Genomic DNA, 55,792 nt, shown 5'->3' on the forward strand with positions numbered 1-55,792 from the left:
CGTGCGGATGTGCAGATGCTGCATGGCATCCTGCGCCAGATGGTGCGCTGGAAGGAACGTGGTTAAGCGCCCCCTGTGGCACCCTGACGCTTGCGCTTGGGGCCTGCCGGACCTAGGTTCCGCCGCAGCAAGACGGAGAGCCAAATGTCCACCAAGCGCAGCATTTTTCAAGAGGTCGGCGACAGCCCCAAACAGGCCGTGACACCGGGTGGCATCGCCCGTGCTGGTCAAGGTGCGCGGCTGGCGATCAGGGCCTGGTTGATGGCGCTGTTCGCGCTGGTCGTGATCATGATCGCCGTGGGAGGCTTGACCCGCCTGACCGACAGCGGGCTGTCGATCACCGAATGGGCGCCAGTAACGGGGGCCTTGCCGCCGCTGTCGGCCCAAGCCTGGGAGGCCGAATTCGACAAATACCGCCAGATCCCGCAATACCAGCTGATGAACCGCGGGATGAGCATGGATGAGTTCAAGTTCATCTATTACTGGGAATGGGGCCACCGCCAACTGGGCCGGTTCATTGGTCTGGTGTGGGCCTTGGGCTTTGTCTATTTCCTGCTGCGTCGCCAGATCCCCGCAGGCTGGACCGGGCGGTTGTTATTGCTGGGGGCTTTGGGCGGATTGCAGGGCGCGATCGGCTGGTGGATGGTGGCATCGGGCCTGCAGGAGGGCATGTTAAGCGTTGCTTCTTACCGGCTGGCCACGCATTTGGGGCTGGCTTTTGTGATTTTTGGCTTCATTTCTTGGTATGTCTATTTGCTGGGCCGTCCGGCGGCTGATCTGTTGCAGGCCCGCCGATCGGGGGATGCGCGGCTTGTCAAATGGGGCGGTGTGCTGGTCGGGCTGGCCTTTGTGCAGATCTTGCTGGGTGCGCTGGTGGCGGGGATCGACGCGGGCCGTGCCTTTCCCGACTGGCCCTTGATGGCAGGCGGTTTTTTTCCGCCGGAGCCTTTTGGCCTTGATCCTGTTTGGCGCAATTTCTTTGAAGATGCAGGGCTGGTGCAGTTCATGCACCGGATGGCGGGCTATGTGTTGTTTGCTGGCGCGCTGGTGATCTGGTGGATCGCGCGCGCATCAGCAAACCGCGCGATCCGGGCCGCGTTCAACATGATGATGGCGGTGATGGCGTTGCAAGTTGTGCTGGGGATCACAACGGTGATCTATTCGGCGCCCGTGCATCTGGCGATATCGCATCAATTCTTGGCTGTGATCTTGTGGGCCACGATCCTGCGCGCGCGGTTCATGGCGCGCTATCCCAAGCCACAATCGGTCAGGACCGCGTGATGGCAGCCTATACGGACCTAATGGCGTTTCAGCGCGATACCGAGGCTTTGGCGCAGGTGGCGGGCCGGCTGGGCTGGGATCAGGAAACCATGATGCCCGGTGGCGCTGGCCCGCAGCGTGCCGAGGAACATGGCGCGATGGCCAGCATCCTGCATGCCCGTCGCACCGACCCACGTGTGGGTGACTGGCTGGAGGCGGCCGAGGCTGGCGATGACGTCGCTGCCGCCAACCTGCGTCATATCCGCCGCAGTTTCGACCGCGCGACCAAGGTGCCGGCACGGCTGGCCACGGAACTGGCACAGGCAACATCGCGGGCGCATCGCATCTGGGCCAAAGCCCGCGCCGAAGAGGATGTCGCGGCCTTTTTGCCCATGCTGCAACAGGTGCTGGATCTGCGCCGCGAAGAGGCTGCTGCTATCGCGGGCAATGCCGATCCTTATGACGCGCTGCTGGATGATTACGAACCGGGCGCAACGGGGGCCAGCCTGAGTGCGATGTTCGCGGCTCTGCGCCCGCGTCTGGTGGCGTTGCGTGCGGCTGTCCTGGACCGGCCCAAGCCAGCCACCTTAAGCGGGCTGTTCGACGAGGCCGGGCAGCTTGCGCTGTCGACCAAGCTTGCGCTGGCCTTTGGTTATGATCTGCAGACAGGGCGCATTGACAAGGCGGTGCATCCATTCTCGAGCGGCTCTGGCCTTGATGTGCGGATCACGACGCGCACAAACCCGGCCGATCCGTTCAATTGTTTCTATTCCACGATCCACGAGGTCGGCCATGCCGCCTATGAACAGGGAATTGACCGCGCGCATCTGCTGACGCCGCTGGGGGCTGGCGCGTCGATGGGCGTGCATGAAAGCCAAAGCCGGATTTATGAAAACCAGCTGGGGCGCAGCCGCGCCTTTACCGGCTGGCTTTACGGTCAGATGCGCGACACGTTCGGGGATTTCGGCATTGCCGATGAAGAGGCGTTTTATGCCTGCGTCAACCGTGTCAGCGACGGGTTCATCCGCACCGAAGCGGACGAGCTGCAATATAACCTGCATGTGCTGCTGCGCTTCGATCTGGAACGCGCGCTGGTGGCCGGTGATCTTGCGGTGAGCGATCTGGAGGCGGCGTGGAACGACCGTTTCGTCGCCGATTTCGGTTTTGCCGTCGACCTTCCGTCCAATGGTGTCTTGCAGGATGTGCATTGGTCCGAAGGGCTGTTCGGGTATTTCCCGACCTATACGCTGGGCAATGTCTATGCGGGCTGTCTGCATCAGGCGTTGCGCGCGGCGGTGCCGGATCTGGATGATGATCTGGCACGGGGTGATACATCACGCGCGACAGGCTGGCTGCGCGCCAATCTGCAGCAATTCGGGGGCCTGCGGACACCAGTCGAGACGATCACCCATGCGGCAGGATTTGCGCCGCATGAGGGGCCGTTGCTGGAGTATCTGGAGACGAAGTTTTCAGGGATATATGGTCTTTAGAACATTTATGCCTCGGGCGGGGATTACGTCAAATCGTGCTTGCGCGAATTGACGGGCTGGGAAGATCATGACCAATCGGGGGCGCGTTTTTCCAGAAAGGCGCTGATCCCTTCGTCGGTGTCGCGCACCATCATGTTCTCGACCATCACGGCGCTCGTATAGGCATAAGCTTCGGCGGTTGAGAGTTGCGCCTGATCGTAGAATGCGGATTTGCCGATCTTGACCGCGACAGGCAGTTTGGCGGCAATGGTCTGTGCAAGGTTGTGGGTTTCATCAGCGAGGTCCGTCGCTGGTACCGCGCGGTTGATCAGGCCAAGGCGTGTGGCTTCGTCAGTATGGATAAAGCGGCCTGTTGTCAGCATTTCGAACGCGGCCTTGCGCGGAATGTTGCGGGTCAGGGCCACCATCGGGGTGGAACAGAACAGCCCGATATTGACCCCATTGACACCAAAGCGTGTATCATCCGCCGCAATCGCCAGATCGCAGGTTGCGACCAATTGGCAACCCGCGGCGGTGGCGATGCCGTGGACCTGCGCGATCACCGGCTGCGGCATCGACTGGATGCGCTGCATCACGGCGGCGCAGCGCGCGAACAGATCCGCGAAATAGGCCGCCCCGCCATCGCCGGCCTGTCGCCCTGCCTGCATTTCGCGCAGGTCATGGCCGGCGCAGAAAGCCTTGCCATTGCCCGCGATGATCACGGCGCGGATCGCTGTGTCATCGGCAATCTGGTCCAGCGCGCCCTGTAAGGCTGCCAGCATCGCATCTGAGAGCGCGTTAAGCCTGTCTGGCGCGTTCAGCGTCAGATGGGCGATATGGTCACGGTCTTGGCGCAGCAGGATATCCATCGGCTTGTCCTTTGTCATGTGTCGTCGCATGCTAGGCCAGCATGCGCGCGAGGGAAAGTCATGACGCTGAAAATGGATGCAATCGCCCTGCACGGGTTTCTGGACAAGGAATTTGCACAGGTGCGGGGTGATTTTATCATCGCCGATCTGGCGCCGGACCGGATCAGCGTGCAGATGCAGGTCGCAGACCGCCACCTGCGCCCGGGTGGTACGGTCTCGGGGCCTGCGATGTTCGCGCTGGCCGATGTCACCGCCTATCTGATCGTGTTGGCCAATATCGGGCCCAAAGCGCTGGCGGTCACCACCAATTGCAGCATTGATTTCATGCGCAAGCCCGCCGCGGGCCAGATGCTGGTCTGCGAGGCGCGGTTGCTGAAACTTGGCCGTGCGCTGGCCGTGGTCGATGCGTTGATTTACAGCGCGGGGCAGGCGGCACCGGTGGCGCGCGCCAGCCTGACCTATGCAATCCCGCCTACCTGAAAAATGGGCCGGGAAAGCCCCGGCCCAGTCAGGAAAAGGCGGGGCTGTCAGGCCCGCCAGAAAGGCTTGGACACTTCGGCCATCGCCGCGGGGTGGTCCAAGCCAATATCAGGCAAAAGATGGGGCGGCAGGTCGCGCAGATGCGCGCGGGTGCGCCGGCGCAGGTCCCATGTGGTCACCATCACCGCGAAACGCAGGGCCAGTCCGGCCAGAACCGGCACATGGGACTGGTTGGTCAGTACCGCGATTTGCATTGGCTGGATCGTATATGACATGGGACAATCCTCTCGTATTGTATTGACACAATGTAGCTTGCCGCTACAATAGAACGATACAATGCGCGCCGACGAAAGGTCTATGAAATGATTGTATCGGATACAATTTTCAAATCACCGCTTGGCCTCGCAGGGAAATCGAAATTCAAAGCACTGGCGCAGGCGATCCGTGAAGCAATCTTATCGGGACAATTGGCACCAGAGGCCAAACTGCCGCCCGTGCGTGATCTGGCCTATCAGATCGGCGTGACACCGGGGACTGTCGCGCGGGCCTATCAGCTGCTGACCGAAGAAGGTCGCCTGATCGCGGCTGTCGGGCGCGGCACCTTTGTGGCCCCCGCACAGCGCAGCCTGCGCCCGGCCAGCCCTGCGATTCTGGCGGCGGATGACCGCCTGTCACATGCCGCCGATGTGGCGCATCTGCTCAGCCCGAAGATGCCGGACATGGGGCAGGGGCAGATGATCCGCGATGCGCTGCACCATCTGGCCGAGACCATGCCGACCGAACACCTGCTGCGCTATCCTGACCGGCAGACCGATCTGGCCGCGCGCAGGGCTGTTGCGGCCTATCTGGGCGTCGAACGGGTTGGCGCGTTCACGGTTGACGACATTGTCACCGCCCATGGCGGGCAAAGTGCTGTCGTGATGATCCTGCAAACCATCCTGCATGGCGCGCGCCCTGTCGTGGCGGTCGATGCGCTGAGCTATGGCGGCTTTCGCTATGCCGCTGCGATGTGCCGCGCCGATGTGGTGGGCGTGCCCTGGGATGCGGAGGGGCCTGACCCCGCGGCCTTTGAGGCGTTGATCAAGGCGCAGAGCGTGCAGGTCTTTTGCACCTCGTCCGAGGTCTGCAACCCGACGGTGCGGCACACGACCCCCGCGCGCCGGACCCAGATCGCACGGATCGCGCAGCGGTACGGCGTGCATGTGCTGGATGACGATTGTTGCCGGCTGATGCGCTCGGCACATATCGGGCCCAGCTATCGCGCCTTGCTGCCCGATCTGGGCTGGCATGTGGTTTCACCGGCAAAATCCATCTCGGCGGCGCTGCGGATCGGGTTTGCGCTGCCCCCGCAGGGCTGGACATCGGCGCTGGTGCGCACCGCGACCTTCAGTTCCTTTGGGGTGACGCGATTGATGACCGATCTTTATGCCCATATCCTTGCGCAACCCGGGATCGACGCCGTACTGGATGCGGTCAGGGACCGGATTGCGCAGGATATCCGTGCGGCCGTCAATGTGCTGGGCATGTACAAGCTCAGCTGGTCAGAGGACGTGCCGTTTGTCTGGCTGGAACTGCCTTTGGGCTGGCGCAGCGGGGAATTTCTGCAAGCGGCTGATGCCGCGGGCGTGCTGATCAAATCCGCCGATGATTTTGCCCTGCGCGACGGGCGCAGCGTGCATGCGGTGCGCATTGCGGTGAACGGGCTGGTGCCGCATCAGACCTTTGTGGACGCGATGCATGTGCTGCGCGATCTGCTGGCCCATCCGCCACAGCGGATTTCGGTATAGTTTTGTGGGGTATTATGATACCTAATTTGCAAGGCGCTGTTATTGCATGATTATTTCAGATAAACGCCGCTTGACGCGCATTTCATGGCGCTTATAAGCCACCTATCCGAATGACCGTGGCGTTGCGCCACCACAAACCTTCTGGTGAGATATGAAAACCTTTACCGCTACCCCGGCGGATATCGACAAGAAATGGATCCTGATCGACGCTGAAGGCGTTGTTCTGGGCCGTCTTGCCTCGATCATCGCCATGCGCTTGCGCGGCAAGCACAAACCATCTTTCACACCGCACATGGATATGGGCGACAATGTGATCGTGATCAACGCCGAGAAAATCCAGATGACCGGTAACAAGCGCGATGAGCGTTATTACTGGCACACTGGCCACCCCGGCGGGATCAAGTCCAAGACCAAGGCAGAAATCCTTGAAGGCAAGCACCCCGAGCGCGTGATTGAAAAAGCCGTTCAGCGTATGCTGCCCGGTGGCAAGCTGTCGCGCCAGCAAATGACCCATCTGCGCATCTTCGCAGGCGCGGAACATGGCATGGAAGCCCAAAAGCCCGAAGTTCTGGATGTCAAATCTATGAACCCGAAGAATACGAGGACCGCATAATGGCCGATCAAGTCAATTCGCTCGAAGAGCTGGGGCAGGTCGCAGAAGGTGTGGAGGCTGTCGTAGCCCCCGTCGCCGCCCCCCGTGAACCCGTCCGCGATGCGCTGGGTCGGTCCTATGCCACCGGCAAGCGTAAAGATGCGGTTGCCCGCGTCTGGATTCGCCCCGGTTCCGGCAAGGTCACTGTCAACGGCAAGGAAATGAAGACTTATTTCGCGCGCCCCGTGTTGCAGATGATCCTGGCACAGCCATTCTCGATCGCCGGCGTTGCCGGTCAGTTCGACGTGGTTGCCACCGTCAAGGGCGGCGGTCTGTCCGGTCAGGCCGGTGCGGTCAAGCATGGCGTGTCCAAGGCGCTGCAGCTTTATGACCCAAGCTTGCGCCCCGCGCTGAAAGCTGCCGGTTTCCTGACCCGCGACAGCCGCGTCGTGGAACGCAAGAAATACGGCAAGGCCAAGGCGCGCAAGAGCTTCCAGTTCTCCAAGCGCTAACAGCGAACGACATATTTTGTCATATAAAACAAAGGGTTGCATATTTTGCAGCCCTTTTTTTGTGCGTAGCAGAATTATAGCAGACGCAGTGTGTGTTGACGTTATGGTTTAGTGATTTTAGCATATCTGTAGCGTTTCAGGTTGCTATTGGAGTGTGCTGTTGGCGTTTTATGAAGATAAAAGAGAGCATTACGGTGGTGCGCTTGTGCTGTTTAGGCGCAATCTTGCTGTCGCTGTTCCCAACGCTAAAACGCATAGACAAGCAAATTGGTATATGCGTTTGAAGATTGGCGGACGCAAAGGCTATGTGACACGCAGCACGAAACTTACAATTTACGAAGATGCTTATGAATATGCGAAGAGCGAGTTGTTGCGCTTACAGCAGGCAGCAAAGTTAGGGCATAGTTTAGACGAATACACGTTTGAACAGCATTGGCAGAACTGGTTTGAACGAAATGTAAAGAACGGCACGTGGACAGCGAGTAGGCAGTATTGGCACGACAAATACGCTGCACGTTATTTTAAGCAGTATTTTAAGAACAAAGACGGCACGAGTATGCTGTTGAACGACATTACGCCAAGTGTTGCGAGTGGATATTGGGATTGGCGTATTGGTTTTTGGGACAGTGCTGAAGGCAAAGCACTGCAGAAATTCAATCCTAAACGGCGTGATGCTAAAACACGTGGCACAAACAATGTACGCAAAGCACCAGCAACGAAAACGCTGATGATGGAACAAAGCGCACTTAATCAAATATTTTTTGATGCGTTTGAGCGTGGACGTTTGCAGCAAGTGTTTAAGATGCGTGCGCCAGCGAAAAATAGAACACCAGCAAGACGTGCAGGATTTGACGCTGAAGAATATGGCACGCTCACACGCTATCTGCGCAGTTATAGGGATTGTGTGGGTGTGTTTGCAGACAAGCGTTTGAATACTTGGCACAAGATACAGCGACAGCAGATGTATTACTTTGTGCTGTTTTTGGCGAACAGTGGACTGCGTGTTGGCGAAGCACGTGAGATGCTGTGGAGTGACATTAAGTTTGATGTGGCTGTTGATGGCAGCGACAGTGTGATTGCAGAAGTGCGTGTAAGCAAAGACACGAAAAAGGGCGAGGCACGTTTTGTACAAACACAGCCTAACGCCAACAATCTATTAACGCGTTGGCGAGATGCAACGCCGTATAACAAGCACAACGACTTGGTGTGGTTTGGGCAAGTGGATGCTGAGACACGTGAAGTGAACAAGTTTGTGGATTTAAACAGAGGTTTTCAGATATTTTTGAGGCGTGTTCCGTATAACGAACGTGTGGATGGATTGTTGTATGATAGGGACGGCGACAAGCGCAGTTTATACAGTTTGCGGCACACTTACGCGACGCTGCGTTTGGAAAAGGGTGATGTGAGTATTTACGATTTGGCAATGAATATGGGCTGTAAAGTTGCGCAAATCGAAAATCATTATAGTCACGTGCTTACACAGCAGCGCAGACACGAAATTACGAAAACAAAGCGAAAGACAGCAGCAGTTGTTGAAGACGTTGTGGATGCAGAAAATGGCTTTGCGCTTGAAGCACTAAAGCGTTTTAGGCGTGGCGAGTTAAGTGAAGCAGCACTGTTTGAGATAATGAAACTGCCGTAATAGGATAATAGTCACATTTTTTACGCGCTGAAGCGATATGGAGATGAAAAATGGAATTTTTATTAGCTACTGCGCTCCTTGCAAGTATAGTCGCTCTATTAAAAGTAAGAAGAAATTTAGCAAATGCTATCTTTCAAAATTCGAACTTAGAGCGCGTAGCAAATCAAGCACGTGCAGCAGACAATGCACTACTTATTTCGGTGCTGTCGCGTGAAATTGCAAATGAGTTGATGGAAAGAGATACAGACAAGTACAAGAGAAATTTTGAACGGCTTTATGATAAATGGAACGAGATAAAGGCGAAGGATGTAAAATCGCAGCGAGCATATTCTGAAATAATTACATCAAAATATAGAAGTTTTCTGGATTTTGATGAAATTGGGACAAAAGCACATGTTCTTTATGCTGACGCTTTTAGTTGGAAGAGTGATGAGGAATTATGGGAGCTATACGAAAGTATCAGGCTCTACGATGCGCTTAGCTGCGAACTGGATGATGAGTGGCGCTTGCATGGCACTGGCATTTATAAAAATGAATTAGAGCATCTACACACGTACTGTAAAAAGCTCAGCGACACAAAGTTGATAGCGCACTTGTACAAAGCTCGGGAGCAGTTCGACTTATTGAGAAAATTTAATGTTGAGGAAAACAATGAAGGTGAGTGGAGGTATCAAACGCAGGATTATAAGTTTAAAAGAGTTGCTGATTTTACTGAAAGTAGATGGGGCGTGTACGTTAAAAATATGGATAGATATGGAATGTGGGGCTTGTTTGTTGATGAACAACGCGCTTATACAAGCTTTTATGCGGCCGATAAGGATTTTAACGAAGGATATTTGGATTGTTTGCATATGAGGATTTACGTAGATGCACGCGAGTACAGGGGTGTTGAAAAAGAAACGTTCTAATATGTAGGCGGAAGTTGATAAAGATTTTGAGGAGTGCTAAATTTAGCTTATTGTATTTTTGCCATCTTTGTTAGCGCCATGCATAAAAATAGCAATTATTAAGAATGCACCTGGCAAAAACAATGCGATTGGAAGCCAAGCCCACCAACGTCTGCCTTTGTAATGAATGATAATAGATGGCGCGATTAGCCAAATAAAAGCCATAAAAAAAAGCGCAAAAATTTCGTCAATGTTCATGTTCTGCTCCGCAGCGTAATAATTCAACTTACACCAACTCAACAGCGTTTGCCAACTGTTCTGCATTTACGTCAATATATCGCTGTGTTGTTGAAATGCTGCTGTGCCCAGCAAGTTCTGCAAGCACACGCACCCCAACGCCTTTGTTTGCCAAGCGTGTAATAAACGTGCGCCTGCCGCTGTGCGAACTTGCATCTTTCAAACTGCACGTTTTATAGATGTTGAGCAGCAGTTGGCACATTGTGTTGGCGCTGAAGAAATTGCCTTTTTGGCTGTAGAACAGTGCTGCTGATGGCGCTGTGTTGCGTAGGGCAGTGCGATACTGTGCAAGTTGTCTTTGCAGCGTCTTGTTCAAATATACTGTGCGTGTGCATCTGCCCTTTGTCTGTTCAGCAGCAAGCACAAAACTGTTTCGCACAGCACCTTGTTCGTCATACACGTCGCCAACACGAAGTGCAGCAAGTTCCTTTGCTCGTAAGCCAGCGTTTATACTGAATACGACGATGGTGGTATCACGCGCGTTGTGCTGACGTGTTGCGCAGTAAGCCAACACACGCTTAATCTCTGCGTCTTTCAACGTCTGTGCTTGTCGCATTGTTTGTCCTAAATATGTTGTTTTCCGTGTGTTTATTATATTTTCTGACATTGTGTTTGGACAACGATTGATTTGAAAAAATTGAATTGTTCGATTTCAATTGGTTAAAGCAGAATATCATATAATACTAATAGTATGACATTCTCGTTTATTTGCAGTGTGTTGTGTCTAAACAGTGTGTTTGAACCTACTGTTTTGTTTGAGTGTGTTTGAAATACTGTGTTGTAAGCAATACGAAACACTACGCCGTCCCCAAGCAAACGGCGTGTGCTGTCGTCTAAACTGTCTCTGCTAACTTCAGTCTGCATAAACAGCAGCGTGGGGAATAAATGTGTTGTCTATGTCCCAAGTGCTTATGTCGCCTACAATCTTCTGCTTGTCATAATGTGCCTCTTTTAGAACGTAGAAGTTTAAGCCTTTGCTGCTGCCTGTTATTGCTTGTGTCTGCACGTCTTCGCTTTGCCTACAGTTTGTCCAAGTATTCCTAAATATGCCGTCAATCGTTTCTGCTTGCCTAAAGTGCTTGGGGATATTGCCTAATATGATGTTGAAATGTGTTGTGAGTGCTGCTGCTTGCGCTGTGTTGACGGCTTCGATGGTTGTAAGTGCGAGTGGGCGATAGAGATGCGGCTTGCGGCGCACACAGTTTGGTTGGTTTGGATGCAGCGTTGTAGCAAGCACATTGAGTGTGTGCCGTAAGTCTTGCTTTGCAGTTTGCACACGTGTGTGCAGCGTTTGGGCTGACAAACGTGCTGGGCAAATGTTTGTGTGCGCAACGATATAGAACTGCGCCAAGTGTGCGTGTGCATCGAAAAACGTCTGTATGTCGTTCGCGTTGTAATTTCTCATCCATCAATTCCACTAAATACTCGTGTGCAAACACCAACACAGTGCTGCTGTGTATTTATGCGCAGAGGAGAATTTGATGACGAAAACGGTTTTGGATGAGATTAAAAATGCATTGATGGCTACAAATGCAGTGCAAGGCGAACAAGAGTTTTGCGTGGCGTGGTTGGGCAAGAACGCAAGTTATATGCGTGTTCTGCGCTTCCAGCAGTTGCAGCCAAGTGCAGATGCGTTGGCAGTGTGTGCAAGTAAATTGAATTACTACACACAGAGATTGGAACGCAGCAGTGACAGCAAGCACAAGCAGTGGGCACAGCGCTTTGCAGTGCTGCACAGCAAATGCACAACGGCACTAAACGAACAAGCACGGACAAAGTGGCAAGCAGCAGAACGAATGGGCGCTGTGTGAAATGGGTTTTACACGTAGAAAAAACGTGCTGCGGTTTTTGGTAGGGAACTACTTACAGTTTTGGGGTGGCAGTTTGGCACATATGGGGGTGTCACAGTGACTGCTTTGGCTGATGTGCAACGTGCGTTAAATGCAATACGCAGCATAACAAGTGAGGAGCAAGCAGCAGTGCGTTTGGAGGTGCTGCGTTTGATGGCGACAATGATTGCAGACGAGGCACGAGACATTGAGGGCGTGAAGGTGAAAGCAGCAAAGCGTAGCAAGCCGTTGCCAACAGTGCCTATGCCCAAGTCTACCAATGCACCCAAGCCAACCCAAGCAGTGCCAACACAGCAAGCGTCAGCACCGCAAGTATCTCAGCAAGACTTCGAACCCATACAAGCCACCAAGCCCATAGCACCCAAGTAGTGCTTACATCGGAAAACGATGTAAGAAGACGTTGCAGTAGTGGCGTATAGTACGTGTGTGCTTGCTGTATGGCGAGAGTTTGAGGGTAGGGTGCGTTAAGTGCTACACAGCAATAGAGGGCTGTGTGTGCGATTTTTTCTGGAAAACTGCAGATTTATTGTGTTTGAATAGGTTAAACGCTGCTTTGGATGAGTGGCATAGCGAGATTTGGAAAATGCTAAAAGTCACAAACATTTGCCCATTCGTGTTTTCAATAATGATTTATGCGACAGCAACAAGCGCTGATGTCGGAGTTATTGCCGCAGAAGATATGCCAGGCTGTGATTACTTCGTCGTTGAGACAATTAATGGCTATAGTCTGTTAGAATGGTACGGGGGAACTTGGGCTATTTGGGTTGGTGACAAAGTATACGGCGATTTAAGTTCTTATGGATTTACAGATATCGAAGTTGATGGAAGAGGCTTAATGAGGGTTTGGGTTGACGACTTTTGGATGAGTCGAAGTAGCGCTGCTGAACATTTTTTTGAAAAATGTGATTAATTTTGATGGCGACAATGATTGCAGACGAGGCACGTGACATTGATGGTGTGAAGGTGAAAACCGTACAGCCAAAGCGTGCCAAGCAGTTGCCAACGTTGCCTATACTCAATTCTGCCAACACCCCCAAGCCAACCCAAACAGCGCCAACACAGCAAGACTTCGAACCTATACAAGCCATCAAGCCCATAGCGCCCAAGTAGTGCTTACATCGGAAAACGATGTAAGGATGACGTTGCGGTGGTGGCGCACAGCGTGTGTAGCAAGCGTACAGTGGGGGTGAGGGCAGTGTGGTTGCTGTTGGCTGCTACACGCGAGTAGGGCACTATGTGTGCGTTTTTGGCGTGATATGTGGCGATTTGTATGGTAGCGAAGCCTTAGTTGCACAAGGGGCTCACTGGCATAGTGATGCTTGTAAGAAATAGGTTAAACGCCGCTTTTTATAAATTGCGCAGTCAGGCTGAAGTAAAAAGGAGGAATCATGAGATTTATCTTATTGGCTGCAATTGCTTTTAGTTGCATGGGCTTTTCGGCGTATGCTGACACAACGAGAGATTTTTTTCGCTTGTCGAATATCAAAGACGCGTTGGTTGATGGGGATTGTCAGCGTTATGGCGGATACAAATATCGCGGTGATGTAGCAAAGTTGGCTGTAGAGACAAGCAACAATGGGACAAAGATTGGCAATTATCGGAATGTGGTAAGATATGATGGAGGAATTTACGTGCTATGGAGTTATCGTTCTGGCTTAATTACGCGCACAATGGAGTGGTGTATATTTAAATAGCGATGCACCTGAAACGGACTACAGTTCAAATAGTCGCATTTTTTTAGCATACTATGTGAGAGCACTCTAAATATATGTTATTGTTGTCTTTTTTGAAATACCGAATAGCCAAGCGTTAAGCTGCTCACATTTCGAAAAAGGCCTGCATCTTGCAGGCCTTTTTTGGTTTCGGACCCTTGGACAATATTGGCTAAAAATGCAGCAAATGGTAAAATTTCCGTCGCTGATATCTCTGTTAACGCGAGTTTCATGTTGATCTTTCCCGCATGACAATGAAGATCGGCCCATGTTCAACAAACTGACATCATCCGAGGGCGGGCGTGGGCTGTTACTGATCAGCCCGCCGTTTTTCTATGCGCTGCTGTTGATGGCCTTCCCGCTGGGGGCGATCATCTTGTTCAGTTTCTGGACCCAGGATTTCATGGATGTCGATACGACATTCACGCTGAACAATTATCGCCAGATCATCGAACAGCCGATCTATGGCGCGCTGCTGCAACGCTCGCTGTTTGTGTCGGCGGTGGTGACAATGGTCACGGTGCTTTTGGCCTTTCCGATTGCCTATTTCGTGTCGTTCCATGTGCGCCCCGACCGCAAATCGCTATGGCTGTTCCTGATCACGATCCCGTTCTGGACCTCTTATCTGATCCGCGTGTTTTTGTGGAAGGTGATCCTGGGGTATAACGGCGTGATCAACACTGGCTTATTGAATATCGGTCTGATTGATGAACCGCTGACGTTCATCTTGTACAATATCAACGCGGTGATCATCACCCTTGCCCATGCCTTTGCGCCCTTTGCGATCCTGCCGATTTTCGTAGCTTTGGAAAAGATCGACCGGTCCCTGCTCGAAGCTTCGCGCGATCTGGGGGAAAACAAGGTGATGACGTTTTTCCGCGTGACCTTGCCCTTGGCGATGCCGGGCGTGGTGGCGGCGGTGCTGATCGTGTTTATCCCGACCATTGGCGATTATGTCACCCCTGAATTGATGGGCGGGGCCGGTGGCAAGCTGATTGCCAACATGATCCAAACCCAATTTCTGGCGCTGAATAATGCGCCGTTGGGCGCGGCACTGGCGGTGGTGGCGATGCTGTCGGTCACGGCGATCAGCCTTGTGTTCATCTTGCTCAACCGGCGCTGGCTGCGGGGCCGGTCATGAGCCTGCGTATTTATGCCATTGCCTATTTGGTGTTTCTTTATGCGCCGATCGTGCTGTTGCCGATCTTTGCCTTCAATGACGCGACGATCATAGCCTTTCCGCTGTCGGGTTTCACCACCGATTGGTTTGGCGAGTTGATGACCAACCGGTCGCTGCACACGGCGGTCAAGAATTCGCTGTTCATCGCGGTGATGACGGCGGTCCTGTCCACCTTGCTGGGAATCTGTGCCGCAAGGGCAGGGGCGATGTACCACTTTCCGGTCAAGGCGGGGATCATGGGGTTCATCATGCTGCCCTTGGTTTTGCCTGAAATCATCGTCGCTGTGTCCTTGCTGGTGGTGGTGGTGCAGATTTTCGATATGGGCCTGTCGAACTGGACGATCATCGCGGCCCATGTGCTGATCTGCACACCTTTCTGCATCGCCATCCTGAACGGCGCATTCCAGAACCTCGACCCCAGCCTGGAAGAAGCTGCAATGGATCTGGGCGAAAGCCGGTTTTCGGCCTTTCGTCTGGTCACGCTGCCCTTGGTGATGCCGGGGATCATTTCCAGCATGCTGATCGCCTTTACCATTTCGCTGGATGAATTCATCATCGCGTTCTTTTTGTCCGGCACCAGCCAGACGATGCCGGTCTATATCTGGGGCTTGATGCGGTTTCCGGCGTCACTGCCCGTTGTCATGGCGCTTGGCACCATTATGGTTGCGCTGTCGATCATCTTGTTGACCATTGCAGAGCTTTTGCGCCGCCGCGGCATGGCCCGCGCCGGTGTAAAAGACAAAGGGGGCTTTCTTTGACAGCTTTGATCACGCTCAAGGGCGTCAATAAATATTACGGCGATTATCATGCTTTGCGTGACATCGACCTGACGATCAATACGGGCGAGTTTTTCTCGCTTCTGGGGCCGTCGGGCTGTGGCAAGACCACATTGCTGCGCACCATCGCGGGCCTCGAGGATGTGTCCGACGGGGTCGTGATGATCGGCGGCAAGGATATGCGCGGCGTCTCCGCCAATTTGCGCCCGACCAATATGGTGTTTCAATCTTATGCGATCTTTCCGCATCTGAGCGTGGCGGAGAATGTGGCCTTTGGCCTGCGCAAGCGCACTGATCTGAACAAGGACGACAAGGCCAAGATGGTCGAAGATGCCTTGGCCATGGTTGGCTTGTCCGGCTATGGCAAGCGCGCCTCGCATGCCCTGTCGGGGGGGCAGCGTCAGCGGGTCGCCCTGGCGCGCGCGCTGATCCTGAAACCCAAGGTTTTGTTGCTGGATGAGCCTTTGTCCGCGCTGGACAAAAAGATGCGCGAACAGATGCAGGTCGAACTGATCCGCCTGCAACGCCATGTCGGCATTACCTTTATTCTGGTCACCCATGATCAGGAAGAAGCCTTGGTCATGTCCGACCGGATCGCCGTGATGTTCGAAGGCGAGATCGGGCAATTGGCTGATCCCGAAACGCTCTACCGTCGCCCCAATTCGCGGCGGGTTGCAGAATTCATCGGCAAGATGAACTTTTTGCGCGCTGATGTGCTGCAGGTCGGTGACACGATCGATGTCGATGTTGCCGGTCTTGGGCGTGTGTCGGTGAATGCCGAACAGGCGCCCATGGCGCTGCACAAAGGGGCCGCCGTGGCTGGTGTGCGCCCCGAGACACTGGCCATCTTGTTTGCGGGTGAAACAACCGAGCGCAAGCTGATCGACGGCGTGGTGGACGAGGTCGTCTATTACGGTGACATGACCTATTACGACGTGCGCATTGCAGGCGTGGACCAGCCGCTGAATATCGCGATGAAAAACCTGATCGGCAGGCCGGTGCTGGATGTCGGCACCAGGACCAAGGTGGTTTGGGACGAACGGTCGCTGGTTATTCTGGCGTAGGGTGGCGTGAAGTCCACCTTACCTGTCCGGCTGCGCCGGCGCTCCGCGGGGGATATTTAGGCTCGGAAGATCGGGTCAGTCGAGCACCATGGCAAAGCGCAGCCCCAGCGTTTCCAGCCCCGGATTGAGATCCTTCAGATCGCCATTGGACCGGTGATCCGCCAGCACGCTCAGCGTTGCGCCATTGTCAAAGCTATAGCCGACACCCAGCGCGCTGCGGAATTCCAAGGGCAGCCCAAGGTCCGGCCCATCGCCCTGCGCGTAAAGCCCCGGCATGAAAGACGCCTCGACAAAAAATGGCCCGTCGATCACCTTTTGTGTCGTCCATTTTGCACCAGCCCCGACCCACAGGCTGCCGTCACTGGTCGCACTGGCCCCGATCACCGGCTGGAACACGCCGTACCGGCGCGCCAGATCATAGGTGACATAGATTTCCTCGCTGATGCTGTCGTCCTGAAAGACCACGTCGCTGATCTGCAAAGCCGCACGCGCGGGCGCCTCTTGCAGCTGGTAGCAGCCGGTTGGACATTCATTCAGATAGGTATCGGTCAGACCGGTGATGAAAAAGATGATCGCGAAAGTTCCGTCCATGATGTGATCCTATGTATCGGGGTCAAGCAGGCCAAGCCCGCGCAGATAGATGCCAATGCCGGTTTCCAGCAGGTCATCGGGGGGAAAGGGACTTGTCCGGCCCGGATTGCCGCGCGCGAACAATTCCACCACCCCATGCGACATCGCCCAGACATGGGCGCTGAACATCTGCGCAGGCGGGCGTTTGTCGGCGGGGATATGTTGGCTGAGCGCGGCTGCCGCCTTTTCGAGCACGCCCATCGCGCGGGTCGCCACGGCATGTAATTCCGGCGAATGGTTGATCGACACGCCCGATTCGAACATTGCGATGTAATGCCCCGGATAGCGCCGCGCAAAGGCCAGATAGGCCCGCCCCGTCGCCCCGAACGCCGCCAGCGCCGACGGTTGCCCATCCGCAAAAGCATGGTCCATCAGATCGGCGAAAATGGCATAGCCTTCTTGGGCGGCAGCGGCGATCAAGTCTTCACGCCCGGCGAAATGCCGATAGACCGCCGCGGGGGTGACACCTGCCTCGCGCGCGGCTTCGGATAGGGTGAACCCTGTTGGCCCGCGTATTTCGATCAGCCGCAGACAGCCGTCGATCAATGCGGCGCGCAGATTGCCGTGATGATAGCCCCGCTTAGTCATGCCACAGATCGGGGCCACCGGCGATTTTGGGGTCCATAACACCCAAAGCATCGACATCTTTGCGTTTGTAATCAAGCTGATGCAGGATCGACCTGATCACATTTATCCGCGCGCGCAGCTTGTCATCGCCCCGCACGACGGTCCAGGGTGCAAATGTCAGATGGGTCCGGTCCAGCGTTTCGCGGATCGCGTCAGAATACGCATCCCACAGCGCCAAACCGTCAACATCAATCCGGCTGAGTTTCCATTGCTTGAGAGGGTCTTGCTCGCGGTCCAGAAACCGCTGCAATTGCGTCGCCCGCCCGATATTGAGCCAGATCTTGAACAGGATGATCCCTTCATTGGCCAGCATATGCTCGAATTGAGGAAGCTGCGCAAACCAGCAGGCGCGCTGTTCCGGCGTGCAGAACCCGAACACATGTTCGACAACGCCGCGATTGTACCAGCTGCGGTCGAACAGGGTGATTTCGCCCTTGGCGGGCAGATGCGCGACATAGCGTTGGAAATACCATTGGGCCGCCTCGTGATCGCTGGGCTTGGGCAGGGCAACAAGGCGCGCGCCGCGCGGGTTGAGGTTTTCGCGGAACCGTTTGATCGTGCCCCCTTTGCCTGAGGCGTCGCGTCCCTCAAAAACCACCACAACGCGTTGGCCGGTGTCGCGGACCCAGGCCTGCATCCTGACCAATTCGACCTGAAGCCGGTTCATCGCATCGGTGTAATCATCCTTGTCGTACCGACTGTCATAGGGAAAGTGCGGGTTGAGGATGCCATCCTTGGCCCTACCCTTGATCAGGTCACGGATGGCCTGCGGCGCGTCTTGGTTAAAATAGCGGCTGATCGCGCCGTCGAATGGCCGTTCCATGAAATTCTTTCGCGGTTTGTCGCACCAGTATGGGGGTGCGCGCCGCCTAGCGCAATCCGGCGCGGGCTGCGGCGCGGTCGATGGCGGCAATCGCCTCAGGCTGGCGGGAATGATGAGGCTGGTGGCCGATGCCCTCCAGCCGGACCAGATTGGCGGTGGGCGCGATCTTGATCAGCTCTTCGGCATGCACATGGATCGGCACGACCGTATCGGCGGTGCCATGGATGATTTCAATCGGGATCGTGATCTGCGGGTAAAGCTCCGCCATCTCTACGACAAAGGGGCGCAGGGTATTGACCTGCCGCACATTGGCGCGAAACGCGCCGGGGCGTAGAGCCAGCTCGCCCCCCAGATGGGCGATATAGCCCGCGGGCGGCGCTTGGGGCGCAAAGGTGGTGGCGACAACATCATCCACCTTGCTTTTGGGAGTAAAGGCGCTGATCAGCGGGATCACCACACCGCCCAGCGCGCTGCCGTTGACCATGTAATAAGACCCAAGGTCGCCGGGCCAGGGCATGGCAACACCGCCGTAAGATACCACCGCGCTGGCATTGGTCGGATCAACGCGGTCCAGACCGGTCGTGGCCCATGCCAGGGCAACAATGCCACCGAAACTATGCCCGACGACGATTGGTGCGGTGATGCCCAAAGCGCCTGCCGCCTCGCGCAGCATGGCAACCTGTGCTGCGGGGCTGTCGCCTTCAGTGACAAAAGCGCCTGTCGCGATCCCCGGCACCCGGTCGGTATAGCCCATGCCGGGGCGGTCAAAGGCGGTCACGCGGTAGCGGTCGGTCAGGTGATCCATCAGCGAAAAGGTGAAATCGCGCAGATTGCCGCCCGCGCCATGCAACAAGATTACATCCGGCCCTTGCCCCGCCTGCACATAATGAACGCGCCCGCCTGTCACCTCGACAAAGTTGCCCACCGGCGGAAAGGCCGCTGTGATCCTGTCAGCGCGCAGCGCGGCAATGCCAGTGGTCAGCACCGCCCCAAGGCCCAGCGCGAACGCGCCAAGGGTGATCGCCTTAAGTGCCAATTTTATCCAGATCGAAATAGGTGGTCTGATAGATTTCGTTGATCCAATTGCCATAAAGAAGATGCGCATGGCTGCGCCAGCGGTTCTGTGGTGCCTGCAACGGGTCGTCACCCGGATAGTAATTGACCGGCACATTGATCGGCGTGCCATTGGCGATATCGCGGTCATATTCCTGTTTGAGCGTGGTCGTATCATATTCGAAATGGTTAAAGATATAGAGCGCGCGATGTGCTGCATCCTCGACCAGCGCCGGCCCGGCCTCGGCGCTGGTGATCAGGGTTTTCAGCCCCGCCACGGCGTCGATCTCATCCTGACGCATTTCGGTCCAGCGACTGACGGGGATCACGCAATCATCCGAAAAGCCGCGCAGATAGGGGGAACCGGCGGCAGTGGTGTGATGGTGCAAGCAGCCGAACAGTTTTTGGTCCAGCAGGTGTTTTTCGACCCCGTGGAAATAATTGATCATCGCCATCCCGCCCCAGCAGACGCCAAAGGTGGAATGCACATGGGTCTGGGTCCAGTCAAAGACCTGCGTCAGCTCGTCCCAATAGGTGACATCGTGAAACGGCAGATGTTCGATCGGCGCGCCGGTGATGATCAGCCCGTCGAATTTTTCGTCGCGTACATCGGAAAAGGGTTTGTAAAACTCTTCCATATGTTCGGCGGCGGTGTTGCGGGTCTGGTGTTCGCTCATCCGGATCAGTGAAAACTCGATCTGCAAAGGTGTCGCCCCGATCAGGCGGGCGAACTGGTTTTCGGTCTGGATTTTCTTGGGCATCAGGTTCAGCAATGCGATCCGCAAGGGGCGGATATCTTGGCGCGCGGCAGTCACCTCGTCCAGCACCATGACGCCTTCTTTGGACAGGACATCATAGGCGGGCAGGGCGGATGGCAATTTAATTGGCATGAACGTTATCCTTGCAGAACGGTGCAGATAAGCCCGTCACCCACGCTTCTCAAGGGCCTGAGCGATCATGTCGATAAAACCCGCGGCATCCTTGACCTGTGCCACATCATCCTGCGCGACGGTGATCCCCCAGCGATCCGCCATCGCCTTGTAACGCGGCTGACGATGCGCCAAAGCCTTGGCAAAGGCCCAGCGGATAAAATCATCAGGGTCCACATCATCTGGGGCTGCGTTGAATTCCGCCAGATAGGCGGTCCATGTCGCCAGCAAGAACACCGGATCATAGGACATCGGTTTGGGTTCGCGGTCAAACCGGCGGATCAATTCGGCAGTATGGGCGTCTGTGCCTTCGATCCAGACCATCAGCGTCTTGGACGCCAAATCCGTCATGATCGGATCATTCGGATCGGTGACATCGACCCATTCGCAGATCGACCCGCCGGTATCGCAGACGAAATGCGGATATTGGTAAAGATCATGCGAGCGTGTGATGAAATGGCCGGTGTCATGCAGCGCCGCCACTTCGGCGCGCTGGAACTGGTCCTGACGGCGGGTGTATTCATCCCAAGGCAGCCCGCCCTTGGCCGGATCGCCCGGTTTGCCCAGATAGGACGACATCGGCCGCAGGTCGTTGAACGAAATGTTCGACCCGATATAGATGCTGTCGCTGCGCAAAAGGTCGCGCAGGAACGGCACTTTCATCGCCTCGCGTTTGGCATTGTCGGCGATATATTCGCCCATATACCGCGTGCCGATCCGGTAATCGATGGAATAATGGAACCAGTCGCCGGTCTGGCGCAGCATGCTGGACAGATAGGTCTTGCCCAGCCCCGACATTGCGAAGAACAGGACCCGTTTTTGCGGCGCGGCGCGCCAGTCAGAGGCGGATGTATAAATCATGGCCCTTGGGTAATGCTGGCGGCGCTAATCTGCCAGCGATTTTTGCGCGATTGGTGATAATGTCACCGATCCGATACGGCTGTGGCGGCTATGCCTGCTGCAAGGTTCAAAAGGATGACAGCAAATGCAATATACCAGCAAGTTTCAGGCAATGGCTGATGCCGCACGCGCGCAGACCGACGAAGTCCCCGCCAGCGCGGTTGACAGCCTAATCGCAGCGGGAGCGGTGGCGCTGGATATCCGCGACAAGGAAGAACATGACGTGGATCACATCGCGGGGTCGGTGCATGTCAGCCGTGGCAAGCTGGAGATGAATATCGAAACTGTGCTGCCCGATCTTGAAACGACGATCTTGTGCTATTGCAATGCCAACAACCGTGGCGCGCTGTCGGCGGCCAGCCTCAAAGCGATGGGGTATAAAAACGCCAAATTCATCGCGGGCGGGTTGAAAGCCTATCGCGGGGCACGCTAGGCCGCGCTGCCTCTTTTCCCGGACAACGTCCGGGACAAGATGAGTATTTTTGGAAATAAGAAGTCAGGGGCGGGGCCAGCGGGCGCGGGGTTTATTGTCCGCGCCAGATCCAGCCGCCGCCCAGCACACGGGTGCTGTCGGTGTCGTAAAACACGCAGGCCTGCCCGGGCGAGACGCCTTGTTCGGCAACCAGCAATTCGACCTCTGCCTCGGTGTCCGAGATCGGGCGCAGGATCGCGTCCGTCGGAGGGCGGGTGGAGCGCACGCGCACCGCGATCTGGCGTTCTGCGATATCGGTCAGCTTGCCCCCGCCGATCCAGTTGATTTCGCGCAACGGCACGCGGCGGGTGGCCAGCATGTCCTTTGGCCCGACGATGACCTGTTTTTTGTCCACATCCAGCCGTACCACATAAAGCGGATCGGCCAGACCGCCGATGCCAAGCCCGCGCCGCTGGCCCACGGTGTAATGGATCACGCCGTTGTGCTGGCCCAGCACCTGCCCGTTGATATCCACGATCGTGCCGGGGCTTGCTGCACCGGGGCGCAGTTTTTCGATCACGGCGGCGTAATCGCCGTTGGGGACAAAGCAGATATCCTGACTGTCGGGTTTATCTGCCACGCTGAGCCCGTATTTGGCGGCCAAAGCACGGGTTTCATCCTTGCTTTTGTGATGGCCCAACGGAAAGCGCAGGTAATCAAGCTGGTCTTGCGTCGTTGAGAACAAAAAATAGCTTTGATCCTTGGCCGCATCGGCAGCGCTGTGCAATTCGGCACCCTGCACGCCCATCTTGCGCTGGATGTAATGGCCGGTCGCCATGCAATCGGCGTCCAGATCGCGGGCGGTTTGCAGCAGGTCCTTGAATTTCACCCGTTCATTGCAGCGGATGCAGGGCACAGGGGTTGCACCACCCAGATAGCTGTCGGCGAATTCATCCATCACCGCTTCGCGGAAGGTGTTTTCATAATCCAGCACATAATGCGGAAATCCCATTTCTTCGGCCACGCGGCGCGCATCATGGATATCGCGGCCCGCGCAGCACGCGCCTTTTTTCGCCAGCGCCGCCCCGTGGTCGTAAAGTTGCAAGGTCACGCCGACGACATCATAGCCTTCTTCGGCCAGTTTGGCGGCGACGACGGATGAATCCACGCCGCCCGACATCGCCACGACGACGCGGGTATCGGCAGGGGCCTTGGCAAAACCAAGCGAGTTGATCGGGGATTCAAGGGGCATGGCAGGTCCGTCGGTTCAAGAACAGGTCGAAATATAGGAAAATGCTATGCATTCTCAAGGTGCGGCTACACCTCTCATTAAGTTGCGCTCGGCATATCATCTGCGGGAGTTTCCTGAAAGGGGTGCCACATGTATTTGCGAAAGATCGAAGGGCGGCGTGCCGTCACCCTGCCAGACGGGTCAACGATGACACGCGCCGACCTGCCGGACAAGACGACCAGCCGCTGGGTCGCATCGCGCAAGGCCGCTGTTGTGCGGGCGGTGATGCATGGGCTGATCACGCGCACCGAAGCCTTGGAAACCTATGACCTGTCCGAAGAGGAAATGGCCGCCTGGGAGGCTGCTGTCACCGCGCATGGCGAGGTTGCCCTAAAAGCAACAGCATTACAGCGGTATAGACAGCCATAGGGTGCGTCCGTAGAATTCTGCGTTGGTAACACGTGGTTAACCTTTTTCGACAAAGGTGAGACGTAATTGTAAGAGTGGAGAATCCCTATGCGCGTGCTGCTGGTTGAAGATGACCCTACAACGGCGAAAAGTATCGAATTGATGCTGACCCATGCCAATTTAAATGTGTATACCACCGATCTTGGCGAAGAAGGCATCGATTTGGCCAAGCTTTACGATTACGACCTGATCCTGCTGGACCTGAACCTGCCGGACATTAACGGACATGAGGTTTTGCGCCAGCTACGGCTAAGCAGGATCGACACGCCGATCCTGATCCTCACCGGTGATGATGGCACTGAAAGCAAGCTGAAAAGCTTCGGGTTTGGCGCGGATGATTACCTGACAAAACCGTTCCACCGCGAAGAGCTTGTCGCGCGGATTCATGCAATTATCCGCCGGTCCAAAGGGCATGCGCAATCCATTATCCGCACCGGGCAGATCGCCGTGAACCTGGATGCCAAGACGGTCGAAGTGGCCGGAAATACCGTGCATCTGACCGGCAAGGAATACCAGATGCTGGAATTGTTATCGCTGCGCAAGGGCACGACGCTGACCAAGGAAATGTTCCTGAACCACCTTTATGGCGGTATGGATGAACCTGAATTGAAGATCATCGATGTCTTCATCTGCAAGCTGCGCAAGAAATTATCCGAAGCGGCAGATGGTGAAAACAATATCGAAACCGTCTGGGGGCGCGGCTATGTCCTGCGCGATCCGGAATCTGTGAAACCTGCCGCAAAACTGGCCATCGGGGCATAAACCCAGCATCCGCCGTTGCCGCCGGGTCCAGTTTGTCGGCTGGACCTTGGCGGCTGGCCTGCGTAACACTATCTGGCGCGCGGCATGACGCGCGTGAAGTGGGGGCAGGTGGTGAGCACATCAAAACAGGATCATGATACCGCAACCATCGCCGTTGCGGATTTGACCCGAGCGGAGGCCATGGTCGAGCTGGCCCGCTTGGCGCAAACCTTGGCTCAAGCCAATACTGCCTATCACCGCAATGATACCCCCGAGATCAGTGATGCCGCCTACGACGCCCTGAAACAGCGCAACGCCGCGATCGAGGCGCGCTTTCGCGAGCTCAAACGCGCCGACAGCCCCAGCGATCAGGTTGGTGCCGTGGTGGCCGACGGATTTGGGAAGGTGCAGCATGCGGTGCGGATGCTATCGCTGGGCAATGCATTCAGCGACGACGATGTGACCGACTTTGACGAACGTCTGCGCAAATATCTGGGGCTGACGGCAGATCAGCCTTTGCGCTATACCGCAGAGCCCAAGATCGACGGGCTGTCGCTGTCGCTGCGCTATGAGGACGGCGTATTGGTGCAAGCCGCCACGCGCGGCGACGGGGCGGTGGGCGAAAACGTGACCGCCAATGCCTGCACCATCGCCGATATTCCCCAGCGTCTGACCGGCGCGCCCGCCGTGCTGGAGGTGCGCGGTGAAGTTTACATGAGCCATGATGATTTCGCGGCCCTGAACGCGCGGCAGGCCGACAAGGGCGCCAAGACCTTTGCCAATCCGCGCAACGCCGCCGCAGGCTCATTGCGCCAGCTGGATGCGGGTATCACCGCCGCGCGTCCGTTGCGTTTTTTTGCCTATGCCTGGGGGGCGCTGTCTGCGCCGCTGGCTGCCACCCAATCAGGGGCTATCGCGCGGCTGGCCGAACTGGGCTTTGCCACCAACCCGCTGACTGCGACCTGCGACAGCCCCGCCGATCTGATCGCAATCTATAGCGGGATCGAGGCGCAGCGTGCCAGCCTTGGCTATGACATCGACGGCGTTGTCTACAAGGTCGATGATCTGGCGCTGCAACAAAGGCTGGGGTTCCGCTCCACCACGCCACGTTGGGCGATTGCGCATAAATTCCCCGCCGAACTGGCCTGGACCGTGCTGGATGCCATTGATATTCAGGTCGGGCGCACCGGTGCGCTGTCACCTGTGGCGCGGCTGGTGCCGGTCACCGTTGGCGGGGTCGTCGTGTCCAACGCGACCCTGCATAATGAGGATTACATCGCAGGGCGCGGCGGCGATGGTCAGCCGATCCGGCAGGGCCGCGATATTCGCGTCGGCGATTGGGTGCAGGTCTACCGCGCCGGTGACGTCATTCCCAAGATCAAAGATGTCGATAGCGCGCGCAGGCCCGCAGGGGCCACGCCCTATATCTTTCCCGACACCTGCCCCGAATGCGGATCACCCGCGATCCGCGATCCGGGCGATGCGGTTCGCCGCTGCACCGGCGGGATGATTTGCCCCGCGCAAGCTGTTGAAAGGTTGAAACATTTTGTATCGCGTGCGGCATTCGATATCGAAGGTCTGGGCGCCAAGCAGGTCGAACAATTTCATGCCGATGGCTGGATCACGACCCCCGTCGATATCTTTACGCTGCGCGCGCGGTATGGGCAGGGGTTGCAACAGCTGAAAAACCGCGAAGGCTGGGGCGCGAAAAGCGCTGACAACCTGTTTGCTGCCATCGATGATAAGCGCGCGATCGCGCTCAACCGGCTGATCTATGCTTTGGGGATACGGCATGTCGGCGAAAGCTCGGCTGCACTTTTGGCCAATCATTACGGGTCATGGGCGGGTTTTGCGACCGCGATGCAAGCGGCGCACATCGGGCAAGGCCCCGCATGGGACGCATTGACCAGCATTGATGGCGTGGGGGCCGTGATGGCCACATCGCTGATCACAACCCTGCAAAACCCGTCAGAGGCGGCATCCATCGCCGCCCTTGTCGCCCAGCTTGACGTACAAGACGCGCCCAAGATCGCCAGCGACAGCCCCGTGTCGGGCCTGACCGTGGTGTTCACCGGCACGCTGGAAAAGATGACCCGCGCAGAGGCCAAGGCGCGCGCCGAATCCTTGGGAGCCAAGGTCGCAGGATCGGTCAGCGCCAAGACCGATATCCTTGTGGCAGGCCCGGGGGCCGGGTCCAAAGCCGCCAAGGCCGAGGCCCTTGGCATCCGCACCATGGACGAGGACGGCTGGCTTGCGCTGATCGGCAGCGCATGACGGGCCGGCCAGAGGCTCTTTTCCCGCTGTTTGGCACGCTGACGCGGCTGGACGGGGTGGGCGCCAAGACAGCACAGGTAATGAGCGATGCGGGTATCGCCAAACCTGCCGATCTGTTGCTGACCCTGCCGGTATCGGGCGTGGACCGCCGCCGCCGTGCGTCCATCCGCGAGGTGATCGCGCCCTGTATCGTCACGGTCGAGGTGACGGTCGGCCTGCATCTGCCGCCAAAGACCAAGGGCAAACCTTACCGGATCACGGTGCAGGATGCGGAAACATCGTTTCAGCTCGTGTTTTTTCACCTGCGCGGCGATTATCTGCAAAAGCTGCTGCCGACGGGCCAGCGGCGGGTGGTGTCGGGCAAGCTTGAACTGTTCGACGGGATCGCGCAGATCGTGCATCCCGATCATGTGCTGCCCCCGCTGGATGCCGACACGATCCCCGCCTTTGAACCGGTCTATCCGTTGCATGCCGGCCTGACGCAAAAGGTGATGTGGAAAGCGACAAGATCCGCACTGGCGCTGCTGCCCGATCTGGCCGATTGGATCGACCCTGCGCAAAAGGCGCGCGAAGGCTGGCCCGATTGGGCGCAGGCGCTGCATCTGGCGCATAATCCGCAATCGCCTGTTGATCTGTCGCCGCATCATCCGGCACGCGCACGGCTGGCCTATGATGAATTGATGGCGCATCAGATCACGCTGGCCTTGGCGCGGGCCAATGCGCGCCGCGCCAAGGGGGTGGCATCGGCGGGCGACGGGCAGCTGCAAAAACGCGTCCTTGGCGCCTTGCCTTACAGCCCGACAGGCGCACAGACCCGTGCCATTGCCGAAATCGGGGCCGATCTGGCCGCACCTTTGCGGATGAACCGGCTGTTGCAGGGCGATGTCGGGTCGGGCAAGACGCTCGTTGCGATGATGGCGCTGTTACAGGTGGTGGAATCGGACGGGCAGGGCGTGATGATGGCGCCCACCGAAATCTTGGCGCGGCAGCATTACGCAGGGCTGGAGCCGCTGGCCGCTGCCGCCGGTGTCCGGCTTGATGTGCTGACCGGCCGCGACAAGGGCCGCGATCGCGCCGCGAAACTGGCCGCTTTGGCACAAGGCGATATCCAGATCCTTGTTGGCACCCATGCGGTGTTCCAGAAAGACGTGCATTTCCATGACCTGCGGCTGGCGGTGATCGACGAACAGCACCGTTTCGGCGTGGCGCAACGGATGGAACTGGGCGCCAAGGGGCGCGCGGTCGATGTGCTGGTGATGACGGCCACGCCAATCCCGCGATCGCTCGCTCTGGCGCAATATGGCGACATGGATGTGTCGGTGCTGGATGAAAAACCGCCCGGGCGCAAACCGGTGCAGACCGCGCTGGTCTCTGCTGCGCGGATGGATGAAATCGTGGCAAAATTGCGCGCCGCTGTCGCGGATGGGCGGCAGGCATATTGGGTCTGCCCTTTGGTCGAGGAAAGCGAGATCATCGAGATGACCGCCGCCGAAGATCGGTTCAAACGCCTGCGGGCGGCTTTGGGCGATACGGTCGTCGGGCTTGTGCATGGCCAGATGCCTGTCACCGAAAAAGACGCGGCCATGGCGCGGTTCGTCAGCGGCGACACCCGCGTTCTGGTGGCCACAACCGTGATCGAGGTGGGCGTGAACGTGCCAAACGCGTCGATCATGATGATCGAAGGCGCCGAAAGTTTTGGTCTGGCGCAATTGCACCAGCTGCGCGGCCGCGTTGGGCGGGGGGCTGCGGCATCGACCTGCTTGCTGATCTATCAACCGCCCCTGTCAGAGAACGGCCGCAAGCGGCTCGAAATCCTGCGCGAGACCGAGGATGGTTTCCGCATCTCCGAAGAAGACCTGGCCATGCGCGGCGCGGGCGATGTCATCGGCACCGCGCAATCGGGCCTGCCACGGTTCCGCATCGCCGACCTAGAACGGCAGGCGGGGCTGATGGCCGTCGCGCAATCGGATGCGCGCAAGCTGCTGCATGACGACCCCGATCTGCAAACGCCGCGCGGGCAGGCCGCCCGCGCCTTGCTGTGGCTCTTGGAACAGGACCGCGCGATCCGTTTGATTTCAATAGGTTAACGCCCCACGTACCGATCTTGCGCAGAATGTTCTTAAAATGTTCTTAAAAAGTCTTTACAGCCACGGTTCAATATGAGAACAAAGTAGCAACAGAACATTAAGGGAACACTGACATGGCGAAAGAAATCACAACCATTCTGATCCGTTCGCGTCACACGCTGATCGGGGATGCCCTGGGCATTGTCGCCTTGATGGTGCTGTTGTTTGTCGGATTGGCCTTGCCCGGGCCGATCTGACCTGCTGCGCGGCTTTCTGGCCCTGACCATTGCCTGTCCCACCTTGCAATGACACCACCCCGCCTGACATCCGGATTTGCCTTTGCCTGATGCCTTTGGACCAGATACCGCAAAACCTGCCGCCGCCATCCTGCCCCGGATGCGCGGCGGTTTTTTATGTGCGGGCCTTGGCAGTTTGCAGCGCGTCCAGCGTGGCGTCAAACGCCAGCATGATGGATGCATGACGGTTCTTGTAATCGCGCGCGGGTTCCAACACCTCCAGCCCGTCAAACGGGGCAGGCGGCACCGGCCCGCCCGATGTCAGCATCGCCTGCAACGCATCGCGCCCGGCCTGCACCTGCTGTTCGGTCAGCCCAACGATCGCGCCGCCCACGACAGCCGCCGCCGCCTGCCCAAGCGCGCAAGCTTTTACATCCTGCCCGAAATCGGTGATCACGCCGTCCTGCAGCACGATATCCACCGTTACATTCGATCCGCACAAAGGTGCGCGCTTTTTCGCGCTGGCTGTGGGGGCAGACAGGCGCGCATTGCGCGGCATATCGGCCGCCAGCGCAAGGATACGCGCGGAATATAGCTTGATCATGTCGGTTTCGGCTGACATCGCATTTGCCCTTTTGTGCTGTCATCTCTAGTTAGGGCGCTGGACGCTGCTTGCAAAGGGAAACCCGATGCCATTCGACCTGACCACGCTGAAATATAACGATGCAGGGCTGATCCCCGCAATCGCCCAAGATGCCGCATCGGGCGAGGTGCTGATGATGGCATGGATGAACGCCGAATCCGTGGCCCGCACGCTGGACACAGGCCGCGTCACCTATTGGTCGCGCTCGCGTCAGGCCTTCTGGGTCAAGGGCGATACCAGCGGCCATGTGCAGGAATTGGTCGATTTCCGCGTTGATTGCGACTGCGATTGCGTGCTGGTGACAGTCAACCAGACCGGTCCCGCCTGCCACACCGGGCGGCGCAGCTGTTTTTACACGGCTGTGCGCGCGGGCGACGCGGTCGAATTGATGCAGCCTATGGGATCAACCCCACCATCCGCCTGATATCCGCAGGGCTGGCCCCTTCGGCGCGGAATGTCGCTATCGCCTTGGCATCATCCCGCTTGGCCAACCGTTTGCCAGCTGCGTCGCGGATCAGATCATGATGGTGATAGCGCGGTGTCGGCAGGCCCAAAAGCGCCTGCAAGGCGGCATGGATCTGCGTCGCTTCGGCCAGATCCGCGCCGCGCACCACGTCCGTGACACCTTGTACGGCATCGTCGATCACAACGCTGAGGTGATAAGATGTCCCGCTCTCCTTGCGCCCGATCACAAAATCACCGACATCACGTTGAAGGTCTTGGCGTGTCACTTCAACATTTAAACCGTTGTTTTCAAACATAATGAGGTCACTACTTAAAGTGTCCAAATCAAACCGCAACACCGCATCGCGCGCGGGCATCCCGCTTTCGCTTTGTTGCCAATACTCCCGCCGGAGGCGGCGCTGCGCCTTGCATGTGCCGGGATAGATCAGCCCGTCAGGACCGACATTGCAGCCTTCCTGCGGCGCGCTCAGCGCCGCTTGAATATCGCGCCGCGTACAGGTGCAGACATACAAATGCCCCCGCTGCCACAGACCGTCGATCACATTGTCATAAACACCCATCCGGTCCGACTGGCGCAAAACCGGCCCGTCCCATGTCAGGCCAAGCCAGGCCAGATCGTCGTAAATCTGCACCTCCCATGCGGGCCTTGCGCGGGTCTGGTCGATATCCTCGATCCGCAGCAGGAAGGTGCCGCCCACGGCGCGCGCCATATCATGCGCAAGAATGGCGGAATAGGCATGGCCCAGATGCAACGGCCCCGTCGGGGACGGCGCAAAGCGCGTGATCATTCCGCGGCAAGCGCCTGCGGCACCAGCCAGTCCTGCCAATCCGCCTTGGCGCGGTCGGTATAGGCTTTGTACCGGTCCTTGCGCCCGCGCCGTCCGCCTTTGACACCGTCAAGCGGCGGGAACAGCCCGAAATTCACGTTCATCGGCTGGAATGTTTTGGCCTCGGCCCCGCCGGTGATATGGCTTACCAGCGCGCCCATCGCGGTGGTGACAGGCACTGGCGAAAGGCTGCGCCCCTGCAATTCCGCCGCCGCCATCCGACCTGCCAGCAATCCCATCGCGGCACTTTCAACGTAACCTTCGACACCAGTGATCTGGCCTGCAAAGCGGATATTGGGGCGCGAACGCAGGCGCATCTGGTCATCCAGCAAGCTGGGCGAATTGATGAACGTGTTGCGATGGATGCCGCCAAGGCGCGCGAATTCAGCAGTCTCCAATCCCGGAATCATTGCAAAAACAGTCTTTTGCGCACCGTATTTCATCTTGGTCTGGAAACCGACGATGTTATACAATGTCCCCAACGCATTATCGCGGCGCAGCTGGACCACAGCATAGGGCTTGTTGCCCGGATCATGCGCATTGGTCAGGCCGACGGGCTTCATCGGACCAAACCGCAGGGTTTCGCGCCCGCGTTCTGCCATCACCTCGATCGGCAAGCAGCCGTCGAAATAACCGGCGGTTTCGCCTTCCTTGAATTCGGTCTTGTCGGCGGCCAGCAGCGCGTCGATGAAATCCTCGTATTGCGCCTTTGTCATCGGGCAGTTGAGATAGGCGGTCTGTTCTTCCACCGTCTCGCCCTTGTCATAACGCGACTGCATCCAGGCCACATCCATGTTGACCGTCTCGTGGTACACGATAGGGGCGATGGCGTCGAAAAACGCCAGCGCCTCGGTACCAGTCTCGGCGGCAATCGCTGCGGCCAAGGCCCCCGATGTCAGCGGGCCGGTCGCGATAATCCAATGGCCATCCTTTGGCAGGGTGGTAATTTCATCGTAACTGACGCTGATATTGGGATGCGCGGTCAGCGCGGCTGTCACGCTTTCGGCAAAAGGGTCGCGGTCCACGGCCAGCGCGCCACCGGCAGGCAAACGGTGCTTTTCAGCCATATCCATGATCAGCCCGCCCGCGGCGCGCATTTCCCAATGCAATAGGCCGACGGCATTCTGTTCATGATCATCCGACCGGAAAGAATTGGAACAGACCATTTCCCCCAGATTGCCGGTACGATGGGCAAAGGTGCCGACCTTGGGGCGCATTTCGTGGATAACCACCTTGATGCCCGCATTGGCCGCCTGCCATGCTGCCTCGGACCCAGCCATCCCGCCGCCAATAATATGCAAATGCTGTTCCATCGCCATCCTCTCGTCGCGGCTTCTTATTTCCCCAAATACTCCGGGGTGAGCCCCGGACCCTGTCCGGGGCGAGGGGCAGCGCCCCTTAAGCGTCGTCCTCGTCGTCGCCCTGATCGGCGATCCAAGCCACGCTGACCACGGTTTCACCCTTGCCAGTGTCGAACACCTTAACCCCGCCTGCGCTGCGCGACCGGAACGAAATCCCTTCGACCGGCACGCGGATCGACTGGCCGGTCGATGTGACCAGCATGATCTGGTCGGACATTTCGACAGGGAAAGATGTGACAAGCGGGCCACCCCGCATCGCCTTGTCCATCGCGGCAACACCCATGCCGCCACGCCCGCGCACGGGATAATCATGGCTGGACGACAATTTGCCCGACCCTTTGGCGCTGATCGTCAGGATCAGGTTTTCCGCCGCAGACATCGCGGCATAGCGCTCTGGGCTGATCTGGCCGGGGGCAGCTTCTTCGTCTTCCACTTCGGCATCGTCGGCCAAGCCCGCCATCGCGCGGCGCATTTTCAGATAGGCGGCACGTTCCTCGGCCTCGGCCTCGAAATGGCGGATGATGCTCATCGACACGACCTTATCATCGCCCTGCAACCTGATCCCGCGCACACCGGTGCTGTCGCGGCCTTTGAAGACGCGCACATCGGTGGTGGGAAAGCGGATCGCGCGGCCGGAATCGGTGATCAGCATCACGTCATCATCGGGCGAACAGATCCGCGCATTCACCAAAAGCGTATGTTCATCAGGTAGTTTCATGGCGATCTTGCCATTCGACTTGACGTTGGTGAAATCCGACAAAGCATTGCGGCGTACATCACCCGCCGATGTGGCGAACACGATCTGCAAATCATCCCATTCCGCCTCTGGCCGGTCCACCGGCATGATCGCGGCAACCGACACGCCCTGCGGGATCGGCAGGATGTTGACGATCGCCTTGCCCTTGGCGGTGCGGCTGCCCAGCGGCAGACGCCATGTCTTCAGCTTGTAGGCCATGCCATCGGTGGTGAAGAACAACAATTGCGTATGGGTATTGGCCACGAAGAGGGTGGTCACGACATCCTCTTCTTTCGTCGCCATCGAGGACAGACCCTTGCCACCACGGCGCTGCGCGCGGAAATCGGCCAAGGCGGTGCGTTTGATATAGCCACCCGAGGTCACGGTCACGACCATGTCTTCCTGTTCGATCAGGTCCTCGTCATCCATATCACCAGACCAATCGACGATCTGTGTGCGGCGCGGCACGGCGAATTGGTCGCGCACTTCGGTCAGCTCGTCACGGATGATTTGCAAAATACGGTCGCGGCTGCCCAGAATTTCCAGATATTCGCGGATCTTGCCCGCCAATTCCTGCAATTCGTCCGTCACTTCCTTGACGCCGATCTGGGTCAGGCGTTGCAGGCGCAATTCAAGGATGGCGCGTGCCTGTGCCTCTGACAGGTTATAGGTGCCATCGTCATTGGCGGTATGGGTCGGATCGTCGATCAGCTTGATATATTCAAGGATCGCCGCAGCAGGCCAGCGCCGCGTCATTAGTGTATGGCGCGCATCTGCGGCATCGGCGGACCCACGGATCGTGGCGACGACTTCGTCGATATTGGTCACTGCAACGGCCAGACCGCACAGGATATGCGCCCTCTCGCGCGCTTTGCGCAGCTCGAACGCGGTACGCCGCGCAATCACCTCTTCACGGAAATCGACAAAGGCAACAAGGAAGGCCCGCAGCGTCAGCTGTTCGGGCTTGCCGCCGTTCAGCGCCAGCATGTTACAGCCAAAATAGGTCTGCATCGGGGTGAAACGGAACAGCTGGTTCAGCACCACCTCGGCGGTGGCGTCACGTTTGAGTTCGACGACGACACGCACGCCGTTACGGTCAGATTCGTCCTGCACATGGGCGATGCCTTCGATGCGCTTGTCGCGCGCGGCTTCGGCGATGCGGTCGATCATCACCGATTTGTTCACCTGATAGGGAATCTCATTTATCACAATGGCATAGCGGTCTTTCCTGATCTCTTCGACCACGGTTTTCGCCCGCACGATCACCGATCCGCGCCCTTCAAGGTACGCCTTGCGCGCGCCGGATCGACCAAGGATCAACCCGCCTGTGGGGAAATCAGGGGCCGGGATAAACTCGATCATTTCCTCAGAGGTCAGGTCGGGGTTGTCGATTAGCGCCAGCGTCGCGTCGATCACCTCGCCCAGATTGTGCGGCGGGATATTAGTGGCCATGCCAACAGCAATGCCGCCCGCGCCATTGACCAGCATATTGGGAAAACGGGCGGGCAGGACGGTGGGTTCACGGTCTTTGCCATCATAATTGTCTTGGAAATCAACGGTATCTTTGTCGATATCCATCAACATATAGGCGGCGGGTTTGTCCATCCGCACTTCGGTATAGCGCATCGCGGCGGCACGATCGCCGTCCATCGACCCGAAATTGCCCTGACCATCCAGCAAGGGCAGCGACATGGAAAAATCCTGCGCCATCCGCACCAGCGCGTCATAGATCGCGCTATCGCCGTGGGGGTGGTATTTGCCCATCACATCCCCGACGGACCGCGCGGACTTGCGATAGCTTTTGTCGTGGGTGTTTCCGGCCTCGTACATGCCGTATAAAATGCGGCGATGCACCGGTTTGAGACCGTCGCGCAGGTCGGGGATCGCACGCGAAACGATCACGCTCATCGCGTAATCCAGATAGCTGGTTTTCAATTCATGTTCGATGGTGACGCTCGGCCCCGCGTGGGCCATCCGCGTCACTGGCAAATCATCATCGTTTTCAGGGGTTTCTGGGGTATCGTTCACAAAGTCCGCCTGTCTGCTATCTGCTATATTTGGGTCTAGTGACTATAGCAGACACCTGATCTTGGGTGCAATGGCGCAATCCAAAACTGCCCAGAAACTGACCTAACGCGCCCGTTTCAGCATCCCGAACAGATCACGCGGATCATCGGGGTCGGCGATCAGGTCCAGATCGACGTAATAGGGCGTGTCCTTGATCCGGTCATGGACATAGCGCAGCGCGCTGAAATCCTCGATGGCAAAGCCCACACCGTCGAACAGGGTGACTTCGGCCGCGGATTTGCGCCCCTGCGTCTGGCCGGTGATGACCTGCCAAAGCTCTGTCACCGGATGGTCGGCGGGCATCTGCTGGATTTCGCCTTCGATGCGGGTCTGGGGCGGATATTCGACGAAAATGCTGGACCGCGCCACGATATCGCGGTGCAATTCGGTCTTGCCGGGGCAATCGCCGCCAATCGCGTTAATATGCACGCCCGCGCCCACCATGTTGTCGGTCAGGATCGTCTGCATATCCTTGTCCGCCGTCGCCGTGGTGATGACCTGCGCGCCCTCAATGGCCTCTTCAGGCGTCGTGCATTGTGTCACCTGCAAGCCCAATCCTTCCAGATTGCGCGCGCATTTGGCGGTGGCTGCTGGGTCCAAATCATAAAGCCGGACATGGCTGATCCCGCAGACGGCCTTGACGGCAAGACATTGGAATTCCGATTGCGCACCATTGCCGATCATCGCCATCGTGCTGGCCCCGGGCGCGGCCAGATGTTTGGTCGCCACCGCCGTCATCGCCGCCGTACGCAGCGCCGTCAGCAGGGTCATTTCGGTCAACAGGCGCGGATAGCCTGAATAGACATCCGACAGCACACCAAAAGCTGTGACAGTCTGCAACCCTTCGCCCATGTTCTTGGGGTGACCGTTGACGTATTTGAACCCGTAAAGCACCCCGTCGGATGTGGGCATCAATTCGATCACGCCAACATCCGAATGCGACCCCACGCGCGGGGTTTTGTCGAACTGGTCCCATTTGGCGAAATCTTCGGTGATGTTGCGGGCAAGGTCCGCGATGAAGGTCTCAACCCCGATGTGATGGACAAGGCGCATCATGTTATCGACGCTGACGAAAGGCACCAGCGCGCGAGAGGAAGCTTTGAGCATTACTTGTAACTCCGCGTAGGGCGGTCGAACACGCGACGGCCCAGCAAGGATGCGGTCAGATCGACCATCAGGTTGGCGGTCTTGCCGCGATCATCCAGAAACGGGTTCAGCTCTACCAGATCGAGAGAGGTGACAAGGCCGGAATCGGACAGCATTTCCATGACCAGATGGCCTTCGCGCACGGTGGCCCCGCCGGGCACGGTGGTGCCGACGGCAGGAGCGACCGAAGGGTCAAGGAAATCGACATCAAGCGACACATGCAGCATCCCGTCCACCGCCGCCACGCGGTCAAGGAACGCCTGCAACGGTGCGCTGATCCCTTCCTCGTCAATCCGGCGCATATCGACAAGTTCGACATCACCGCGCGCAAGGATTTCATGTTCTGCCGTATCGACCGAACGCAGGCCGATCATGCAGATATTGGCCGGTTCCACGCGCACGGGCAGGGGGGGAAAGGCATCAAACCCGCGCCGCCCCGTGACGTAACCCACGGGGGTGCCGTGCAGATTGCCGCTGTCGGTGGTGTCGGGCGTGTGGATATCGCTATGCGCATCCAGCCAGAGCGCAAAAAACGGCCGCCCCGCGGCCTGCGCATGGGCTGCCATGCCCGCCACGGTGCCAGCGGCCAGCGCGTGATCGCCGCCCATGAAAATGGGGAAACCCTGTGGTGCCGCCTTTTGCGCGGCTTCCATCAAGGTCTGGGTCCAGCCCACGTTTTCCGCCAGTTTCCAGACCAGCGGATTGCGCGCCTCAGCCACCTCGACCTGCGCGGGGGCAAGGTTGCCCCAATCGTGCACGCTATGGCCAAGGGCGGTGATCGCCTCGGCCAGCCCTGCGGTGCGATAGGCATCCGGCCCCATCAAACAGCCCCGGCGGCGTTTGCCGCAATCCACCGGCGCGCCGATCAAAATACAATGTTTCTGTGTCATGGCGGCAGATTAGCCAAAATGCCGCTTGGCGGAACCGTGCAAATTGTGCAAAACGGGCATGAATTAATCAAATTGAGCAGTCATTATGGACGAAACGGACAGCGCCATCATCCGCGCCCTACGGCAGAACGGGCGGGCCTCGCTGTCGGAGCTTGCGTCCATCGTCGGCGTGACCCGCACGACGCTGCGCACCCGGCTTGACCGGCTGATCGCGGGTGGCGAAATCGCGGGGTTCACCGTGCTGACCCGGTCCGACGTGCGCCCTGATGCGGTGCGCGGATTGATGATGCTGGAAATTGCAGGGCGCGCAGGTGAAAAGGTGATGAAACGCCTGACCGCCATGTCCGAGGTGATCGTGGTCCATTCCACCAATGGCACATGGGATCTGATCGCCGAAATCGGCACCAAAAGCCTTGAAGATTTCGATCAGGCGCTGTTTGCCATCCGCCGGATGGACGGCGTCACGCGGTCCGAGACGAGCCTTTTGCTATCATCACGGCGCTGATCCAGATGGCCATCAGGCCAAAGGACAGCACGGCATTCCAGCTTGCCATCGACAGCGACAGCAATTCCCATGTCACCTGATCGCACATGACCACGCGCGGCCCGTCGATGGTCAAAAGGTCAGCGCCTGAAAGACCTTCCAGGCTGCTAACGCCGGTACAAGATGTCGGCCCTTCCCACCAGTCGCGTTCGACACCCGTGTGAAATACGCCAATCGCACCAGTCGTGCCTGCGGCCAAAGCCCCCAGCAGCGGCAAGCCGCGCCCGCCGAACCGCAGCGCCAATACCCCAATCGCAATTGCGGCGAAATGCGGCCAGCGCTGCCATAGGCACATCGCACAGGGCGGGTAGCCCAAGGCCTGAAACAGATACGCCCCCGCAAGCAGGGCAAAAGACCCAGATCCGGCGAGAAAAACGAATAAATTGCGTGTCACATGACCCCCAAAACGGCGAAACCGCCAATCAACAGACCGCAGAACAAGGCGAACATCAACCCCAGCCGCCGTTCAATGAAATCACGGATTGGTGCGCCATATTTCCACAACAGCGCCGCCATCAGAAAAAACCGCAACGCGCGCGCTACGATCGAGGCGGCAATAAACATCGGCAACGACAATTGCGTGACACCCGATGCGATGGTGATCACCTTGTAGGGAAACGGCGTTACCCCCGCGACCAGCACGGCCCAAGCGCCATAGCTGTTATAGGTCACTGCGAATTCGGTGAAATAGGCTTCTTTGCTATAAAATTGCAGGATCTGGACGCCAATCGTCTCGTATAACGCGAACCCGATGTAATAGCCGAACAGCCCGCCCAACACCGAGCAAAGCGTCGCCACCGCCGCAATCACAAAAGCCCGCGAGGGGCGCGCGATAATCATGGGGATCATCAGGACATCGGGGGGAATCGGGAAGAACGACGATTCGACAAATGCCACCAGCCCCAGCGCCCAAAGCGCGTAGCGCGTCCGCGCCAAGGCGACCGTTCCGTCATATAATCCGCGCAGCATTGCAAAGCCCTTGTTGGATTGGCCGCTTAGGCCATGTGCGCGCTGTCCCGTCAAGACTGTGCAAATCCGATTGACGCCGCCCGACCGCCGGATTAGGAACCGTTCTGTGCCGATGTGGCGGAATGGTAGACGCAGGGGATTCAAAATCCCCCGGTGGTAACATCGTGTGGGTTCGAGTCCCTCCATCGGCACCAATCGCGTCTTTGACGCGGCCTTTCCCAAGGACCTACGCTAAGACAAGGTTGCCCGATACGGGCCATTTTGATGCCATGTTTGATCTCTAGGACAACAGGCAGTCCCGCGATGGGTCCAGATAAGTTAACCCGCGGTTAGCCTCGGTATGGTGTTGTGTAATCAGGCGCATGTCGCGCCACATGGTAAAGAACGTGAAATTGTGGCTGGGTTTTTGACTGTACCTTCCGAACATGCCAACCGCTATGGCCGGTGCGATCTATTGAACCTGACAGGGCCGCAGGTCAAAAAGATCGCCTTTAAACCCAAAAATCCCGATGCCAGCCGCGTGACCTATGGTTGCGGCACCACCCTGACCTATGCCCAGATCGCGCAGGTCATTCCCTGTTTCACCCCCGGCACCAGGATCGCCACACCCAAAGGCGAAAAACTGGTCGAAAATTTGAAAATCGGCGACAGGGTCGTGACCCGCGACAATGGCATCCGCCACATCACTTGGGCCGGTCAAAAGACGATGCAGATGCAGGATCTGCAGATCAGCGCCACGATGCGTCCCGTGCTGATCCGTGCGGGCGCGTTGGGGCAGGGCCTGCCGGAACGCGATATGATCGTGTCGCCCAATCACCGTGTCTTGGTGGTTTCGGACATGGCAAAGCGTCATTTCGCCGAATCAGAGGTGCTGATCGCGGCCAAACATCTGACGCAGATGAAAGGCATCACACCGATCGATCTGCCAAAGGCGACCTATATCCATTTCATGTGCGAAACCCATGAAATCGTTTTGTCAGACGGGGCCTGGACCGAAAGTTTCCAGCCCGGCGATGACACGCTGCAAGGCATCGACGCCGATCAACGCGAAGAATTGTTCCTGCTCTTCCCCGAACTGGCCACCAAAGAAGGCCTGCGCCGCTACCGTGCCGCGCGCAAGACGCTGCAACAGACCGAGGCCGGGTTGATCACCGCCACCGGCTAAAGCGCGCTGCGCCGCCATGCATCCCATTGTTCGGGTGTGTCCAGATCAAGCCTTGCGCGCTGGTCGGGCAGCGGGACCATGCATGTCTGACCCTGATGCGCCTGCACGATTGTTTCGGCACCCCCATCCCCCGCCAAATCCGCGAATTGACCGCGCAACCGCGCGTCAAAGATCACCGGATGACCGGGCTTGCCATCCGCGGTCGCACCCCGCCAGATCAGATAATCAGGATGCAGCTGCCGCGCGGTCAGAACCTGCTGCAGATCAGCTGTGCTCAAGGCCACCAGATCGCCGAGCAAGATCATGAAAGCCGCGCAATCGGGCAATTGCGCGACCGCGTCACGCATGCTGGCAGACATGCCCTGTGCCGCATTTTGCGCGACCAGCAGGGGTGCATCCAAATCATTGATGACCGCTGCGCGCGGATGATCCGCAGCAGGCAGCACCACGCAAACCGGATGGCCGGTCGCTTGCGCCATCACCACCTGCCGGCGTAACAGCGGCATGCCATCCACGACCTGCAACAGCTTGTCCTGCCCGCGCATCCGGCGCGACGCGCCTGCCGCAAGGATCAGGATCGGGATCATCCGCGCATGACCTGACCGTCCGGGTCGAACAGGGGTGTCGTGATCCGGCGGGCAGGGCGGCGCTGGCCCATGATCTCGATCTCGACCACCGTGTCGTCGGTCGCCGCGGCGCGCGGGACCAACGCAAAAGCGATGGATGTGCCTGTATGATGCGCATAGCCGCCAGAGGTACAGAACCCCTGCACCTGCCCTGCGATAAACACCGGTTCATAGGCGACGACATCGGCATCATCCGCATCGACCACAAAGGTCACTAGCATCCGGTCAGGCGGCGTGGCGCGTTCCGCCTCGGCCAGCGCGCGGCCAATGAAATCACTGGTCTTTTTGAAGCTGATGAAGCGGTCCATCCCTGTTTCGGCGGCGGTGTAATCAGGTGAAAACTCGCGCCCCCATGAGCCGAAAAACCGGTCGAGCCGCAGCGACATCATCGCGCGCATCCCGAACGGGGCGATGCCGTAAGGCTGGCCCGCCTGCCAAAGCGTCCACCACAATTGCCGCTGGTCCGTGGGGTCGCAGTAAATCTCATAGCCCAGATCGCCGGTATAGCTGACACGCTGCACGATACAGGCGACCTGACCTACCGTGATGCGGCGCACATCCATGAACCTGATCCCCGCCACATCATCGCGCGTGCAGGCGGCCAGCACATCGCGCGCCTTCGGCCCTGCAATCTGGAACCCCGTGCGCGTGTCCGAGATATTCTCGACCCGCGCATCCGGGCTTTCGTTCTGCATAAACCAGCGGTGGTGGATGTCCTGCGCGCCATAGCTGGCGGTCAGCTGGAAGTCATCCTCGGCCAGACAGGAGACAGTGAAATCACCCCAAAGCCGCCCCTTGGGTGACAGCATCGGCGTCAATGACATGCGCCCCGGTTGCGGGATGCGTCCCGCCATGATCCGGTCGAGCCATGCGCGCGCGCCGCTGCCTGTGACGCTGAACTTGCCGAAATTCTGCAATTCATTGATGCCGACACCGCCGCGCACCGCCGCCACCTCGCGCGCGGTGGCGGCAAAGGCATCAGACCGGCGAAAGGTCGGGGTCTCATAGGGCGGGTCACCTGCGCGGGCAAAGTAATTGGCAACCTCCAGCCCGAATTGATGGCCCCAGACCGCGCCCAGATCGGTGAAAATGTCGTACATCGGCGTGGTGCGATGCGGGCGGGCGGCGGGCAATTCCTGATTGGGATAGCTGACGGAAAACCGGTTCTGGTAATTTTCCACCACCTTGGGGCGGGTATAGCCGGGCGTGATCCAGCGGCCATAGCGCGCGATATCCAAGGCACTGACATCGCGTTCGCATTCGCCCGTGATCATCCATTGCGCCAGCATCAGGCCCACACCGCCACCCTGACTGAACCCCGCCATGACACCGCAGGCCGACCAGTAATTGCGCAGGCCGGGCACCGGGCCGACCAGCGGATTGCCATCAGGGGCAAAGGTAAAGGGGCCGTGGATCACCGATTTGACGCCCGCGCGTTCCAGCACCGGAAAGCGGCTGTAGGCAAAGGCGATGGACTCCTCGATCTTGTCCAGATTGTCGGGCAGCAATTCATGGCCAAAATCCCACGGCGTGCCATCCACCGCCCAAGGTTTGCAGGGCTGTTCATAAAACCCGATGCACAGGCCCCGCCCTTCCTGGCGCAGATAGCTTTCGCCGGCGGGGTCCATGACATGGGGGTGTTCGCTGTCACGCTCGTAAATCTCGGGCAGGTCGTCGGTGACGATATATTGGTGTTCCATCGGGTGTAGCGGGACATAAGACCCCGCCATCGCCGCCACTTCGCGCGCCCAAAGACCCGCGGCATTGACCACATGTTCGGCATGGATCGTGCCTTTGTCGGTCACCACGTCCCATGTGCCGTCAGGGCGGGGGGTCGTTGCAATCACCTTGCAATGCAATTCGATCGTCGCACCGCCCATCTTGGCGGCACGCGCATAGGCATGGGTTGTGCCGGACGGGTCAAGATGCCCGTCCAACGGGTCGTAAAGCCCGCCAATGATGCCATCAAGATTGGTGATCGGCGCGATTTTCGCAATCTCTGCGGGGCCGATGATTTCGGTGTCCAGACCCATGTACCGGTGCTTGGCGCGTTCGGCGACCAGCATGTCGAACCGGTCCTGATTATCCGCAAGCGTCACACCGCCAACATGGTGCAGCCCGCAGGACATGCCCGTGATCGCCTCCAGCTCGCGGTACAGGCGGATGGTATAGCCTTGCAGCGCGGCCATATTCGTGTCGCCATTCAGCGTGTGAAATCCGCCCGCCGCATGCCAGGTGGACCCCGATGTCAGCTCGGAGCGTTCCAACAGCATGACATCCGACCAGCCCAGCTTGGTCAGATGATAAAGCACCGAACACCCGACAACGCCGCCTCCGATGATCACGGCACGGGTGGTGGTTTTCATGGCACTGCTCCTGCTGTTTGCCGCAGTATGGCAGGGGCGGTCAGGTCCGGCGTTCCGTTTGCGACATCTCGTGTCGCGGTGGCGTTACGGGATGATCCGCGTGTATTTGCTGCCTTCGAGCGTCGCACCGACCCGCAGACCGGTCTGGCCGAACACGACCGCGATCACCGGCGACAGCGATGTCGTGGTTTCTGCGCGTAACATGTCGCTTTGGTTGCTGAAGGCATAATCAATACTGGCACCCGCGGCCCAACCGGGCGCTTGGCGGAATTCCAACAGCGCATCAGGCGTCATGAAGAACAGCACAGAGCTGAATTGCTGCGCCCCGATCTGCAGACCGGCACTGCCTGTGGTGGCGGAATAATAATCCACCGTCGATTGCCCGACGCGCAACGCGCCGCGCCCGAATGACCCGCCAAAACCGAACCCCGCATTGGTCACCAAGGGCATCACCAACAGGCCCGATGCGCGCGACGCAAGATCGCGGGTACCGGGAAATTCGGTATACATCTGTTCCAATGTTGCATCGACGCGCGCATCGATGGTCGCGCCCGCACTACTGCCGATGCCGTTGTTACAAGCGGCAAGGCTGCCCGCCGCCATCAGGCCAAGCGCGAAACCACGCCGAGAAAATCTGCTCATATCAATCTGCCCTTTGCCAATTCGGGACGTTAGCCGCCCTTCGTCGCGCGATGATAGGCGATAGTGACGAAAGTGTCACGCGTTTGGTGTCGCTGCGCGGATATTTCCCACCAGTCAGTACGCGGGCTTGCGCCCTGCGCCAACATGTCATCCCGCGCGCCGCATCGGCGTCTTGTCGCTTTCGCTGGCATTCAGCTGCGACATCTGGTCGATCAGCGCGCCCACATTGCCCACCAGCGACGTGTTGGATTGCGCAAGCTGGTCCACCATTCCGGCGTTTTGCTGGGTGACAACATCAAGATGGCCAACACCAACGTTCAGTTCAGCCAGCGCATTGGATTGCTGGCGCGCGCTTTCGCTGATCGCGCCCATCGTTTCGCTGATCGTGCCAATGCTTTTGACGATGTTCTTCAGCTCGTCACCGGTATTGTTGACGAGATCGACCCCGTTTGTCACCTGCGTCGCGCTGCGGCTGATCAAAGATTTGATCTCCCCTGCCGCGTCCTGCGCACGATGCGCAAGGCCGCGCACCTCTGATGCGACAACGGCAAAGCCGCGGCCTGCATCGCCCGCGCGCGCGGCTTCGACACCGGCATTCAGCGCCAGCAGATTGGTCTGAAAGGCGATATCGTCGATCACGGCGATGATCTTTGAAATCTCGCTAGACGAATTGGCAATCTGCGACATCGCATCTATCGCGCGCTGGACAACAGCATCGCTTTTGCGCGCACCGGCGGCGGTCTGGGTGGCCAGGTCTTCGGCATCCGTCAGGCGTTTGGTGGATGACCGCACGGTCGTGGTCAATTCTTCCAGCGCGGCGGCCGTCTGTTCCAGCGTCGCCGCCTGCGCGGTTGTGCGCGACGATAATTCCGAGGATGCATGTTCCAGATCACCGGTGATCGTGCGGACCTGTTGCGCGATCTGTGACACATTGCGCAAGATATCGGCCAGACGGATGCTGGCCTTGTTAAAGGCGGTGCCAATATCATCAACATCGGACAGCCCGAAATGCGGCAACCGGTAGGTCAGATCACCGCCGCTCAGCGCATCAAGACCCTTGGCGATTTCGATAAAGGCGTCATTGCGCTGGGTCACGTCGGTGGACACCTTGATCACGATTGCAACCGCGCCGGTCGCATCGCGCACACCGGCATAGGTCGCCTAGATCCAGATCATCCGCCCGCTTTTGCAGCGGCGCTGAAACCGGTCGGTAAATGGTTCGCCCCGCCCCAGCCGGTCCCAGAAATCGCGGTATTCGGCGGACTTGGCATAGCTGGGATCGACGAACATCCGGTGGTGTTTGCCCTGAATTTCAGCCAGCGGATATTCCAGCGTCTTGCAGAAATTTTCGTTCGCCGAGATGATGGTCCCATCGAGACCAAAGCGGATGACGGCCTGCGTCTGGTCAATCATCGTCAAAAGAGGATCGGGCGACGGCACGTCTTTTTTGTGAAATAATAATGGCACTTGCAAATCTTTCTAGCGTTAACGTGATGCCGAAAGACTTACATGAGCAGATTACCAAATGGTTTATTTAGCCCTGCAGCGCCTTTGCCGCATCCATTGCGAAATAGGTCAGCACGCCGTCACAACCTGAACGTTTAAAGGCCAAAAGGCTTTCCATCATGACGCGTTCCCCGTCCAGCCAACCGTTCTGGATCGCGGCCTGCATCATCGCGTATTCACCGCTGACCTGGTAGGCATAGGTCGGCACGCCGAAGGTGTCTTTGACCCGCCGGCAGATATCAAGATAAGGCATGCCGGGCTTGACCATGACCATATCGGCCCCTTCGGACAGATCGCGCGCGACAAGGCGCAGCGCCTCGTCACTATTGCCGGGGTCCATCTGATAGGTCTTTTTGTCGCCGGTCAGCGCCGAGGACGCGCCCACCGCATCGCGGAACGGGCCATAAAACGCCGAGGCATATTTCGCGGCATAGCTCAGGATCGTGACATGGCTGTGACCTTCGGATTCCAACGCGGCACGGATCGCGCCGATGCGCCCGTCCATCATATCCGATGGGCCGAGGATATCAGCACCGGCATCCGCCTGCGCCAGCGCCATTTTCACCAAGGCATCGACCGTGCGGTCATTCACAATCTCGCCGTTTTCGACAAAACCGTCGTGGCCATTGATGTTATAGGGGTCCAACGCGATATCGGTCATCACGGCGATATCGGGGGCGGCATCCTTGATCGCGCGGATCGCTTGATTGGTCAGGTTGTTTGCATCCCAAGCCATGGCGCAATCGGTCGTCCGCGCCTCCATCCCTGTATAGGGAAAAATGCAGATCGCGGGTATACCCAGCGCCTGCGCCTCGACCGCCGCCTTTGCGATCCGGTCCACGGTGCGCCGCATCACGCCGGGCATCGAGGTGACAGGCGTTTCATCGTCGCGGCCTTCCATCACAAAGACCGGCCAGATCAAATCATCCACCGTCAGCGTGTGCTGGCGGGCAAGCGCGCGCAGGGCAGGGGTCCGGCGCATCCGGCGCAGGCGGGTGATGGGAAAGGCGGGGGTGATCGGGGTCATGGGGCGGCCTTTGCGATGAATATGCCCTTTGGTCGCATGGATTTTGCGGCATCACAAGTCTGGGCAATCGCACGACGGCCCGCTATCGTCTGCGCTGACACAGATTACCGGACCATAGCTTGACCCTGATCGACATCATCACAAGCCTGATTGATTTCAGGACCTTTTCCAGCATCTGGTATTGGCTGGCGGTCTTGGTGACCTGGGCCGTTGCCACCCATTGGGTGATCGGCGTGCCGTTCGACATGGTCGTGCGCGCACGCAGGCAGGGCGGGCAGGCGGCGCAGGATCTCGAAATAATGGTGGCGATCAACCTGCGCCGGTTGATGACGATTTCGGGCACACCGGCTGTCATTCTGGTTGGTATGGGGGCGTTTGTCGTCACGGCAGCGGCGATGCTGGGTTTTGTTTACGGGCTGGAACTGGCGCAGGGGCTGTTCTGTCTGGCCTTTCCGCTGGTCTTTGTCGGGCTGCTGACGCAGCGCAGCTGCCTGCAATTCGCGCAGGACCAACCGACCGGACCCGCCTTGATCCTGGCCATGGTGCGGCTGCGGTTCTGGATTCAGCTGATCGCGATTACAGCGCTGTTCTGCACTGCACTTTTGGGGATCTATGTCCTGCTGAGCCAACGCTTCGGGTGATGAGCAGTTGACACGGCCCCGGCGCAGGATATCTCGGCGCAATGTCTGATCATACCCATATCACCGTCAGCGGCGCGCCCGAAGGGTTTGACGCCAAACTGATCCTTGCCGAATTGGCCAAGGGCCAGCCCGTTTGCCATATCGCGCGCGATGACAAAAGGCTGGCGGCCATGCAATCGGCGCTGGCGTTCTTTGCGCCCGGCGTGCCGGTGTTCGTTTTCCCCGCGTGGGATTGCCTGCCCTATGACCGGGTATCGCCCAACACAGATATTTCCGCCGCGCGCATGGCCACATTGGCAGCCCTTGTCCACGGGATGCCCGGCCAGTTCATCCTGCTGACCACACTATCGGCGGCGACCCAGCGCGTGCCAGCGCGCAACACATTGCGCGAGGCGGCATTTACCGCGACCGTGGGCAAACGGCTGGATGAAGGGGCATTGCGCGCCTTTCTGGTACGGATGGGGTTCACGCAAAGCCCCAATGTGATGGAACCAGGCGATTATGCCGTGCGCGGCGGGATTATCGACATCTTTCCACCGGGCCAATCCGGCCCTGTGCGGCTGGATCTGTTCGGCGATGTGCTGGATGCCGCGCGCCGGTTTGACCCCGCCACCCAGCGCACGGTTGAAAAACTGACCGAAGTGGAACTGGCGCCGGTGTCCGAAGTGATCTTGGACGAGGCCGCAATCACCCGGTTCCGGCAGAATTACCGGATCGAATTTGGTGCCGCCGGCACCGATGACCCGCTTTACGAGGCGGTCAGCGCGGGGCGCAAGCATGCGGGCGTCGAACATTGGCTGGGGTTCTTTCAGGACGATCTGGAAACCCTGTTCGATTACCTGCCCAAGGCGACCATCACGCTCGACGACCAGATCGGCCCGCAACGCGTGGCGCGGTGGGAATCCATCGCCGACCAATACGGCACGCGGATGCATGCGCTGACGCAAAAGGGGCGGATGGATTCGGTCTATAAACCGGCCCCACCGCAATTATTGTATCTGGACGATGCCGCGTGGGCGCGCGCCGTGGCCGAGCGCCGCGTGTTGCAGTTTTCACCGCACAAACAGGCCACCGGCCCCGGCGTCATCGACGCGGGCGGGCGCATGGGGCGCAGTTTCGCCCCTGAACGCCAACAAGAGAACCTGAGCCTGTTCGGGGCCTTGGCCGCGCATATCAAGGCGCGCAGCGCCAAAGGCCCGGTCATTGTCGCCTCTTATTCCGATGGCGCGCGCGAACGGCTCGAAGGCTTGATCGAGGATGAAGGTGTTGGCGAGACGATTGCCATCAGTGATTTTTCGCGCATCGGCAAAACCGGCGTCTATCTGGCGGTCTGGCCTTTGGATCAGGGGTTTGAATCCCCCGGCCTGACGGTGATTTCCGAACAGGACGTGCTGGGCGACCGGCTGATCCGCCAGACCAAGCGCAAACGGCGTGCCGAAAATTTCCTCTCCGAGGCCAACAGCCTTGCCCCCGGCGATCTGGTGGTCCACGTCGATCACGGTGTCGGCCGGTTCGAGGGGATGGAGGTTGTCACAGCACTTGGTGCCGCGCATGAATGCCTGCTGATCGCCTATGCCGAGGAAACCAAGCTTTACCTGCCGGTCGAGAATATCGAGCTTTTGTCAAAATACGGCCATGAGGCCGGATTGCTGGACAAACTGGGCGGCGGTGCATGGCAGGCGAAAAAAGCACGGCTCAAGGAACGCATCCGCCAGATTGCCGAACGGCTGATCCGTGTCGCCGCCGAACGTGCGCTGCGCAAAGCCCCCGTACTGGAACCGGAATCAGGGTTGTGGGATCAATTCCTTGCGCGCTTTCCCTATGCCGAAACCGATGACCAGTTGTCCGCCATTGACGATGTGCTCAGTGATCTGGGATCAGGTCAGCCGATGGACCGGCTGATCTGCGGCGATGTGGGCTTTGGCAAGACCGAAGTGGCCATTCGCGCCGCTTTCGTTGCGGCAATGGCGGGTGTGCAGGTGGCGATTGTGGCGCCCACAACCTTGCTCGCGCGCCAGCATTACCAAAGCTTTGCCGAAAGGTTCCGTGGCTTTCCGGTCAATGTGCGGCCTTTGTCGCGGTTCGTGTCACCGCGCGATGCGGCATTGACCCGTGACGGGATCGCGAAAGGTACGGTTGATATCGTGATCGGCACCCATGCGCTGCTGGCAAAGGCGGTGAATTTCAAGAACCTTGGCTTGTTGATCATCGACGAGGAACAGAAATTCGGCGTGCAGCACAAGGAAAGGCTGAAACAATTGCGCACCGACGTGCATGTGCTGACCCTGACCGCCACGCCGATCCCGCGGACCTTGCAATTGTCGCTGTCGGGCGTGCGCGATCTGTCGGTCATCGGCACACCGCCGATCGACCGTCTGGCGATCCGCACCTATGTGTCCGAATTCGACACGATCACCGTGCGCGAGGCGCTCTTGCGCGAACATTATCGTGGCGGGCAGAGTTTCATCGTCGTCCCCCGCATCACCGATATGGACGAGATGGAAGCGTTTTTGCGCGAAGAAGTCCCCGAAGTGACATTCATCAGCGCCACGGGCCAGATGGCGGCGGGCGAATTGGACGACCGGATGAACGCCTTTTACGACGGCAAATATGATGTGCTGCTGGCGACAACGATTGTGGAATCCGGCCTCGATATTCCAACCGCCAATACGATGATCGTCTGGCGGGCGGATATGTTCGGGCTGTCGCAATTGTATCAGATCAGAGGCAGGGTGGGCCGGTCCAAGACCCGCGCCTATGCCTATCTGACGACAAAACCGCGCCAGAAACTGACCACTACCGCGCAGAAACGTCTGCGCGTGCTGGGGTCCATCGACAGTCTGGGGGCAGGGTTTACGCTCGCGTCCCAAGACCTCGACATCCGTGGTGCGGGCAATTTGCTGGGCGAGGAACAATCCGGCCAGATGCGCGAAGTGGGCTATGAGCTTTACCAGCAGATGCTGGAAGACCAGATCAATGCGATCCGGTCAGGCGCTGCCGAAGGCATCATCGACGACGGCCAATGGGCGCCGCAGATCAACCTGGGTGTGCCGGTTCTGATCCCCGAAGATTATGTCCCCGACCTTGACGTGCGTCTGGGGCTGTACCGCCGCCTGTCGAACCTGACCACCAAGGTCGAGTTGGAAGGTTTCGCCGCCGAACTGATCGACCGTTTCGGCCCGCTGCCGCGCGAGGTGAACACGCTGCTGCTGGTCGTGCGGATCAAGGCGATGTGCAAAAAGGCGGGCATCAGCCAGCTGGATGCAGGGCCAAAGGGTGCAACGATCCGGTTCCATAATGACAAATTCGCCTCGCCTGCGGGGCTGGTGGATTTTATCAACGACCAGCGCGGACAGGCCAAGGTCAAGGATAACAAGATCGTCGTGCTGCGCGATTGGGACAAGGAACGCGACAAGATACAAGGAGCGTTCAACATCGCGCGCGATCTGGCGGCAAAACTTGCGGAGGAAACGAAAAAAGCAGGGTAGAACCCTGCTTTTTCCGGTCTCCGACGGGGATCGCTTCAAATTGCGCTATGCGCGAATTGGCGGGCTCGGAAGTTGGGTTATGCGTCGCCCGGCCGCGTGATCTTGGTTGTCAGCCAGAGCGCAATGCTGGCCGCCACCAAAGCCCCCACCGCCATCGGCAGCGGCGTGCCGTCAAACATCAGCGCGATGGGGGCGGCGATCATGACCGCGCCAATCGTCGAAATCGCCGCGATGATCGAGGCAGCAAGACCCGCCATATGGCCCATGTCTTCCATCGCCAGCGCGTTCAAATTGCCGATTGTCAGCCCCGCCTGAAAGAAATTGCCGGTGACCCAGATCACATAGGTGCCAAAGGCCAGCCAATAGGGGCCATCCACCGCCGTGATCGCAATCATTGCCAGCGTGATGCCGATTTGAACAATCAGCATCGCCTTGATGATCGCGCGCATCCCCAGCCGCATCACTAGCCGCGCATTCAGCAGGCTAGCGCTGGCGGCCAGAATGGCGATGCCGCCGAACCAGTAATGAAAATACGCGCCTTGGCCAAAGGTGACATCGAACACCTGCTGGGTCGAGGACAGCACGATGAACAGGATGCCAAAAACCAGCGTCTGCACCGCGATCGACAGCCGCGCCGTGCGATGCGCGAACATCTCGACTGTGGCGGTGTAAAGGGCCCTAATGCTCAGCGCGCGGCGGTTTTCAGGCATCAGCGTCTCGGGCTGCCGGATCAACAGCCACAGCAACGTGATCACTGAAAACAACATGAACGCGGCAAAGATCGCCCGCCAGCCAAAGCCCAGAATGATGAAATGCCCCAAGGTCGGAGCCAAGGCAGGCACCAGCGCAAAGACCGCCATCACGAAGGACATGATCCGCGCCATATCACGCCCCTGATAGATGTCGCGCACCAGTGCCATGGCGACAACCCGCGGCCCAGAGGCCCCCAGCCCCATCAGCACCCGTGCAGCCAGCATCAGTTCGAGCGATTGCGCAGCCCAAGCCAGCCCGCAGCCGACAACATAGACCACCGCGCCCGCGATCATCACCGGCTTGCGCCCGTAAGCATCCGACAAAGGCCCGGTGAACAAGGTACCGATCCCCATGCCCAGCACGAAACTTGTGATGATCAGCTGCGCATTGTTCAGATTGTCAGGGCTGAGCGCAGCCCCGATTTGCGGCAAGGCGGGCAGCATCGCGTCAATCGAAAACGCGACCGTCGCCACCACCATCGCCATCAGCGCGATAAATTCGGTTTGGCCCAACCGCTGGCGTGGGCTGATCATGCCTCGTCGCCAATTTGGGCAATGATATCACTGATAATTTTGACCCAAAGATCGGTCGGCTGCGCGCCCGGCACCGCATGTTGATTGGCCACCACAAAAGTCGGCACCGCGCTGATGCCCATATCGCGGCTATGCGCATCACGCGCACGGATATCGGCGGTATCGGCGTCAGAGGCCAGCAGCCGGGTGATGAGGGCGGCATCCATTTCCGCCATATCGGCAATATCGGCGAGCACTTCGTGGCTGCCGATGTCGCGGCCTTCGACAAAGTAAGCCTTGAACAAAAGGTCCACAACCAGCAGCTGGCGCGCCTCGATTCCGGCCCAATGGATCAGGCGATGCGCGTCGATTGTATTAGGGGTGACCTGCATTGCTTCGAAATTGATGGTCAGACCTGCCTTTTCGGCATGCGCGACGACGGGCGCATAGGCTTTCGCCGCCGCGGCCTTGCCGCCGAATTTGGTTTCGAGATAGGTTTTGCGGTCCATCCCGCCTGCAGGCATATCGGGGTTCAGCTGGAACGGATGCCATTCGATCGTGAACGGATGATCGACAAATTGCGCCAATGCCGCGTCCAGATTGGCCTTGCCAATATAGCACCAAGGGCAGATCGGGTCGGAAATGATATCGAGTTTGACCATGCTGGCCCCCTGAGACTGTGGGATGAAAATATGTCACAGGGGTATCGGCACCCTGGGTCAGTTGCAAGATCAGCTGCGCCTGCGTAAAGAATTGCCATGACCGAGATCGACCCCAGAAACTTGATCCGCATCGCGCATGAAAACGGGTCCGCCAGCGTGGCGCAGCCGTTGGATCTGGGCGCGCGGGTGCGTGAATTGCGCAAGGCGCGTGACTGGACACTGGAACAGGCCGCACGGCAGGCGGGGCTGGCGCGGTCCACCCTGTCCAAGATCGAGAACGGCCAGATGTCGCCGACCTATGATGCGCTCAAAAAGCTGGCGGTGGGGCTGGATATTTCGGTGCCGCAATTATTCACGCCGCCGGCCAAAGGGCAGGTCAACGGGCGCATGGCCGTGACCCGCGGCGGACAGGAAGCGGTGCAGATCACCACGACCTATGAACATGCGTTGCTGGCTGAAAGCCTGAGTACGAAAAAGATGCTGCCTTACCGCGCCCGGGTGCGCGCGCGGTCGATGGAGGAATTCGATGGCTGGGTGCGCCATGACGGCGAGGAATTTCTGTATGTGCTGACCGGACAGGTGCGGCTTTATACCGAATTTTACGAGCCAATCGCGCTGAAACGCGGCGACAGCGCCTATTACGATGCCGCGATGGGCCACAATGTTGTGTCCATCAGCGCCGAGGATGCGACGATCCTGTGGGTGACATCGCTGTCCTAGACTTTGATGCGCTCCGCGCGGGGAGTATTTGGGGAAATAAGAAGGTGAAAAGGCCCGGGGCGATCCGGGCCTTTGTGTTTTAATCCTCGTACCACCAGACATCGGGCTGCCAGCCGGGCCAATCGCCGAAGATCGGCAGGTTTTCGGGGTAGCGCAATTCGCGGGCATGGGCGATGCGGCTGATGTTCCACTGATAGATCGGGATCACATAGCGCCCGGCGGTCAGGATGCGGTCGAGCGCTTGGACGGCTGCGACGAAATCATCCTGGCTTTGCGAGGTCAGCAGGCGGTTGATCATCGCATCCACGGCGGGGGATTTCAGTCCCATCACGTTGCGCCCGCCGGGCTGGTCGGCCGCGGCTGCGCCGAAATAGTTGAACTGTTCGTTGCCAGGCGAGAGCGACAGGCCGACACGGTAATAGGTCATGTCGAAATCATAGGCATCGACGCGTTCCTTGTATTGCGCGCCATCAGCCAGCGACACGCGCGGGGAGATCCCGATCCGCCCCAGCGACTGGACATACATGTCGACGATCGACTGGTTTTCCGACCCGCCCTGTTGGAGCAGGATTTCAAAGGTGAACGGGGTTCCGGCTGCGTTGCGCAGCACGCCGTCCTGCACGGTCCAGCCTGCCTGCGCCATCAGATCAAGCGCGGCGGCGGTGCCTGCGCGGTTGCGTTCGGTGCCGTCACCTATGGGTAAATTGTAGCCTTCGAGCGTGCCCGGTATCAGATCGGCGGCGAAGGGGGCGAGGAATTCTGCCACGCGCCCGGTGGCGGGGCCATGGTGCATGCCCAGCGGCGAGTTGGACCAGTAGGAGGTGATGCGCGGCTGTGCGCCGCCGGTCATCGCGTCATTGATGAATTCGAAATTGAATGCATGGATCAGCGCATCCCGTACCCGCCAATCGGCGAATTGCGCGCGTCGGGTGTTCATCACGAACCCCGTCATGCCGGAGGGTCGTTCATGGCCCAACACCGACAGGGTGACATCGCCGCTCTGCACGGCGGGAAAATCATATTGCCCGTCCCAACGCGCGACGTTGAATTCGCGGTTGGTGGTCACTTCGAGCGTCTTGAACGCCTCGAAAGCGGCGGTTTCATCACCGAAGAATTCGATCCGCACCTCGTCGAAATTATGCAGGCCGCGCTGGAACGGCACATTCACACCCCAATAATCGGGGTTGCGCCGTAGCGAGATGAAGCGTCCGGCCTCGAAATCGTCGATCACATAGGGGGCAGAGGTGATCGGCACCACGTCAAGCGTGCTTTGCGCGAAATCCACACCCTCCCATTGCGCCTTTTTCAGGATCGGGCGCAGGCCCGCGAGCAGCGCCAGTTCACGGTCGGCCACGTTGAAGGTCAGCCGGACCGACCGGTCGCCGGTCTGTGCGATGCTGGCCACACGGGTCCAGAACCCCAGATAACGGGGATGGCCAATGGTGCCCAAGGTTTCAAATGACCAGATCACGTCTGCGACTGTGACGGGGCTGCCGTCAGAGAATCGCGCCTCGGGCCGCAGGGTAAATTCGACCCAATCGCGGTCGGGGCTGGTTTGCACCGATTCGGCCAGCAGGCCGTAAAGCGTGAACGGTTCGTCCAGCGACCGCGCCATCAGGCTTTCGCCGACGAAATAGCGCAATTGCCATGACACCGACCCTTTCAGGATGAAAGGGTTGAGGCTGTCAAAGCCGCCAACCTCTGAGGTGACGATGCGCCCGCCCTTGGGGGCATCAGGGTTCGCATAGGGCAGGGACACAAAATCAGGTGGCAGCGCGGGGTCACCATACATAGCTATGCCATGTTGCGGTTCGGCAAAAGCTATGCCCGCCATCGCGATCATCGCCGCGCCCATGCGCCATGCCGCGATCAAGCGGCCAAAATGAAATGCCATTTTCGTGATGTTCCCCATGGATGATACCTTGCTTGGTGGCACCGTAATGACGGTTCTAGGCATTTTCAAACTTTTAGCTTGGAGCCACGCGGGGAATTGCTTATATAGAGGGCACTGCTCGATAGGTTTCTTGCCTGTATGAAACCTGCCTCAATAACTTAGCGCCCGCCTTGTGCGGGCGTTTTTTTATGGGCTTTGCCGGACCGCAGGTGACCTTTGCAGATGCAGCATGTACAGTGAGTCGCAATCGCAACATCCGGAGACCACGCCATGAACCTGCAAGGAAAAACCGCCATCATCACCGGGTCCACATCGGGGATCGGGCTGGGTATCGCGCGCGCCTTGGCACAGGCGGGGGTCGATGTGGTGCTGAATTCGTTCACCGACACCGAAGATGACCATGCCTGCGCCGCTGATATCGCATCCAGCACCGGGGTCACGGCGCGGTATATCCAGGCCGATATGTCCAAGGGTGCAGAGTGTCGCCGTCTGATCGCGGATGCGGGCGGCTGCGATATTCTGGTCAACAATGCCGGCATCCAGCATGTCGCCCCGATCCAGGATTTCGACCCAGCCAAATGGGATGCGATCATCGCGATCAACCTGTCATCGGCCTTTCATACCACCGCTGCGGCGGTGACCGGCATGCGCGACCGTGGCTGGGGCCGGATCATCAACGTGGCCTCGGCGCATGGGTTGACGGCCTCGCCCTATAAATCCGCCTATGTTGCGGCCAAGCACGGCATCATCGGCCTGACCAAGACCGTGGGGCTGGAAACTGCGCGCGATCCGATCACCTGTAATGCAATCTGTCCCGGCTATGTCCTGACACCGCTGGTCGAGGCGCAGATCCCCGCCACGATGAAAGAATACGGCATGTCGCGCGACGAGGTGATCGAGAAGGTCATGCTCGCACGCCAACCGTCCAAGCAATTCGCCACGGTCGAGGAATTGGGCGGCACGGCGGTATTTCTGTGTTCGGACACCGCAGCCCAGATCACCGGCACAGCGATCAGCGTCGATGGAGGCTGGACCGCGCAATGAAGCGGATCAACCTTGCCCTGCAAGGCGGCGGCGCGCATGGCGCCTTTACCTGGGGTGTGCTGGACCGGCTGTTGCAGGACGACGGCATCGAGATTGCCGCGATTTCCGCCACATCGGCGGGGGCGCTGAATGCGGCGGCGCTGAAATCGGGCTGGGTGCGCGATGGACGCGGGGGCGCGCGTGAAAACCTTGACTGGCTTTGGGGGCAGGTGGGGGCGGTCACCGACGCGCGGTTGACAGATTGGGTATCGTCCATGGCCCCCGCCGCGCATGTGGTGGCGCAGGCGATGAAATATTCGCCCGCCTATGCCGCGCTCGATATGACATCGCG

The 55,792-nt window shown here is 58.6% G+C and carries 59 protein-coding genes and 1 tRNA gene (2 of these 60 only partly in view); 30 read left to right on the plus strand and 30 right to left on the minus strand.

Features of this window, described 5'->3' with window-relative positions:
- From SKA53_RS04310 to SKA53_RS04320, 3 genes are all read left to right on the plus strand, one after another.
- A protein-coding gene (locus tag SKA53_RS04310; protein ID WP_007204837.1) for an RNA methyltransferase crosses the window boundary here: on the plus strand, window positions 1-66 show its 3' portion. Its footprint begins 675 nt before the window's first position; 66 of the gene's 741 nt are visible here — the last part of the coding sequence; its start codon lies off the left edge, out of view; the stop codon is at window positions 64-66.
- 78 nt (window positions 67-144) lie between these two features.
- Window positions 145-1,281 carry a heme A synthase gene (ctaA, locus tag SKA53_RS04315; RefSeq protein ID WP_007204838.1) on the plus strand — a complete coding sequence of 379 codons (1,137 nt, stop codon included), beginning with the start codon at window positions 145-147 and terminating at the stop codon, window positions 1,279-1,281.
- A complete protein-coding gene (locus tag SKA53_RS04320; protein WP_007204839.1) occupies window positions 1,281-2,750 on the plus strand; it encodes a carboxypeptidase M32 in 1,470 nt (489 codons plus the stop codon). Before ctaA ends, SKA53_RS04320 begins: the two co-directional genes overlap by 1 nt.
- Before the next feature lie 65 nt (window positions 2,751-2,815).
- Here SKA53_RS04320 and SKA53_RS04325 read toward each other — a convergent pair whose 3' ends face one another.
- Window positions 2,816-3,616, minus strand: coding sequence for an enoyl-CoA hydratase (locus SKA53_RS04325; protein WP_007204840.1), 801 nt, complete (start codon window positions 3,614-3,616; stop codon window positions 2,816-2,818).
- Between the two features lie 42 nt (window positions 3,617-3,658).
- On the opposite strand from SKA53_RS04325, the gene SKA53_RS04330 reads away from it, so the two are divergent.
- On the plus strand, window positions 3,659-4,078 hold the full coding sequence (locus SKA53_RS04330; RefSeq protein ID WP_007204841.1) for a PaaI family thioesterase: 420 nt from the start codon (window positions 3,659-3,661) through the stop codon (window positions 4,076-4,078).
- Between the two features lie 47 nt (window positions 4,079-4,125).
- On the opposite strand, the gene SKA53_RS04335 is transcribed toward SKA53_RS04330, so the two are convergent.
- Complete coding sequence (locus tag SKA53_RS04335; protein WP_007204842.1) at window positions 4,126-4,353, minus strand: DUF1127 domain-containing protein; 228 nt, start codon at window positions 4,351-4,353, stop codon at window positions 4,126-4,128.
- An 87-nt stretch (window positions 4,354-4,440) separates the two neighbouring features.
- On the opposite strand from SKA53_RS04335, the gene SKA53_RS04340 reads away from it, so the two are divergent.
- The 5 genes from SKA53_RS04340 (at window position 4,441) to SKA53_RS04360 (ending at window position 9,519) form a co-directional block, all read left to right on the plus strand.
- On the plus strand, window positions 4,441-5,865 hold the full coding sequence (locus SKA53_RS04340; RefSeq protein ID WP_007204843.1) for a PLP-dependent aminotransferase family protein: 1,425 nt from the start codon (window positions 4,441-4,443) through the stop codon (window positions 5,863-5,865).
- A gap of 151 nt (window positions 5,866-6,016) precedes the next feature.
- On the plus strand, window positions 6,017-6,478 hold the full coding sequence (gene rplM / locus SKA53_RS04345; protein ID WP_007204844.1) for a 50S ribosomal protein L13: 462 nt from the start codon (window positions 6,017-6,019) through the stop codon (window positions 6,476-6,478).
- Window positions 6,478-6,969 carry a 30S ribosomal protein S9 gene (gene rpsI / locus SKA53_RS04350; protein ID WP_007204845.1) on the plus strand — a complete coding sequence of 164 codons (492 nt, stop codon included), beginning with the start codon at window positions 6,478-6,480 and terminating at the stop codon, window positions 6,967-6,969. Before rplM ends, rpsI begins: the two co-directional genes overlap by 1 nt.
- Window positions 6,970-7,129: 160 nt before the next feature.
- Window positions 7,130-8,611, plus strand: coding sequence for a tyrosine-type recombinase/integrase (locus SKA53_RS04355; RefSeq protein ID WP_040483122.1), 1,482 nt, complete (start codon window positions 7,130-7,132; stop codon window positions 8,609-8,611).
- Between the two features lie 50 nt (window positions 8,612-8,661).
- Entirely contained in the window at window positions 8,662-9,519 is an 858-nt protein-coding gene (locus SKA53_RS04360) for a hypothetical protein (protein ID WP_131494572.1), read from the plus strand.
- 42 nt (window positions 9,520-9,561) lie between these two features.
- On the opposite strand, the gene SKA53_RS04365 is transcribed toward SKA53_RS04360, so the two are convergent.
- From SKA53_RS04365 to SKA53_RS15155, 3 genes are all read right to left on the minus strand, one after another.
- Window positions 9,562-9,756: a hypothetical protein gene (locus SKA53_RS04365; protein WP_131494573.1), complete on the minus strand. Its 195-nt coding sequence runs from the start codon at window positions 9,754-9,756 to the stop codon at window positions 9,562-9,564.
- Window positions 9,757-9,784: 28 nt separating this feature from the next.
- Window positions 9,785-10,351 carry a tyrosine-type recombinase/integrase gene (locus SKA53_RS04370; protein WP_040482791.1) on the minus strand — a complete coding sequence of 189 codons (567 nt, stop codon included), beginning with the start codon at window positions 10,349-10,351 and terminating at the stop codon, window positions 9,785-9,787.
- Window positions 10,352-10,648: 297 nt separating this feature from the next.
- A complete protein-coding gene (locus tag SKA53_RS15155) occupies window positions 10,649-11,200 on the minus strand; it encodes a hypothetical protein (protein WP_007204849.1) in 552 nt (183 codons plus the stop codon).
- A gap of 76 nt (window positions 11,201-11,276) precedes the next feature.
- On the opposite strand from SKA53_RS15155, the gene SKA53_RS04375 reads away from it, so the two are divergent.
- The 3 genes from SKA53_RS04375 to SKA53_RS15400 all read left to right on the plus strand — a co-directional run bounded on the left by SKA53_RS04375 (window position 11,277) and on the right by SKA53_RS15400 (window position 13,339).
- Window positions 11,277-11,606, plus strand: coding sequence for a DUF6626 family protein (locus tag SKA53_RS04375; RefSeq protein ID WP_007204850.1), 330 nt, complete (start codon window positions 11,277-11,279; stop codon window positions 11,604-11,606).
- A gap of 664 nt (window positions 11,607-12,270) precedes the next feature.
- Window positions 12,271-12,555: a hypothetical protein gene (locus tag SKA53_RS15395; protein ID WP_207327919.1), complete on the plus strand. Its 285-nt coding sequence runs from the start codon at window positions 12,271-12,273 to the stop codon at window positions 12,553-12,555.
- Between the two features lie 478 nt (window positions 12,556-13,033).
- Window positions 13,034-13,339 carry a hypothetical protein gene (locus tag SKA53_RS15400; protein ID WP_131494575.1) on the plus strand — a complete coding sequence of 102 codons (306 nt, stop codon included), beginning with the start codon at window positions 13,034-13,036 and terminating at the stop codon, window positions 13,337-13,339.
- Window positions 13,340-13,416: 77 nt separating this feature from the next.
- On the opposite strand, the gene SKA53_RS15505 is transcribed toward SKA53_RS15400, so the two are convergent.
- On the minus strand, window positions 13,417-13,590 hold the full coding sequence (locus SKA53_RS15505; RefSeq protein WP_165474485.1) for a hypothetical protein: 174 nt from the start codon (window positions 13,588-13,590) through the stop codon (window positions 13,417-13,419).
- Window positions 13,591-13,625: 35 nt separating this feature from the next.
- Between SKA53_RS15505 and SKA53_RS04385 the strand changes: the two genes are divergently transcribed.
- The 3 genes from SKA53_RS04385 to SKA53_RS04395 are packed head-to-tail and all read left to right on the plus strand — an operon-like array spanning window position 13,626 to window position 16,377.
- Window positions 13,626-14,498 (plus strand): ABC transporter permease, encoded by an 873-nt coding sequence (locus SKA53_RS04385; RefSeq protein WP_007204852.1) that lies wholly within the window; start codon window positions 13,626-13,628, stop codon window positions 14,496-14,498.
- Entirely contained in the window at window positions 14,495-15,295 is an 801-nt protein-coding gene (locus SKA53_RS04390; protein ID WP_007204853.1) for an ABC transporter permease, read from the plus strand. The genes SKA53_RS04385 and SKA53_RS04390 overlap by 4 nt, the downstream gene beginning before the upstream one ends.
- The gene (locus tag SKA53_RS04395; RefSeq protein WP_040482792.1) at window positions 15,292-16,377 is read left to right on the plus strand and encodes an ABC transporter ATP-binding protein; all 1,086 of its coding nucleotides are present in this window, start codon (window positions 15,292-15,294) and stop codon (window positions 16,375-16,377) included. Before SKA53_RS04390 ends, SKA53_RS04395 begins: the two co-directional genes overlap by 4 nt.
- Before the next feature lie 75 nt (window positions 16,378-16,452).
- Here SKA53_RS04395 and SKA53_RS04400 read toward each other — a convergent pair whose 3' ends face one another.
- The 6 genes from SKA53_RS04400 to SKA53_RS04425 are packed head-to-tail and all read right to left on the minus strand — an operon-like array spanning window position 16,453 to window position 21,300.
- Window positions 16,453-16,968 (minus strand): acyloxyacyl hydrolase, encoded by a 516-nt coding sequence (locus tag SKA53_RS04400; protein ID WP_007204855.1) that lies wholly within the window; start codon window positions 16,966-16,968, stop codon window positions 16,453-16,455.
- Window positions 16,969-16,977: 9 nt separating this feature from the next.
- Window positions 16,978-17,595, minus strand: coding sequence for a TetR/AcrR family transcriptional regulator (locus SKA53_RS04405; protein WP_007204856.1), 618 nt, complete (start codon window positions 17,593-17,595; stop codon window positions 16,978-16,980).
- Window positions 17,588-18,457, minus strand: a complete 870-nt coding sequence (gene ppk2, locus SKA53_RS04410; protein WP_007204857.1) for a polyphosphate kinase 2 — start codon at window positions 18,455-18,457, stop codon at window positions 17,588-17,590. The genes SKA53_RS04405 and ppk2 overlap by 8 nt, the downstream gene beginning before the upstream one ends.
- Window positions 18,458-18,503: 46 nt before the next feature.
- On the minus strand, window positions 18,504-19,493 hold the full coding sequence (locus tag SKA53_RS04415; RefSeq protein ID WP_007204858.1) for an alpha/beta fold hydrolase: 990 nt from the start codon (window positions 19,491-19,493) through the stop codon (window positions 18,504-18,506).
- A complete protein-coding gene (gene metA / locus SKA53_RS04420) occupies window positions 19,483-20,400 on the minus strand; it encodes a homoserine O-acetyltransferase MetA (protein WP_007204859.1) in 918 nt (305 codons plus the stop codon). The genes SKA53_RS04415 and metA overlap by 11 nt, the downstream gene beginning before the upstream one ends.
- 36 nt (window positions 20,401-20,436) lie before the next feature.
- Entirely contained in the window at window positions 20,437-21,300 is an 864-nt protein-coding gene (locus tag SKA53_RS04425; protein WP_007204860.1) for a hypothetical protein, read from the minus strand.
- Between the two features lie 124 nt (window positions 21,301-21,424).
- Here SKA53_RS04425 and SKA53_RS04430 point away from each other — a divergent pair, with 124 nt between their 5' ends.
- A complete protein-coding gene (locus SKA53_RS04430; RefSeq protein ID WP_007204861.1) occupies window positions 21,425-21,772 on the plus strand; it encodes a rhodanese-like domain-containing protein in 348 nt (115 codons plus the stop codon).
- Between the two features lie 91 nt (window positions 21,773-21,863).
- Here the strand turns inward: SKA53_RS04430 and mnmA are convergent, their stop codons facing one another.
- Window positions 21,864-23,003: a tRNA 2-thiouridine(34) synthase MnmA gene (gene mnmA / locus SKA53_RS04435; protein WP_007204862.1), complete on the minus strand. Its 1,140-nt coding sequence runs from the start codon at window positions 23,001-23,003 to the stop codon at window positions 21,864-21,866.
- A gap of 129 nt (window positions 23,004-23,132) precedes the next feature.
- Between mnmA and SKA53_RS04440 the strand changes: the two genes are divergently transcribed.
- The 5 genes from SKA53_RS04440 (at window position 23,133) to SKA53_RS15775 (ending at window position 28,788) form a co-directional block, all read left to right on the plus strand.
- Window positions 23,133-23,411, plus strand: coding sequence for a DUF1153 domain-containing protein (locus SKA53_RS04440; RefSeq protein WP_007204863.1), 279 nt, complete (start codon window positions 23,133-23,135; stop codon window positions 23,409-23,411).
- 87 nt (window positions 23,412-23,498) lie between these two features.
- On the plus strand, window positions 23,499-24,212 hold the full coding sequence (ctrA, locus tag SKA53_RS04445; protein ID WP_007204864.1) for a response regulator transcription factor CtrA: 714 nt from the start codon (window positions 23,499-23,501) through the stop codon (window positions 24,210-24,212).
- A gap of 84 nt (window positions 24,213-24,296) precedes the next feature.
- The gene (gene ligA, locus SKA53_RS04450) at window positions 24,297-26,465 is read left to right on the plus strand and encodes an NAD-dependent DNA ligase LigA (protein WP_007204865.1); all 2,169 of its coding nucleotides are present in this window, start codon (window positions 24,297-24,299) and stop codon (window positions 26,463-26,465) included.
- Complete coding sequence (gene recG / locus SKA53_RS04455) at window positions 26,462-28,552, plus strand: ATP-dependent DNA helicase RecG (protein ID WP_007204866.1); 2,091 nt, start codon at window positions 26,462-26,464, stop codon at window positions 28,550-28,552. The genes ligA and recG overlap by 4 nt, the downstream gene beginning before the upstream one ends.
- 113 nt (window positions 28,553-28,665) lie before the next feature.
- Window positions 28,666-28,788: a hypothetical protein gene (locus tag SKA53_RS15775; RefSeq protein ID WP_007204867.1), complete on the plus strand. Its 123-nt coding sequence runs from the start codon at window positions 28,666-28,668 to the stop codon at window positions 28,786-28,788.
- Between the two features lie 154 nt (window positions 28,789-28,942).
- Here SKA53_RS15775 and SKA53_RS04460 read toward each other — a convergent pair whose 3' ends face one another.
- The gene (locus SKA53_RS04460; protein WP_007204868.1) at window positions 28,943-29,389 is read right to left on the minus strand and encodes an iron-sulfur cluster assembly scaffold protein; all 447 of its coding nucleotides are present in this window, start codon (window positions 29,387-29,389) and stop codon (window positions 28,943-28,945) included.
- Between the two features lie 67 nt (window positions 29,390-29,456).
- Here SKA53_RS04460 and hisI point away from each other — a divergent pair, with 67 nt between their 5' ends.
- Entirely contained in the window at window positions 29,457-29,834 is a 378-nt protein-coding gene (gene hisI, locus SKA53_RS04465) for a phosphoribosyl-AMP cyclohydrolase (RefSeq protein WP_007204869.1), read from the plus strand.
- On the opposite strand, the gene gluQRS is transcribed toward hisI, so the two are convergent.
- The 5 genes from gluQRS to rocF form a co-directional block, all read right to left on the minus strand.
- Window positions 29,806-30,663, minus strand: coding sequence for a tRNA glutamyl-Q(34) synthetase GluQRS (gene gluQRS / locus SKA53_RS04470; RefSeq protein ID WP_007204870.1), 858 nt, complete (start codon window positions 30,661-30,663; stop codon window positions 29,806-29,808). The two genes, hisI and gluQRS, sit on opposite strands and share 29 nt — an antisense overlap.
- Window positions 30,660-32,015 carry a methylenetetrahydrofolate--tRNA-(uracil(54)-C(5))-methyltransferase (FADH(2)-oxidizing) TrmFO gene (gene trmFO / locus SKA53_RS04475; RefSeq protein ID WP_040483125.1) on the minus strand — a complete coding sequence of 452 codons (1,356 nt, stop codon included), beginning with the start codon at window positions 32,013-32,015 and terminating at the stop codon, window positions 30,660-30,662. Before trmFO ends, gluQRS begins: the two co-directional genes overlap by 4 nt.
- Window positions 32,016-32,100: 85 nt before the next feature.
- On the minus strand, window positions 32,101-34,827 hold the full coding sequence (gene gyrA, locus SKA53_RS04480; RefSeq protein WP_007204872.1) for a DNA gyrase subunit A: 2,727 nt from the start codon (window positions 34,825-34,827) through the stop codon (window positions 32,101-32,103).
- Window positions 34,828-34,929: 102 nt separating this feature from the next.
- A complete protein-coding gene (locus SKA53_RS04485) occupies window positions 34,930-35,973 on the minus strand; it encodes an ornithine cyclodeaminase (RefSeq protein WP_007204873.1) in 1,044 nt (347 codons plus the stop codon).
- Window positions 35,973-36,902, minus strand: a complete 930-nt coding sequence (gene rocF, locus SKA53_RS04490; RefSeq protein ID WP_007204874.1) for an arginase — start codon at window positions 36,900-36,902, stop codon at window positions 35,973-35,975. Before rocF ends, SKA53_RS04485 begins: the two co-directional genes overlap by 1 nt.
- Before the next feature lie 85 nt (window positions 36,903-36,987).
- Here rocF and SKA53_RS04495 point away from each other — a divergent pair, with 85 nt between their 5' ends.
- A complete protein-coding gene (locus tag SKA53_RS04495) occupies window positions 36,988-37,407 on the plus strand; it encodes an Lrp/AsnC family transcriptional regulator (protein ID WP_007204875.1) in 420 nt (139 codons plus the stop codon).
- Here the strand turns inward: SKA53_RS04495 and SKA53_RS04500 are convergent.
- Entirely contained in the window at window positions 37,364-37,840 is a 477-nt protein-coding gene (locus SKA53_RS04500) for a disulfide bond formation protein B (protein WP_040482793.1), read from the minus strand. The two genes, SKA53_RS04495 and SKA53_RS04500, sit on opposite strands and share 44 nt — an antisense overlap.
- The gene (locus tag SKA53_RS04505) at window positions 37,837-38,415 is read right to left on the minus strand and encodes a YqaA family protein (RefSeq protein WP_007204878.1); all 579 of its coding nucleotides are present in this window, start codon (window positions 38,413-38,415) and stop codon (window positions 37,837-37,839) included. The genes SKA53_RS04500 and SKA53_RS04505 overlap by 4 nt, the downstream gene beginning before the upstream one ends.
- A 108-nt stretch (window positions 38,416-38,523) precedes the next feature.
- Between SKA53_RS04505 and SKA53_RS04510 the strand changes: the two genes are divergently transcribed.
- Both SKA53_RS04510 and SKA53_RS04515 read left to right on the plus strand, forming a co-directional pair.
- Window positions 38,524-38,609: transfer RNA gene (locus tag SKA53_RS04510), tRNA-Leu, on the plus strand.
- Between the two features lie 212 nt (window positions 38,610-38,821).
- The gene (locus tag SKA53_RS04515) at window positions 38,822-39,580 is read left to right on the plus strand and encodes a Hint domain-containing protein (protein ID WP_040483126.1); all 759 of its coding nucleotides are present in this window, start codon (window positions 38,822-38,824) and stop codon (window positions 39,578-39,580) included.
- Here SKA53_RS04515 and SKA53_RS04520 read toward each other — a convergent pair.
- The 6 genes from SKA53_RS04520 to hemB all read right to left on the minus strand — a co-directional run bounded on the left by SKA53_RS04520 (window position 39,577) and on the right by hemB (window position 45,747).
- Window positions 39,577-40,167, minus strand: a complete 591-nt coding sequence (locus SKA53_RS04520; protein ID WP_007204880.1) for a nucleotidyltransferase family protein — start codon at window positions 40,165-40,167, stop codon at window positions 39,577-39,579. The two genes, SKA53_RS04515 and SKA53_RS04520, sit on opposite strands and share 4 nt — an antisense overlap.
- Window positions 40,164-42,572 carry a GcvT family protein gene (locus SKA53_RS04525; protein WP_007204881.1) on the minus strand — a complete coding sequence of 803 codons (2,409 nt, stop codon included), beginning with the start codon at window positions 42,570-42,572 and terminating at the stop codon, window positions 40,164-40,166. Before SKA53_RS04525 ends, SKA53_RS04520 begins: the two co-directional genes overlap by 4 nt.
- Window positions 42,573-42,656: 84 nt before the next feature.
- Window positions 42,657-43,214 carry a YSC84-related protein gene (locus SKA53_RS04530; protein WP_040482794.1) on the minus strand — a complete coding sequence of 186 codons (558 nt, stop codon included), beginning with the start codon at window positions 43,212-43,214 and terminating at the stop codon, window positions 42,657-42,659.
- Between the two features lie 147 nt (window positions 43,215-43,361).
- A complete protein-coding gene (locus tag SKA53_RS04535) occupies window positions 43,362-44,360 on the minus strand; it encodes a methyl-accepting chemotaxis protein (RefSeq protein ID WP_007204883.1) in 999 nt (332 codons plus the stop codon).
- Window positions 44,361-44,375: 15 nt separating this feature from the next.
- Entirely contained in the window at window positions 44,376-44,627 is a 252-nt protein-coding gene (locus SKA53_RS15000) for a PAS domain-containing protein (protein WP_007204884.1), read from the minus strand.
- Between the two features lie 121 nt (window positions 44,628-44,748).
- Window positions 44,749-45,747 carry a porphobilinogen synthase gene (gene hemB, locus SKA53_RS04540; RefSeq protein ID WP_007204885.1) on the minus strand — a complete coding sequence of 333 codons (999 nt, stop codon included), beginning with the start codon at window positions 45,745-45,747 and terminating at the stop codon, window positions 44,749-44,751.
- 119 nt (window positions 45,748-45,866) lie between these two features.
- On the opposite strand from hemB, the gene SKA53_RS04545 reads away from it, so the two are divergent.
- Both SKA53_RS04545 and mfd read left to right on the plus strand, forming a co-directional pair.
- Entirely contained in the window at window positions 45,867-46,388 is a 522-nt protein-coding gene (locus SKA53_RS04545) for a hypothetical protein (protein ID WP_007204886.1), read from the plus strand.
- A gap of 41 nt (window positions 46,389-46,429) precedes the next feature.
- Window positions 46,430-49,876 carry a transcription-repair coupling factor gene (gene mfd / locus SKA53_RS04550; RefSeq protein WP_007204887.1) on the plus strand — a complete coding sequence of 1,149 codons (3,447 nt, stop codon included), beginning with the start codon at window positions 46,430-46,432 and terminating at the stop codon, window positions 49,874-49,876.
- 77 nt (window positions 49,877-49,953) lie between these two features.
- Here mfd and SKA53_RS04555 read toward each other — a convergent pair whose 3' ends face one another.
- The gene (locus SKA53_RS04555) at window positions 49,954-51,162 is read right to left on the minus strand and encodes a multidrug effflux MFS transporter (protein WP_007204888.1); all 1,209 of its coding nucleotides are present in this window, start codon (window positions 51,160-51,162) and stop codon (window positions 49,954-49,956) included.
- Window positions 51,159-51,803, minus strand: a complete 645-nt coding sequence (locus SKA53_RS04560; protein ID WP_007204889.1) for a DsbA family oxidoreductase — start codon at window positions 51,801-51,803, stop codon at window positions 51,159-51,161. The genes SKA53_RS04555 and SKA53_RS04560 overlap by 4 nt, the downstream gene beginning before the upstream one ends.
- A gap of 96 nt (window positions 51,804-51,899) precedes the next feature.
- Here SKA53_RS04560 and SKA53_RS04565 point away from each other — a divergent pair, with 96 nt between their 5' ends.
- Complete coding sequence (locus tag SKA53_RS04565; protein ID WP_007204890.1) at window positions 51,900-52,523, plus strand: helix-turn-helix domain-containing protein; 624 nt, start codon at window positions 51,900-51,902, stop codon at window positions 52,521-52,523.
- Window positions 52,524-52,602: 79 nt separating this feature from the next.
- On the opposite strand, the gene SKA53_RS04570 is transcribed toward SKA53_RS04565, so the two are convergent.
- Complete coding sequence (locus tag SKA53_RS04570; protein ID WP_007204891.1) at window positions 52,603-54,435, minus strand: extracellular solute-binding protein; 1,833 nt, start codon at window positions 54,433-54,435, stop codon at window positions 52,603-52,605.
- Between the two features lie 252 nt (window positions 54,436-54,687).
- Between SKA53_RS04570 and SKA53_RS04575 the strand changes: the two genes are divergently transcribed.
- Together SKA53_RS04575 and SKA53_RS04580 are read left to right on the plus strand one after the other, a co-directional pair.
- A complete protein-coding gene (locus SKA53_RS04575) occupies window positions 54,688-55,461 on the plus strand; it encodes a 3-hydroxybutyrate dehydrogenase (RefSeq protein WP_007204892.1) in 774 nt (257 codons plus the stop codon).
- Window positions 55,458-55,792, plus strand: the 5' end (the start) of a protein-coding gene (locus SKA53_RS04580) for a patatin-like phospholipase family protein (RefSeq protein ID WP_007204893.1). Its footprint extends 697 nt past the window's final position; the window shows 335 of its 1,032 coding nt (coding positions 1-335); it begins with the start codon at window positions 55,458-55,460; its stop codon lies beyond the right edge, outside the window. Before SKA53_RS04575 ends, SKA53_RS04580 begins: the two co-directional genes overlap by 4 nt.

Origin of the sequence: Yoonia vestfoldensis SKA53 (assembly GCF_000152785.1) — a bacterium.
GTDB lineage: Bacteria > Pseudomonadota > Alphaproteobacteria > Rhodobacterales > Rhodobacteraceae > Yoonia > Yoonia vestfoldensis_A.

Excerpts from the sequence above, each read along its gene's own strand:
- SKA53_RS04340 (WP_007204843.1), top strand. The coding sequence starts at position 4,441 with ATGATTGTATCGGATACAATTTTCAAATCACCGCTTGGCCTCGCAGGG.
- rpsI (WP_007204845.1), top strand. The coding sequence starts at position 6,478 with ATGGCCGATCAAGTCAATTCGCTCGAAGAGCTGGGGCAGGTCGCAGAA.
- SKA53_RS04360 (WP_131494572.1), top strand. The coding sequence starts at position 8,662 with ATGGAATTTTTATTAGCTACTGCGCTCCTTGCAAGTATAGTCGCTCTA.
- SKA53_RS15000 (WP_007204884.1), bottom strand. The coding sequence starts at position 44,627 with ATGATTGACCAGACGCAGGCCGTCATCCGCTTTGGTCTCGATGGGACC.
- recG (WP_007204866.1), top strand. The coding sequence starts at position 26,462 with ATGACGGGCCGGCCAGAGGCTCTTTTCCCGCTGTTTGGCACGCTGACG.
- trmFO (WP_040483125.1), bottom strand. The coding sequence starts at position 32,015 with ATGGAACAGCATTTGCATATTATTGGCGGCGGGATGGCTGGGTCCGAG.
- SKA53_RS04330 (WP_007204841.1), top strand. The coding sequence starts at position 3,659 with ATGACGCTGAAAATGGATGCAATCGCCCTGCACGGGTTTCTGGACAAG.
- SKA53_RS04555 (WP_007204888.1), bottom strand. The coding sequence starts at position 51,162 with ATGATCAGCCCACGCCAGCGGTTGGGCCAAACCGAATTTATCGCGCTG.
- rocF (WP_007204874.1), bottom strand. The coding sequence starts at position 36,902 with ATGACACAGAAACATTGTATTTTGATCGGCGCGCCGGTGGATTGCGGC.
- hisI (WP_007204869.1), top strand. The coding sequence starts at position 29,457 with ATGCCATTCGACCTGACCACGCTGAAATATAACGATGCAGGGCTGATC.
- SKA53_RS04495 (WP_007204875.1), top strand. The coding sequence starts at position 36,988 with ATGGACGAAACGGACAGCGCCATCATCCGCGCCCTACGGCAGAACGGG.
- SKA53_RS04430 (WP_007204861.1), top strand. The coding sequence starts at position 21,425 with ATGCAATATACCAGCAAGTTTCAGGCAATGGCTGATGCCGCACGCGCG.
- rplM (WP_007204844.1), top strand. The coding sequence starts at position 6,017 with ATGAAAACCTTTACCGCTACCCCGGCGGATATCGACAAGAAATGGATC.
- hemB (WP_007204885.1), bottom strand. The coding sequence starts at position 45,747 with ATGACCCCGATCACCCCCGCCTTTCCCATCACCCGCCTGCGCCGGATG.
- SKA53_RS04365 (WP_131494573.1), bottom strand. The coding sequence starts at position 9,756 with ATGAACATTGACGAAATTTTTGCGCTTTTTTTTATGGCTTTTATTTGG.
- SKA53_RS04565 (WP_007204890.1), top strand. The coding sequence starts at position 51,900 with ATGACCGAGATCGACCCCAGAAACTTGATCCGCATCGCGCATGAAAAC.
- SKA53_RS15505 (WP_165474485.1), bottom strand. The coding sequence starts at position 13,590 with ATGAAACTCGCGTTAACAGAGATATCAGCGACGGAAATTTTACCATTT.
- SKA53_RS04460 (WP_007204868.1), bottom strand. The coding sequence starts at position 29,389 with ATGTCAGCCGAAACCGACATGATCAAGCTATATTCCGCGCGTATCCTT.
- gluQRS (WP_007204870.1), bottom strand. The coding sequence starts at position 30,663 with ATGATCACGCGCTTTGCGCCGTCCCCGACGGGGCCGTTGCATCTGGGC.
- mnmA (WP_007204862.1), bottom strand. The coding sequence starts at position 23,003 with ATGCCCCTTGAATCCCCGATCAACTCGCTTGGTTTTGCCAAGGCCCCT.
- SKA53_RS04405 (WP_007204856.1), bottom strand. The coding sequence starts at position 17,595 with ATGACTAAGCGGGGCTATCATCACGGCAATCTGCGCGCCGCATTGATC.
- SKA53_RS04505 (WP_007204878.1), bottom strand. The coding sequence starts at position 38,415 with ATGCTGCGCGGATTATATGACGGAACGGTCGCCTTGGCGCGGACGCGC.
- SKA53_RS04485 (WP_007204873.1), bottom strand. The coding sequence starts at position 35,973 with ATGCTCAAAGCTTCCTCTCGCGCGCTGGTGCCTTTCGTCAGCGTCGAT.
- SKA53_RS04440 (WP_007204863.1), top strand. The coding sequence starts at position 23,133 with ATGTATTTGCGAAAGATCGAAGGGCGGCGTGCCGTCACCCTGCCAGAC.
- SKA53_RS04320 (WP_007204839.1), top strand. The coding sequence starts at position 1,281 with ATGGCAGCCTATACGGACCTAATGGCGTTTCAGCGCGATACCGAGGCT.
- ctrA (WP_007204864.1), top strand. The coding sequence starts at position 23,499 with ATGCGCGTGCTGCTGGTTGAAGATGACCCTACAACGGCGAAAAGTATC.
- SKA53_RS15395 (WP_207327919.1), top strand. The coding sequence starts at position 12,271 with ATGATTTATGCGACAGCAACAAGCGCTGATGTCGGAGTTATTGCCGCA.
- SKA53_RS04530 (WP_040482794.1), bottom strand. The coding sequence starts at position 43,214 with ATGAGCAGATTTTCTCGGCGTGGTTTCGCGCTTGGCCTGATGGCGGCG.
- SKA53_RS15400 (WP_131494575.1), top strand. The coding sequence starts at position 13,034 with ATGAGATTTATCTTATTGGCTGCAATTGCTTTTAGTTGCATGGGCTTT.
- SKA53_RS04335 (WP_007204842.1), bottom strand. The coding sequence starts at position 4,353 with ATGTCATATACGATCCAGCCAATGCAAATCGCGGTACTGACCAACCAG.
- ctaA (WP_007204838.1), top strand. The coding sequence starts at position 145 with ATGTCCACCAAGCGCAGCATTTTTCAAGAGGTCGGCGACAGCCCCAAA.
- SKA53_RS04400 (WP_007204855.1), bottom strand. The coding sequence starts at position 16,968 with ATGGACGGAACTTTCGCGATCATCTTTTTCATCACCGGTCTGACCGAT.
- SKA53_RS04325 (WP_007204840.1), bottom strand. The coding sequence starts at position 3,616 with ATGACAAAGGACAAGCCGATGGATATCCTGCTGCGCCAAGACCGTGAC.
- SKA53_RS04425 (WP_007204860.1), bottom strand. The coding sequence starts at position 21,300 with ATGATTTATACATCCGCCTCTGACTGGCGCGCCGCGCCGCAAAAACGG.
- SKA53_RS04370 (WP_040482791.1), bottom strand. The coding sequence starts at position 10,351 with ATGCGACAAGCACAGACGTTGAAAGACGCAGAGATTAAGCGTGTGTTG.
- ppk2 (WP_007204857.1), bottom strand. The coding sequence starts at position 18,457 with ATGGAACGGCCATTCGACGGCGCGATCAGCCGCTATTTTAACCAAGAC.
- SKA53_RS04390 (WP_007204853.1), top strand. The coding sequence starts at position 14,495 with ATGAGCCTGCGTATTTATGCCATTGCCTATTTGGTGTTTCTTTATGCG.
- SKA53_RS04385 (WP_007204852.1), top strand. The coding sequence starts at position 13,626 with ATGTTCAACAAACTGACATCATCCGAGGGCGGGCGTGGGCTGTTACTG.
- SKA53_RS15155 (WP_007204849.1), bottom strand. The coding sequence starts at position 11,200 with ATGAGAAATTACAACGCGAACGACATACAGACGTTTTTCGATGCACAC.
- SKA53_RS04520 (WP_007204880.1), bottom strand. The coding sequence starts at position 40,167 with ATGATCCCGATCCTGATCCTTGCGGCAGGCGCGTCGCGCCGGATGCGC.
- SKA53_RS04525 (WP_007204881.1), bottom strand. The coding sequence starts at position 42,572 with ATGAAAACCACCACCCGTGCCGTGATCATCGGAGGCGGCGTTGTCGGG.
- SKA53_RS15775 (WP_007204867.1), top strand. The coding sequence starts at position 28,666 with ATGGCGAAAGAAATCACAACCATTCTGATCCGTTCGCGTCACACGCTG.
- SKA53_RS04375 (WP_007204850.1), top strand. The coding sequence starts at position 11,277 with ATGACGAAAACGGTTTTGGATGAGATTAAAAATGCATTGATGGCTACA.
- SKA53_RS04560 (WP_007204889.1), bottom strand. The coding sequence starts at position 51,803 with ATGGTCAAACTCGATATCATTTCCGACCCGATCTGCCCTTGGTGCTAT.
- mfd (WP_007204887.1), top strand. The coding sequence starts at position 46,430 with ATGTCTGATCATACCCATATCACCGTCAGCGGCGCGCCCGAAGGGTTT.
- metA (WP_007204859.1), bottom strand. The coding sequence starts at position 20,400 with ATGCCAATTAAATTGCCATCCGCCCTGCCCGCCTATGATGTCCTGTCC.
- ligA (WP_007204865.1), top strand. The coding sequence starts at position 24,297 with ATGACGCGCGTGAAGTGGGGGCAGGTGGTGAGCACATCAAAACAGGAT.
- SKA53_RS04575 (WP_007204892.1), top strand. The coding sequence starts at position 54,688 with ATGAACCTGCAAGGAAAAACCGCCATCATCACCGGGTCCACATCGGGG.
- SKA53_RS04570 (WP_007204891.1), bottom strand. The coding sequence starts at position 54,435 with ATGGGGAACATCACGAAAATGGCATTTCATTTTGGCCGCTTGATCGCG.